The following is a 57671-nucleotide window of genomic DNA, read 5'->3' on the forward strand; positions in this document are numbered from 1 at the left end:
CATTCTCGCATATGTTTATAATACAAGGCTTCTTTATACTCGTCAGTAGCCTTAGTTCCATTAGCTCCGAAAAGACTACCTGAAAAACTTGCCCAACCTGTTTCTCCAATATGAATTGGTTTTTTTACCCCAAGGCTTTTTACATAATTAAAAACACTATCGTATTGCGAAATTGCATATTCTTTAGCCTTTAACATGACGAAGTCTATTTTATCAATATCCGATAAATCATTACCTCCCTCTACACCCCAAAAAACTGGGTTGTGGTGCGTATCGTGCATCGGGTAGGTGTGCATAGAAATATAATCAACAGCTTTTATTAATTTTTCTAAATCTTTTACATGGTACTCGCTGCCACCGCCGCCCCAAGATGCAAAGTTATCAGAGCTCGTTATCCATAAATCTTTAGGCAATTCACCCTGACTTTTTAGTTCTTGTAGGTGGTTTACCCATTTTAAAATAACCCCAGGCTTTACAAAATAACTTGTTGCCCAATGTACCATAGCTTCATTACCAACAGCAATTATTTTTACAATATCTGGGTACTGTTTTGCTAAGGACACTGCCGTTGCTATTTCAACTGCATTTCTTTCGCTTTCTTGATTATGGTCTGGTGCACCATGCCCGCGATAAAATGCGTTTTTACAATCAATCCAAGCGCCCAACATAACATACATTTCAAAGTTAGAATCTTCTTTTTTTAACTGAGATATCGCTTTTAGAACATTTGCTGCCTGTTCGAAATGTACATTATAAGTTCTGAGTATTTTAATACCCATAGCAGACAATATTTTCATATCTTCTTTTATCTGCTCTACCGTTGGCTGAATATCGCGTGTATTCTGTCTATAACCACCATATGAAATGGCTAGGTAATTTGGATTTCCTAAAATATCGGTTGCAGATAATTGCTTTTCGGTTTTTGGTATTTTATTACATCCAAACATCATAATTACTATTGAAAATATTATATACTTATTAAGACTGGTCATTACTTAGTCCTTATTAATCGAAACAATAATCTGTTTTACTTCTCCTTTTCGTTTGAAAATTGAATTTGAAGTTTCTAAATCAAGCTGCAATTCATTTGATTCTATTTGCCTGCCATCATTAAAAACAACTTTTAATCCGTGTTCATTCGAAAGTTTATAAACTACTGGAACTTTACAATATGTAAAGCATAAAGAACCAGCTTCAACATCTATTTCTTGTTCTTCTTTATTCACATTTGTGAAACGGAAAACCGATGGTTTCTTTAAAAACTCACTTGTTTGTAATAATCTAGCATTGAAAACAATTTTTCCGTTTTCAACAAACACACCCAATTCTCCAAACCTACTTAAAACATCTTCTTTAACTTGCCCAGTCATTCCTGGTTGTTGTGCACCTTTTGTTCCTGGTGTATGTGAATATGGGTCGGTTGGAAATGCGCCATATAATTCTGGTGATTTATGAACACCAATACCTGCGTTGATTTCGTAATAATGATCGAACAATTTACCAATTACAACATTACTTTCATTATTCTTTATGGCTAACAAGCAATTTTCTTGTACAGCAAGTAATAATTTAGAAACCATATGCCAATAGATTGAACCTAAGCCCTCGTAACCAAAGAATGTTCCTGAACGTCCTGTAAATGATTTGTGATCGAAAATGTCTTCATAAATTTGAAGCAAGAGTTCTTCATCTTGTTCTATTAACGAAGCGTAATTAGTTCCAAGATTTTTTAAGGCCTCTTTGAGACTATTCGCGTTATTGAAGTTACCATTAAAATGGAAATTGCCTTTTACATCTTGTTCTATAATTTGTCTGTTACCATCTGCAACCAGTTGTTTCAATAAAGCAGACTGTTGCACTTTATTTGAAGGAATATTATTCTTCTTATCGAACTTTGGCAAATCTTTATTTGGGTATAAGATATAGCTATATTGATCGTCTCTAAACAAAGCACTACTTTTTAACCCGTCTAGCAAACTTAAAGCCTGAGTAGGAGAGAGGTAGCCAGAACTTAAAACCGCCACTTGGCCTTCTAACATTTCTGATAAATATGAAATCGAAACCTCATTATCGTTTTCAACAGTCATTAAATTATAGGCATGATACATGTTATCATCACGCTTATTGGCATCTATACTGTGTTCTAAATAAGCTTTGGTAACTTTTATAAAAATTGAAACATCTTCAATTTTTAATGTTGATTTCGTACTTGAAAATCCATGTGCATATATCGTTTCTCGATACTCACTTCCCGCTTTTCCTAAACCATCAAGAACTGTTTTTCTGTCTCTATCTGAAATTTTTCCCGATAAAATATTTGAGTTTTCTTGAAGTGTGTCAACAACTTCATTGAAGAAAACTGCTAATTCTTGAGAAATTTCAACTTGATTCGTTTCTGAGTTTTCAACAAGATTTTCAAAGAAGTTTAAAAATCTATATAGATAATACAGTGTAACCATTGATACACCGTTACCAACTAACGCATTATTAGCATCGTTCCATTCCGGACGTTGAGTATTTAACCAAATACCACCTTCAGGAATAAAGTTAGACACTTTTGCCAATACGGTTGCTAACAGTTTTTCAATTAAATTTACTCTGTAAATATTCTGGTTTGCATCGTTTAATAACGCACCATCTGCACCTAAAAGGGCTCTTTTTTCATCAATCTCACGATTCAGTTCGTAATCAAAATCGATAGTGTCTTTTGGGTTTTTTAAAGTATCCTGATAGCTTTTTATTTTATAAGGCACATTTGCATAAACAAAAATGTTTTCTGCAAAACGCTTACCTAAATCACCTGGGTAGTGGTCTTCAATAAACTCTAAGAATTTTAATAGATAGATAATTTGATGATCGCCCCAGTACCCAATATAAGACCAAGGGTCGTGCTCTTCAATAACTTCCCAATCAAAACCGCCTTTTGTAACACGGTATGGGTTGTAACCTTCAAAGGTAGATGCGTTTAAAAACTTATGAATCATCCCTTCAATAAATTCCGGGTAAGAATGTGCTAATGCCTCCCAGTTTTGGAAAATATCTCGCCAATTACCTTCGTAGTCTAGTATTTTAGAACCATCAATTTCATTTCTAGTATTTATAGAAAACTTATTCCAAGGTCTACTCGGGTCTCCATGTCTTCTACTAAATTTAAGTGGTAAATATTCAAAACATAAACGTTTAAAATCTTTATCACTGTCATTTTCTGCAATGTCTTTTAAATGGTTTAAAGATAATACTTCTGGCAAATTACTAAGTGCTTCTTTTTTATTTGAAAAAACCGTCTTGTTTGCCTTTGATAAATAAGTTGTAAAATCGCCTTTTTCAATTTGATAATCGTTATCAAAAATACCACCTCTCATGATATTGAAAAGTGTATTGGCAAAATGTCTTGTATTTATTAATTGATCTTCTGTAAGTTGTAAACCATCTGCAGAAGCGGTTAATTCTACTAAGTTTTTGGTTCCGGCATCAACATCACTTTCAACAACTTGCTTTAAGTTGTTTTCGGTTTTAATTAATTCTGAAATCTGAACAACATCTGAAATAGACTGATTTACATTGGCAACAAACATCCAATTTTCCTCTGACTTTGATTCCAATGTGATATCTGCACAAATGAAGTAAGCTCCTTTTTCTGCTTTTATATCAACTTCTTCTTGAATAGCTTCACCTCTTCTAAAATTATTAAGTTGTAAAGAGGATACTAAATAAGTTGGATTGTTTAATCCGTGAGACCAAACAATATTAGATTTTAATGCTTCACTGGGTTCTGCTTTATCAACAATTACAGCACTTAAGGCAAAAATACCTACGCCAACTTCTTTTTGTAATTCACTTCTTTTATATGCATCAACAAGATTACTCCTGCTATTTTGTAAATCTGAGCTAACGTTATTTGGAACAATGTTTTGCAACCCATCTAAAACTTTAATATGAAGCGCGCTATCAGTATTATTTATAAGCGTCGATTTTTTTACAAAACCAAATTTGTTACTTGAATTCCACTCGTATCTAAAGGTTAATCCTAGATCTAAATTACTTTCTTCAAAAACAACTTTATTCCCATACACATTCTTGTACAAATTAGTCTGGGTATTATAAAGTCCAGTTTGACGAATCGAAAATGGTTCCCAGATTAAAGTCTTACCGTTTTTCTTTATCTGAAAAATAGATTTGCTTCCAGTAATATCCGCAAGTTCCGTAAGTTTATCATCTGTGTAATAAGGAAACAGTGCATATTCTGCATTTTTTCTTCCTGCGGTTAATCCGCCATTACTAGATATGAACATCCAGTGATTAGAATCACTAACTATGCTCATGAAAAATGGACGCATTTTATCACTGTTTGAAATCTTGAAAAAAGATTCCCCATTGAGGTTTACAATTTCAGATTCTATCTTTTTGTCTTCAAACGAAATGAATTCATCGCTTTTCATGTAAGTGGTATTAGTCATTAAATAATAATTAAAAAGACACTTTAGTCGGCTTTTATTTCAATTTTTTAAAGTTGAAAAAGGGTCGGTTAAAAGCGTTTTACCGACCCTTTTTTTAACTTTATATGTGTTATTGATATACTCTTACGTAATCAATTTCCATAGTATCTTCCGTAAACGCAGGATCGATATCACCTCCTAAGGTTCCTCCCATTGCGATATTTAGAATAAAGAAAAATTCTTTATCATAGAAAGGTAAATCAGCATTGTTTCCAATATTTACAACTGGCACATTATCAACTAAAATAATAAGCTCTTCTGCCGACCACTCTAGTGTGTATAAATGAAACTCTGTTGACGTATCAGATACCGCTAATGTTTCACCGTAGCTCGCATTTGCATTAGTGCCTGTATCAAACCAATGGAATGTTCCTAATGATGTATTTTTATCTGCACCTGTTTGCTCCATAATATCAATTTCGCCACATACCGGCCATCCAACATCTGGGAAATTAGCGCCTAACATCCATATGGCAGGCCATGTTCCTTGAGCAGCTGGTAGTTTTGCTTTAACCTCAACACGACCATATTTAAACTCATATAAATCAATTGATTTTATTCTTGCAGAGGTATAATCGCTACCATCTTTTTTAGCAGTAATTTTTAAAGTTCCTTCTGAAACGCTAACATTAGATGCATCACTTGTATAAGTTTGTACTTCTTGGTTACCCCAACCACCAGCACCTAAATCATAGGTCCAGTTAGCTGCATTTGGTGCACCATCCGTATCAAATTCATCAGACCAAACTAAGTTATTATAAGCCGATTCAAATTCTGCTTCACCTTCTGTTGGTTTACTTGATGTAAACACTTGATACCATGCAAAGCCATTACCCGCTTGAATTATTCTTACTTGTAGCATGTCCTCTGTTACAGATATAATATCGTAAGTGCTTGCACCTACATACCAACCCATAAATCCACCATCTGAAATTTCAAATGCGGTTCCTCTGTAAGGTGCTTCTTTATAAGAACCTTCTGTTGCTGCTTTAGATGTAGATGGTAAAAACGATACATTTTTAACACCAAACATAGTTGTAGCTACTGTTTCATCATGACAAGTATCACCCGCAACTCCTAATTCTGATGCATAAGTACCAGGAATAAAAGCTGGACCAACAGTTTGTTCGAAAGTTAAACCATTAGCAGTTCGCGTAAACACAAACTCATTTTGATACATACAGTATTTTTCTTCATCCCATGGCCCAATAGCATTCCACCAAGCTTCGTATGCAAACTCGCCATTTCCATAATCATCTTCTACAGGACCTAAGCCTACATGCAATGGAATATTTGCAGCCCAATACCACGTTTTAGAATCGCCAACTAACTCACCAGCTAATAAATTTTCAGCTTCAGGATCGGCAAACGAACTAAATACTTCTACTTCCATAGAAGCACTAGAAACAACACCACCTGTACCTACAGCATTAACAACTACCGTAAAAGTATTCACACCTGTAACAGTAAATCTGTGAGCCATTTGTCCTGAAGGTGCAACGCCAGTTTTTCCATCACCAAAATTAAATTGATATGTTATCTCATCATTTGCTGTAGCAGAAAAATTAACAATTCCACTTCCATCTCCATAAGGATTAGCTGCATCAGCACCCACAATTTCTGCAGATATTGTAACATTTGATGGCGCAATAATATCGCCTATCGAGGCATCATCTTCTTGACAACTGGTAAACACCAGCGCCAAAGAAAAAATCATTACTATATAATATTTTATATTTTTCATATTCTATGTTTTTGAGTCTTTAAATTAGTTTATATCAATATCATCTACATAGATGGTATAATTTGCAGAACCATCTCCTTGAGTTCCGTTATCAATAATCATAACAAGGTTATACCAATCAATTCCCATATCGATACCGCTAAAATCGAATGTTAGTGTTTCCCATCCATTAGCAACTGTTGATGTTGCTATAATTTCTGCTGTTCCTGTAACATCTGGCCATGGCACTGCGTCTTCAAATTTAAACAGCAAGTTTAGACCTGCTCTAGGCGACCATACTTTTGCGGTAACTGTAGTTCCTCCAGAAAAATCGAAAGGCATAGGAACCGTAATTTTTGATCCTGCCCATGGCTGTCCTGCACCTTTTACAACTTGTAAAACACTTCCTGAAGTATTCCCATTTGTATCTGGGTTTGAAACAACCGATGTTCCACCGCCATCAAATGCATCTAATGAGAATGCTGGTTCAAAATCTAATTCAGGACTAGTAGAAATATCATCTACATAAATTGTATAATTTGCAGAACCATCTCCTTGAGTTCCGTTATCCATAATTAGTACCATATTATACCAGTCGATACCCATATCGATACCTGTAAAATCAAATGACAAAGTTTCCCAGCCATTAGCAACTGTTGTTGTTGTAATAACTTCTGCTGTTCCTGTAACATCTGGCCATGGCACTGCATCTTCAAATTTCATAAGAAGATTTAATCCAGCTCTTGGTGACCATACTTTTGCGGTAACTGTAGTTCCTCCAGAAAAATCGAAAGGAGTTGGTATCGTAATTTTAGATCCTGCCCATGGTTGTCCAGACCCCTTAACAAGTTCTAAAACACTTGAAGAAGTGTTACCATTTGTGTCTGGGTTAGCAACGACTGTAGTCGCTCCACCGTCGAATGCATCTAGAGAAAATTCAGTTTCAAAAGTTAACGGTGTAACCCCGCCTGAAGTTACTTCGCCTTGTTTATAAAAATAAATATTATCAATAAATACAGTTCCAGCTGCCCAAGGTGTTCCCACAAATTTTAATTGAAAAATTTCAGAAACTGTTAACCCTTGATCTGTATATGCTGAAATTGGAATTTCAATACTAGTCCAGGCGTTTGCATTTAAATTAGTTGTTACCGGAGCCTCGGTAACTGTTCCTGAAGCATTATTAATTAATGACGTTTCAATTGCAGTAACTTCATCAGCGGTCCAAACATCAAGGTGTAAATATTCCATATTTGAAACATCAACTGTTACACCATCTGCTAGTGCAATACCTTGGTAGCTTAAATTAATGTATTGAAGCATTTCATCTCCAGCTAAATTGAACATAGCCCAACTACTTCCTTGGCTACCTTGAGCCCAATCTGGGAAATAGTTTGTGTCTGGCACATTATCATAAGCGCTACTAAAAATAGAAATGACATCTGCTGCTGCTCTGTTTCTTGGCATTGGTGCCGATGCTAACGGTTGTACAATTGCAGTAACTTCAAACTCTTCTGAATAAGAAGTGGTTTCTATTGCTGCACCCTTTGCTGTAACCGTAATTGTGTACGTTCCTGCATCTTGGTAAACATGAGAAGCGATTTCACCAATATTGGCTTCAACTACATCTGAACCATCTCCAAAATCTACTTCAAAGAACATTGCGAAGTCAGCTGTAGCTGTCACATTTACTTGTTTTGAAATAGCTAAATCATTTTCAATGGTAACTGCAAGATTTTCTGGAGCTTTAAAGGATACAACAACATTTTGAGCTGCTGTAGCTGATAAGCCATTTAATCCGTATGCTGTAATGGTTGCATCATAAGTACCTTCTTCATAAACATGATCTGCACCTTCACCCGGAGTAATCCCTTCCATTATTTCAGAACCATCCCCAAAATTAATTGAATAACTCACTGCACCTTGTGCTAATGGGGTAATAGTAACCAACCCCGTGTTATCTTGAGTAACACTAACTGCGGCAGAGACATTTGAAGGTGCCACAATTGCATCTACATAGTCTGTGCTTTCATCTTGTGAGCAACTAAAAGCAATTAGCGCTACAAGACATAAACTGAATGTGTGTTTAATAAATTTTTTCATAGTATTTTTTTATTAATAGTTAGGGTTTTGCTCCCAATTACCGTTTGAAAATTGAATTTCTTCAAAAGGAATAGGGAAAACCTCGTGTTTACCTGCAATAAATCCGTCTATCTCAGAACCTCTACCTGTTCTAACTAAATCGAAAAAACGGTGGCCTTCACCAACAAGCTCTACACGTCTTTCATTAGCAATAGCATCAGTAAGAACAGCTCCTGTTGAAGTTATATCATTTGGCGCTCCAAAAGCTCTTTCTCTAACTCTATTTAAATATTGTTGCGCTTTAGTATCGCTGATACCTCCACGGTTATACGCTTCTGCTGCCATTAATAAAACATCGGCAAAACGTATAGCTCTGTAATTATTAGGGTTTGTAAGGTTTTGATCTCCAGTATTTAAATCACCTTGTCTGGCAATATATTTTCTATTAAAATAACCTGTATGTTCATAACCTGTACCAAACGTAGCATTATTTGCAGCTGCCCAAGCTTCAATATCTAAAATGGCAACATCTTTACGTAAATCGCCAGCTTCAAATGCATCAACAACTTCTTGCGTTGGTACATTAAAACTGAAACCCGAATCGAATAAAGGGCCTGTGTAATTTCTGATACCGTTAAATCCAACAGCAACGTTACCCTCGCTACATTGTAAACAACCAAATCCTGCACCTTCAGCATCAGTATACTGTACTTCAAAAACCGACTCTATACCGTTTTCTCCATCATTTTCAAAAATAGTGTCATAATCACTTACTAAATCATATGGTCCGTTTAAAATCAAATTATCTAAAACTGTAGCCGCAGGAGCAAATTTATTTTGATATAAATATGCTTTTCCTAAAAGCGCCTGTGCAGAACCTTTAGTTGCTCTTCCAACTTGAGGTGCTGTATAATTTAAATTATTAATAGCGTACAATAAATCTGATTCAATTAATGCGTAAACATCAGCCACTGGAGATCGCGGTATGCTAGTTTCGTCTCCTAATTGAAATCTTGTTTCTTTTAAAGGAATAGGACCAAACCATTTTACTAATTCAAAATAATAGTAAGCTCTTAAAAAACGCGTTTCACCTAATATAATTTCTTTTCCTTCAAAATCAGCTTTATCCTGAAATTCTAAGATAAAGTTTGCTCTATTAACTCCAGAATACATCCAATCCCATAGACTTTTTAATCCGTCATTTACTGGGGTATGTATCATGTCGTCAATTTGTTGCCAACTAATTACATCTGTTGCACTTTCGCCACCACACAAGGTGTTATCTGAAGCTATTTCACCTAAAATAACATTTAAGTAAGATGCTTGTAATAAATCGTATGCACCAACTAAAGCGTTATAATAATCATCTTCAGAATTGAAATAACTTTCTGAATCAATGCTGTATCGTTCAACTTCCTCTAAATAATTGTCACTACAAGAGTATATGCCGAAAGCCAATACGCATACTACTAAACTTGCTAATATTTTATTTATATATATTTTCATCTTTTAAATATTTTATATTGATAAGTTTAAGCCTAAGATAAACTGTCTTGATATTGGGTAGAACCCGTAATCTATACCTCCACCAATGGCGCTACCATTTGTAGCAGCTGGATCGTAACCGTTGTACTTAGTAAACGTAAACGCGTTATTAACAGAAGCATATAAACGGAATTTACTGATACCTAATTTTTCAATAACATCACCTGGTAATGAATACCCTAATTGAATGTTTTGAATTCTTAAGAATGAAGAATCTTCAACATAAAAATCTGAAAACAATTTGTTAGTTGTTGCTCCAACTGTTGCTCTTGGAACAGTATTACTTGACCCTTCACCGGTCCATCTGTTTAAATATAAATTTAAACGGTTTACATTAGGTTGGTCACGCTCATAATTACGAACTGTTTCTTTTCCTAATTCTGCATACATATAAGTTCCAAAATCGAAGTTTTTATAATTAAAACTTAAATTAAGACCCATAATATAATCGGCTTGTGGTTTACCAAGATAAGTTCTATCTGCGATTGTAATTTCACCGTCGCCATTAACATCTACGTAACGAATATCTCCAGGTGAAGCTGCAGACCCCAATCCTGTTTGTGATGGATGTGCATTAACTTCTGCTTGATTTTGGAAAATTCCATCTGATTTAAGTCCGTAGAAATAACCAATTGGTTGTCCTACTTCCATTCTTGAAATAGCAGGCTGCCCAACACTAAAAGAACCACCTTCTGATATAATATCGTTACTTACTGCCGTAACTTCACCATCAATTTTTGTAGCATTATAACTAATTCCGAAAGAAACATCATCAGAGAAAGAATGTTTGTAATTTAGAAAAAGCTCAAGACCTTTATTTCTTGTTGTACCTGCATTAACTGTTGGTAAACCGGCTCCTGGTGCGCTTGCACCTAAGATTCCTGAAACTGGAAAGCCTCCAATTAATAAATCATTTCTATCTTCAACAAAATAATCGGCTACAATCTCTAATTTATTATCAAATAAATTAATATCCAAACCAATATCTAGTTTTTCAGCTGTTTCCCAAGTTGCATCTGCATTTGGTAATCTACCGTTAGCTGTACCTGTTATTAAAGCACCATCAAAAACATAGGTTGCTTCACCACTTAATAAAGCTCTATATAAATCGTCTCCAACATTATTACCTAATGTACCATAACTTGCTCTAAGTTTTAACAAGTTTATAGTTTCAGAATCTTTTAAGAAATTTTCTTCTGAAAGTTTCCAACCAGCCGTAGCCGATGAGAAATAATCAATTCTATTTTCAGGAGCGAAATCTGAAGATCCATCACGACGAATCATCGCAGATAATAAATACTTGCTTTTATAATCGTATTGTACTCTTCCAAAAAATGAAGATAACCTTGAATCATAAATAAAAGAACCTGTAGTTTTCGCTTCACTTAATCCGTTTGCTAAAGAAATATCAGCAAATTCCCAAGAGTTATTAGGCACATCAAAACCTGTTGCGCTAATATTATCTCCCCAAGCACGCTGTGCACTTGTACCTAATGTGAATGATGTGTTATGATCTTCCGCAAAAACCTTATTATAAGTGGCGAAAGTATCCCAAGTATAAGAATTATTTGCGTTTTTAGATTGGTTTACACTACTTCTATCTGTATTAAATACTTTACCTGAACCGTAATTTACAATTGGGCTAAAAGATTTTCCAGTATCGTTATAAGCTTTTAAACCAACTCGAGAAGTTATTTTAAATCCTTCAAATGCTTCATATTCTAATTGAAAAGTACCCTCGATAGAACTACCGTTATATTCATTATACGTATTTGCTATTTGAGATATTGGATTAACCACTTCATTTCCTAAAAATCCAGATGTATCTTGTTGATCTAAGCTGTATGTAGGAGCGTAGTTAAGCGCGTTGAACAATGGTGTACCTAAAGCGTTCTCACCAATACTTCTTCTATTTTGGTTAAAGTAGTTAGCTGAAGTTGTGAACTTTAATTTATCTGAAAGTTCAAAAGTAAGCTTCACTTTAGCATTTGCTCTCTGAAAGTTTGATTTATCACTAGCAACGATACCATCTTGTTCTAAAATAGAACCACCAAAGTAATACGTACTTTTTTCTCCACCACCAGTTACCGATAAACTGTGATTTGTTATTGGAGCTGTATCAAATAATTCGTTTTGCCAATCTACACCTGTACCTAAACCGCTTACATTAGGAAAAGGCAATGTCTGACCATTTGCCGCGTAGCTTTCGTTAAGAATTAAAGCATACTCTGTAGCGTTTAAATACGGTAACTCACGCGTTGTTTCTTGAACTCCAGTATACCCACTATAACTAATTCTAGCTTTAGAGTTTTTCTTACCGGTTTTAGTAGTCACTAAAACAACACCATTCGCACCCTCAATACCATAAATGGCTGCTTGGGCATCCTTCAGTATCGAGAAGGTTTCAATATCACTTGGGTTGATAGAGTTTAAATCTCCTTTATAACCATCAATAATGATTAAAGGACCATTATCACCATTAGAACTTACACCTCTAATTAATATATTAAATCCTCCACCAGGAGAACCAGAAGGTGCAGTTACTGAAACCCCCGCGGATGTTCCTTGTAATGCCTGTGCTGCATCAATTGGCCTTAACTCTTCTAGAGTTGCTGCGCTTACAATGGATACCGCACCCGTAACGTCTTTCTTTTTCTGTGTACCATAACCAACAACTACAACCTCATCTAATTGAGCTAAATCTTCTCGTAATTGAATAGTTAATTTTTTACTGTCTGTAATTACAATATCTCGTGTTACATAACCTATGTAACTAATAGATATTGTAGATCCTGTCTCTACCCCTGCTAAGACAAAGTTACCATCAAAATCTGTTGTGGTTCCTTTGGAGGTGTTCTTAACAATGATATTCGCCCCAGGAATTGGAAACCCTGTTTCATCCTGAACATTTCCGCTTATCTCTATATTCTGTGCTCCAGAATAAGTTATAAAGAATAAAGCTAAAATTTTAAATAGCGTGTGTCTCATAAATTTGTTAGTTTTTGTTTTAAGTAAATCTAGCTATTGATTTTGAAGTATTAGCATTTTCCACCTCAACAAAAAACATACACCATAAAAAAAACTAAATTATATTATCAAATTGATAAATTCCAGTCTATTTCCTTGTGTTTATGGGGATTGAGCAATTCACCAACAATACAACAAACCATGTTGTGTTGTGGTGTTGTATAGGTAATTAACGGGTGTGTTGTAGAATTTAAATTTCTAGAATATAGTCTGTCAAGCTAGATTCGTGGGGTAATTCCATTTTCTTCCTTAATCTGTAGCGTTTAACCTCAACGCTTCTTGAGGAGATATTTAATAATGGTGCTATTTCTTTTGATGATAAATTTAATCGTAAATAAGCACATAAACGTAAATCATTTGAGGTTAGACTAGGGTGAAGCGTTTTAATCTTTTTAAGAAAATCTTTATCTGCATTATTAAAGGCTTCTTGGAACAAATTCCAATCGTCTGTATTATTAAGGTTTCTATCTATGATTTTAATAACACTATTTAAGTTTTTATTCCCTTGTGCTGCTTCCAATTCTTTCTTAATAGTATTTAAAAACTGATTTTTCTTAATTAGATTCATGGTAGAAGCAGCTAATTCTCTGTTTTTATTCTCGATATTTTCTTTGAGTTTTTCATTTTTAAAACGCATCAATTGTTGCTTGTTTTCTAATTCCTTTAACTCAAATTCTCTTGTTGTTTTTAACATTAACCGTTCCCTTTGTTTTCTATAATAGCGTTTATAAATGTTATGCATTAATAGCGAGAATAATAATATTGACAAAGCATATACGGCAATTGCTAAATTAGATAAAAACCAAGGTCTGGCAATTTCAAAAGTATAGGTCTCTGTATTGTTAGATACCTGATTACCAACCTTACCCATAACACTAAAGGTATATTTTCCATGCGGTAGGTTTTCAAAATACACACTACCATTCAATGTCCAATCGCTCCATTCATTATAAATACCTTCTAGTTGATATCTGTATTCTGGCCTCTGTGTTTTTAAAAACTCTGAAATACTATAAGAAATACTTAAATTATTCTCTTGGTTTTTAAATTTTCCTGGATGCTTCAAATTAACTAACCTAATAGTATCATGATGTTTAGATTGACTAATTGAAATTTGGTTAATATTAATCTTATGATCAAAACTGTTAATCATACTTAAATCAAAAATAATATAACCTGTTGTGGTTCCTAAAAGGTGATTCTCATCGGCAATGTGAACTATGTTTTCAAAACCAACAACATCTTTTCTAACATCTACAGGAAAATGAATAGAGTTTATTTCTTTATCACCGCTCAATTTGGAAGTAGTCATGTAATTAATTCCATCCGATGAAAAACTCCAAAGTTTGTTGGTAACTTCATCCGAAACCAATTTTCCGGAAGTAAATTTATCAATGTTTATTAATTTACTTAATAAAGAATCTTTTTCGAATTTGTTCTTAGATGTGTCATATTTATATACACCATTTTTACTCGAGTATAATACCTCATTGTTGTGTTTCGTTAAGCTAGAATAGAGGCCTTTTTTAAGCAAACTATCAAGCTTATAAGAAGTAACCGTTTCAAGATCATTGCTAATCTGCAATTTAAACACACCTTTATATTCATGATTTACAAAAACTTGGTTGTTATTTAAAAACTCAAAATACCTGCTAGAAATGTTAAAACCTTTAATCTTGTTTCTGAGTTGCCAAGTTCCAGATTTTTTATGTAAAACATGTAAACCCGTATAATTTCCTTGTACCAATAAATTACTTTGGTTATCAAAAGATTTAATTTGCCATGTTCCAGGAATATCAGAAATCAATTTTGCTTGATTGTTTTTCACTAAAAACGTACCCATATTATGGCCACAGAAAAGCTCATTGTTAAAAACTTCAATGCACCATATTTGTCCTTGTGTACCTTCTATAAATTTAAAACTATCATTACTATTTAAAGGTTTATAGTACAGGCCTTGATTTGTTCCTAGGTATAAAAAGTTATTGTAAACTGCCGAAGTATAAACACTACCAATTTTTCCATTATTATCATGAAAAATAAGATAAGGCGATTTAATGTTTATACAATTAATGCCGTTATCCAATCCCAGCCAAATATTACTATCAATATCTTCATGAAGCGATAAAACTGTGTTATTACTTAAACCATCTGATTGATTTATTCTATAATTAATCTCTCCATTTTTTGTTAAATGAATTATACCATCTGAAATAGTACCAAGCACAAAACTATTATCGCGTAATTTAATACTACAAAAAACACTTACACTTTTTAATGCACTTCGCGCAGGTATATTCCATGGTGATACACCTTCACTATTTAAAATATAAAATCCATTGTCTTGGGTAAGGACTAATAATCCTTCGTTTAGACTAAAAACATTAACAATAACATTGTTTTTGATTATTGCGTCTTCAGATACTAAGACATCTTTTCCGTTTTCAATTTTAAATAATCCATTGTTTAGATTCTGAAAATATAAGTTTTCATCAACCTTAAAAAGTCTTGAAAGAACAGTTTTTGAATTTATGATATTGTACGACTGTTTTATTCTATCATAGATTATGATGCGATTTAAAGATTGAAACAATACCCAGTTTTCTAAACTATGAATATTCCAAAACTCTTCATCTACAATAAATTCAATATCTAACTCTTGAGATAGCGAAGTATAATTTAAAACACCAAAATCATCCTTTTTCCAATATCCGAATTGATGAAAACTTCCAGTATAAATTAATGAGTCTACAACTTTTACGCAACGTAGAATAGTTTCGTTAGGAGATGGATATAAATTCCATTTAGCCCCATTATACTCTAATAATCCTTTATTATTAGCAACATAAATATAACGATCATCAGATTGTGAAACGGACCAATTTTGAGATTCGGCACCATAATCATCTGGATTAAAAATACTAATTGGAGGTCTTTCTTGAGCCTGAATAGACAAAGAAAGCCAGAATACCAGAAAACAAACTAAACAATTAAGAATTTTCAAAACTTACAATTTTGTTTAGGTACTAAGGTACTAAAAATGGGCTATAAAAACACTTATGTATGGTTAGTGTTTGGTTTATTTTGGAAATAGAAGATAGTTTATTCTTTTAATATATTAATTTTCCCACCTAAAACTCTACTTTCATCAATTTGTTCTGGATTACCATAAATATATATATTTCCACCAGCGCGCACTTTTGCAACTACTTTTTTACTAGCATTGATATTCGCATTTCCTGCAATCCTTATTGATACCTCCGATGTTTTAGTTTTTAAACCCTTCCCATCGTAATCGCCACCCGTGTAGATTGAAACGTCTTGGTTAACAGCAATCCCTGAAGTTATAATATTAGCTCCAGTTACAGCTCTTACATTAACATATTTCGTGTCTATTTTTACATCAATTTTTCCGCCTTCTTGTGCGTTTAAATCGATTTCGAATTGTTTTATAACATCTTTTGAATGAATATAAGCGCCTTCATTAGCATCAAGAATATCAAAAGATGTGTAATAAAGTTTCACTTTTGTATTGTTACCATCAAAAGCTTCTTCTAGTTTCATTTTTATTTTTAGTGTGCCATTTTTATTGTTCACTAAAACATCTTCAGTATTTTTTCCAGTAATGATTACTTTGTTTACATCTGCTTTTATAAGCTCCACTTCAATGAGATCGTAAACTTTTAATTCGCTAAATTCTCCAATTTCCTTTTCGATTGGATGTTGTGCAAAACAAGTGATTGATATAAAAAGTACTAGAATATGAGCTAAGGTTTTCATTAAATATATTTTTCAATTACAACGTAAAACTATCAAGATTTATTCCTTTAGCTATTTACTTTATGAAAAGATTAAGAATGTTAAACAACTTTTACAGCAGTACCTGTTACAGAAACAAAAAAATAAGAGCCCGCTTCGGTTTCCATATCTAATTGAATTCCAACAATAGCATTGGCTTTTAAATTTATAGCATTTGCTTTTAAATTTTGAAAAGCCTCTTCTTTAGCTTTATAATAATATCTGAAATCATATTCATATTCTTTTCAGTTTTGAATGAAAATGACGTCTTGATATTACTTGAAACTCCTGTAACTATACCTAAATAATTCTCTATTTTATGTCCTTCAATAGAGTTTGTTGTAGTTAGAATCATTGTTAAACCAATTTTTAATAAGAGTAAAAACAATTAGTTATTCTTACTCTGGTTTACCTAATAAATTAAAATCTAAGTGTTTTTTAACTAAGTCTGTATTTTTAACTTTTACAATAACTTCATCACCTAATTGATATGTCATACCTGATTTTCTGCCAACCATAGCGTATTGGTCTTGATCGAATGCATAATGGTCGTCTTTCATATCACGAACACTGACCATACCTTCGCATTTATTTGAAATTATTTCAACATAAATTCCCCAGTCGGTTACTCCCGAAATAACGCCAACAAATTCTTCATCTTTATGATCTTCCATAAAACGAATTTGCATATATTTTATAGAATCGCGTTCGGCTTTAGTAGCTAAATTTTCCATATTACTGGAATGCTGGCATTTTTCTTCATAAACCTCTTCATTTACAGATTTTCCACCATCTAAATAATGTTGTAGTAAGCGATGTGCCATAACATCTGGATATCGACGAATAGGTGAAGTGAAATGACTATAATAATTAAAAGCTAAACCATAATGCCCAATATTATGAGTTGTGTATTCAGCTTTACTCATACTTCTTATAGTAAGTGTATCTACCAAATTCTGCTCTTTTTTTCCAACCACTTCTTGTAATAAATTATTTAAAGAAGCTGTTGTACTTTTTCGGTCTTTAAAATTTAGTTTATATCCAAAACGACCTACCACATTCTGCAAAGCGGCTAATTTACTATCGTCTGGTTCGTCATGCACACGGTATACAAAGGTTTTTTTTGGTGATTGTTTTCCAATAAATTCTGATACTTTTCTGTTTGCCAACAACATAAATTCTTCAATAAGTTTATTAGCATCTTTACTGGTTTTAAAAAATACACCTTCAGGATTATTATTGTCATCTAAATTGAATTTCACTTCAACCTTATCAAAAGAAATGGCTCCATTTCGCATACGTTGAGCACGCATAATTTTAGCGAGTTCGTCCATTTTTAAAATAGCATCAGCTAATTTTTGATCGGTTTGATACGTTTTACCAGTTAATGAAACATCTACTGGAATGGTATTGGTTTTACTTTCAATAACTGCCTGAGCTTCTTCATAAGCATAACGTGCATCACTATAGGTTACCGTTCTTCCAAACCATTCGTTTTTTATTTCTGCTTTGTCATTAATTTGAAATACAGCTGAAAATGTATATTTTTCTTCATGCGGACGTAAAGAACAGGCATTGTTTGATAATACTTCAGGAAGCATAGGCACAACTCTATCTACTAAATACACCGATGTAGCACGTTCGTAGGCTTCATCATCTAAAACAGTACCTTCTTCTAAATAATGCGACACATCGGCTATATGAATTCCTATTTCATATAAGCCATTATCTAAAACTTCAAATGATAAGGCATCATCAAAATCTTTAGCATCTTTCGGATCTATGGTAAAGGTTAAATCTTTACGCATATCGCGTCGTTTAGCAATTTCTTCTTTTGTAATAGAAGTATCTAATTGGTTTGCATAAGCTTCAACTTCATGAGGAAATTCATGAGGTAAACCGTATTCCGCAAGTATGGCATGAATTTCTGTATTATGATCTCCAGGTTTCCCAAGAACTTGAATGACTCTTCCGTAAGGTGAATCTGCTTTTTCAGGCCAATCCTCAAGTGTTACTAAAACTTTATCACCATCTTCAGCCTTATTTATTTTATTAATTGGTACAAAAATATCTTTGTACATTTTATTACTATCTGGTACTACAAAAGCAAAATTTTTATTTTCTATAATTTGAATTACACCAACATATTCAGATTTTGCTCGTTTTATAACATTAGTAATTTCACCTTCTAACTTACCACGTTTTCTGCGTTTGTAAGCATAAAATTCTACTTCATCACCATTTAAAGCTCTATTAATATTATTTGAAGCGATAAAAACATCGTCTTCAAAATCTTCGCAAATAACGTAACCGTTTCCTTTTGCAGCTAAATCTAAAATACCTGTATGATATTCTGTATTAATGATAGCTCTAAACTTACCACGTTCAACTTCTTCTATTTCTTTCTGAACAGCTAGTTTAGCTAGAGTTTTTATAATTTGATTTCTACTACTAGCATCATTTACACCGAGTTTAGCAGCAATTTGTTTATAATTAAAACTTTGATTTCTTTCTTTTTTTAAAATACTTAAGATTGTATTTGTAAGGTTGGAAATTCCTTTATTCTTGGATTTCCCTTTTCTTTTTCTTGTCATTTAATTTTGTAATCATATTTATTCCTTAAGGTTAAGGAAATTTTGTTATTAAATAGCTCAATATTAGGAGAAGAGATTGCTATTTATTTTACAAAGCTACGGTTTTAAATTTTAACCTATGTTATTTTAATATTAATTGAAGTTATCCACATTATATATTATATAATAATTTTTCTTTTAAAATTTAAAAATATAAATGGTGGTTATTATAGTGTGTTAATATGTGGTATAACTTTTTTATCTTTTCTTTTGATATGTGTTTTATATATTCTTGTTGATATGAAATGAACATTTTTAATAGACTTAACTTGTTTAATTTTAAGTACTTTAAGAAATCTATTAACAACTGTTATAAACTCCTATTAACAACTTTTTTTAATAAGAATTTCTACTCACATGACTTATAAGTATACAATTTAGTGCTGATAAATTAACCAAAAATTTACATTAACTAATTTGTGTATGAACTAAATGTTATGGGTTGAAAAATTAATCGATTTATCCTAATTTTTGTTTCACAAAGTAACAAACAGTTATTAACATGTAATGAATATTTGAATGAACATTATTTATAATTAGTACCTTTGTTAAACCTAATATAATATATTAAATAATGACAATTTCAATAGGAAACGATCACGCCGGAACCGAATATAAATTTGCTATACTATCTTTATTAGAATCTAAAGGTATTAAAGTTAATAATTACGGTACAGATACTAATGATAGCGCTGATTATCCAGACTTTGTACACCCTGTTGCTAAAGATGTCGCTGATAAAAAAGTTGATTTCGGAATTTTAATTTGTGGAAGTGGTAACGGTGTTGCAATGACTGCAAATAAATATAAAGAAGTAAGAGCCGGTTTATGTTGGAATAAAGAAATTGTAAACTTAATACGATTACATAACAACGCTAATATTTTATGCATCCCGTCGCGTTATACAGCAATACCACAAGCTTTAGAAATGGTTGAAACCTTTTTAAATACAGATTTTGAAGGCGGAAGACACCAAAGAAGAATAGATAAAATTCCTTTATCTTGTTAAATGGGGCACAACCATTCGCATAATCACACACACAACCATAACGACTTAAAAGGCCGCAACCTACTTATTTCTATTTTACTAAATATAGGCATAACCGTTGCGCAAGTTATTGGTGGTATTTTATCTGGAAGTTTAGCTTTACTAAGTGATGCACTTCATAATTTTAGCGATGTACTGTCGTTGGTGGTAAGTTATGTCGCCAATAAGTTAACAAAAAAGAAAGCCTCTTTTCATAAAACATTTGGTTATAAACGTGCCGAAATTTTAGCTGCATTTATTAATGCTTCTACATTAATTATTGTTGCTGTTTTATTAATTATAGAGGCAATAAATCGTTTTAAAAACCCGCAGGAAATAGAATCGAATTTAGTTATTTGGCTATCTGTTATAGCTATTTTAGGAAATGGGTTTAGTGTGCTTTTGTTAAAAAAAGATGCTGAAGCTAACATGAATATGAAAAGCGCCTACCTGCATTTATTTACAGATATGATGGCTAGTGTTGCCGTTTTAATTGGCGGTTTGTTAATGAAGTACTACCAAGTTTTTTGGGTGGATAGTGTGCTTACTTTTATTATTGCTTTGTATTTAATATGGATGGGTTACGATTTACTTAAAACGTCTACTAAAGTACTCATGTTGTTTACTCCAGATTCCATTCCAATAAAAAAGATTGTTAATGAAATCAATGCCTTTGAGAGTATTAAAAACGTACACCATGTGCATGTTTGGCAACTAAATGAAGATGAAATTCACTTAGAAGCTCATATCGATTTTAATCAAGATATTACTTTATCTCAATTTGATACCATTCTTCATGAAATTGAAGATTTAGTTTTTAAAAAATACGATATTAATCACGTTAACATTCAACCAGAGTTTGGTAAAGATGATGCTAAAGATGTAATTGTTCAGGATTAAAAAAAATGCTAGAAATAAAAATTAAAACCTTTGCTGAATTAAGTACTCAAGAGCTTTACGATTTACTTCAGCTTAGAAGCGAAGTATTTGTAGTTGAACAGGATTGCGTGTATCAAGATTTAGATGGTAAAGATGAAAAAGCGTTGCACGTTTTAGGTTTTAAAAATGAAAAATTAGTGGCATACACACGCGTTTTTAAACCTGGTGATTATTTTGAATTTGCAAGTATCGGTAGAGTAGTAGTTGCTAGAAATGAGAGAGCATTTAAATATGGTTATGATATTATGAACGCTTCTGCCGAAGCGATAAAAACGAATTTTAATGAAACTAAAATTAAAATATCGGCTCAAAAATATTTATCAAATTTCTACCAGAATTTAGGCTATAAACAAATAGGTGAAGACTATTTAGAAGATGGTATTCCGCATATTGCAATGATAAAAACATAATTACCGTTTTAAAGCGAAGTAACCACGTAAAACTTCACGAGAGTTTAGTATAATTTCATACCAATAACTATCACTTGGTAACAACTCACCATTTAATGTACCATCCCAACTTGAGTCGCTATTTGGTAAAAATTTCAAAAGTTTGCCATTTCGGTTATAAATAGAAATATGATTTACGAGTTTTAATCTATCATAAACTTGCCAAACATCATTAGTACCATCATTATTTGGTGTAAAATATTTTGGAATAAAATAGTCCTCATTATTTATGATTACAATAAAGCTACTTTCATTACTATTACAGGCGGTAGCATTATAAATATAAATGGTTTGTGATGAGGTAATCACATCACCAGGATTTAAAGAGTTTCCTAAACCACTAGATGCAGTAAAATAGCTACCATTATTTAGTATTGGTAAAGTATAACTTGTGGCTATAACATTTTCTAAATCATCAACTGGAACAAAATTGCTGCAGGCCGCAGGCGTGTTCACATAATTTGAAAATGTTGTAGGCACCCAATTGGAATGATTTGCATTAGGATTATCGACCACAACACAACTTAAATCTGGGTTTAAATCGAAATTAACAGAGGTGAAATTACTGTTATTTTCGTTTTTAAGATTTAATGAACATAGTTGATTTTGGCTGCAATCGAGCTCTGAAATATTAGGGTTTGAACTTAGGTTTAATTCCGTAAGTTGATTATTAAAACAATATAAAAAAGATAATTGCGAGTTATTAGAAACATTAAGTTGTGTTAGAAAATTTTGTTCACAACCTAGATATGATAAATTGGTGTTCGCAATGATATTTAGGTTTGTTAATCTATTATTTCCACACTGAAATCTATTTAAATTAAGACTATTTGAAACATCGAGAGTGGTGATTAGATTTTGTTCGCAAGCCAAAACATTTAAGTTGATATTACTTGATGTATCCAGACTTGTGAGTTGATTATTTTCACAACGCAATGAAATTAACCCAGAATTTTGCATGACATCTAAGTTTGATAATTGATTATTAAAACACCATAATCGCACCAAGTTTGGCAGGTTAGTAACATCTAAACTTGGTAGTTGATTCGCGCTACAATACAACTCTATTAAATTGGTGTTTTGCGAAACATTTAAACTGGTAAGCTGGTTGTTAGAGCAGTCCAAATTTGTTAAACTTATAAAATCTTCAATCCCAGTTAAATCGGAAATATTTAGGTTAATCACGTCTAAATCTGTAATACCGCTAATGTTTGCAGTCAAGACATTATCGTCTAACACGGTATCATAACCTAAATCGATTAAAGCTTGTTCAAAATTATCGTCTGGCACAAAGGTATTTTGGCTGTAACTGTAATATGTAATAAAACAGAAACTAATAAGAATAAACTTAGTTTTGGAGCACATTGAAGTTTATTTAGCTTCATCACCCACATGGGTGATTAGTATTTCTACACGTCTATCAAATTTTGGATTGCCACCTAGTGGAAATTTTCTTCGCATACCTAAATGACGCATTCGTTTTTTATCTATGCCTTTATTTGCAAAATAATCGTAAACATATTTAGCCCTGGCTTCAGATAGGTTTTGTTTTTTTGTTTTCCTGTTTACTGCATCTCTGGTGTTCTGGGTACAACACACATGACCCTGTATTGTGAAATATATATCATCACGTTCTAAAAGCGCTTTAGCAATCGATTCTAATGTTTTTTTAGAATCTGGAGTAACTGAGGCGTAACCTGTTTTAAATAAAATATTTTTAAACAAGATTTTATCACCTTTGGTACTTTCTTTAATTAAATCTACAACACCTTTTTCTTTAGGTTTTTTTTCTTTTACAACCTCTTTTACTTTGGGCTGTTTAGGTTTTACTATAATTTCAACTTTCCTATTTAGACCTCTAATTTTTAAAAGATTTTCTTCCTCAACAATTTTAATCAGTATTTCACCTTTACCATCAACATTTGTTATAAGTGTTTCGCTTATTTCATTATTAGCAAAAACAGCTTTTATAGCATCGGCACGTTGCTGTGAAAGAATTAAGTTATAGGTATCTGCACCTCTATCATCACAAAACCCAAAAATTGAAATCGATTCAATATCAACATCGTTTAACGAAGAAATAAATAGAAGTAAACGATTCTCTTCAGTACTAGGAACCTCGTATTTATCCGTATCAAAATAAACTTCGTGTGTTAATTTGTTTTGTGAAAAACCAAAAACACTACTAAATGAGATTAATATTAATACTACTAATTTATTCATAGAAGGGCACTGAATAGGTGTTAAATATACTATTTTTAATCTAAAATCATGCCAGTTGTCTTTTATCCAAAGGGTTTGCCGGATATAAAACCTTTTTTATTTTAAATAACCTTGATAGGTTGATGTGTTGCTAAGTATTTCTGTTGCTTTTTTAATTTCAGAATCATGCTCTTCTAAATATTCGTATAATCCTTCTCGATACACGTAGCGTTTTACAATGTCTTGTGTTAATAAATCTATTAAATAGTCTTTATTTTCATCAATAACACTGGTTTTTGAGGCATTTAAATTTGTAATTAATGTGTTATAATCGTTTTCAATATTATCATTCAGTTCTTCTTTTTTAGAAGTTTCAAAGGCTTTTTTAAGGGCTTTTTCTGTTTCTGTTTCAAATGAAAAATTGTTTTCTTTTAAGTAATTCTTAAAATCTAAGAAATCCTTATCAGTCAACTTTAGGTTGTTTATATCATCAATAGTATGATTGTAATAATAGTTGGTAGAAAAGTCGAAAACCAAATCATTATTAACAATAGCAGTTGTAATTGGTGATATTTTATGATTACCAATTTGCACATCAGGAAATACACCGCCACCATCAAAAACTTGTCTTCCGTTTTTAGTTTTAAAGGCGTTGTAATTTTCTTGTTTCACTTTTATCGCTTCGCCTTTTTCATTTCTATTCCAATAATCTAATGCCTGAATACATCTACCAGAAGGTGTATAATATCTAGAAATGGTAATTTTTACTTGGGTACCGTAGGTTAAGGCTTTCGGACGTTGTACTAGGCCTTTTCCAAAACTTCTAGACCCAACAATTACGGCACGATCTAAATCTTGAAGGGCGCCAGAAACAATTTCGCTCGCCGATGCACTACTTCCATCAATTAAAACCACCAACGGAATGTTAGCATCTATAGGGTCGCTTGGTGTTATATAGGTTCGGTTGTATTTTTTAACTTTAGATTTTGTTGTCACTACCAATTGCCCTTTGGGCACAAAAAGGTTTACAATTTTTATAGCTTCGTTTACCAAACCACCAGGATTACCACGTAAATCTAGAATAATATTTTCTGCACCCTGAGCTTTTAAATCGCGTAGTGCATAATTGGTTTCAGCATGTGCTTTTCTGCTAAACTGACTTAAAACAATATATCCTGTTTTATTATTAATCATAGAAAAATGAGGTACCGCTTTAATTTCAACCTCTGCACGTTTTATGGTTGCAGTTTGTGTTTTTCCTTGACGATTGTAAGTTACTTCTATTGAAGAATCTGGAGCACCTTTTAATAATTCACCTGCATTATCATCATAATCTGCAATAGAAATATTACCAACTTTAATTATTTCATCTCCAGCCTTTAAACCCGCCTTATCTGCAGGATAATCTTTGTAAGGCTCAATAACAACCAATTTGTCTTTTTTGGTTTTTATTCTAGCACCTATACCTGTATAATCGCCGGTATTATTAATTCTAGCAGCTTCAACATCTTGCTCGTTCATAAAATTGGTGTACGGATCCAGATCGCTTAACATGCTTTTTATAGCCGTATCCATTAAATCTCCCGGGTTGGTTTCATCCACATAATTCATGTTTAATTCTTTAAACAACGTGGTGAAAATTTCAATTTGCTTTGCAATTTCAAAAAAGTCGTTTTTAAATGCTGTGGTTGAAATAAAAACAACACCTACAAGCAGCGGGATTATTATTTTCTTTTTAAGAATATGTTTCATTTCAGATTATTTTTTAGAAATTTTGTTTGAAAACTTATCAAATACCGTTTTCATTTTACTTTCAACTTGCACAAATGTGGGCATGTCTTTGCCAATGTACAAAATCATAAACGCGTGTTGTGTTGTTAAATTGTTAAAAAAACTCGCTTTATTTAGCCTATAAGCTTCTCGTAACAAACGTTTTATCCTGTTTCTGGCTACAGCGGTTTTAAAATGTTTTTTACTTACCGAAACCCCAGTTTTAGCTATAACCTCATCATCAAAAGTAGTACCTAAATACACCAAACGCAACGGAAACGCAGAAACCGATTGTCCTTCAGTAAACAATTGGTCTATAAGTTTTTTGCTTTTAAGCTTTTCTTTTTTCGAATAGGTTGCAGTCATAAATAGATTTATGCTTACAAAAATACTAATAACAATTCATACCAAGCGTAACAAGGGGCAACATGACAAAAATCATTTTTAAAACGCTTAAACTAAGGTATATTGGTATGTTACAACGAATTTAAATTAAACGATTATGGGAGATTTAAGTGTTACAAAACTAAATACTAAAAAAGATAGAGCTAATTATATCCATCATTTGATAAATGATATAGAAGCCCTAGACCTCATGATTGAAAACAACATGATTGAAGAAGGCCCAATTAGAATCGGAGCAGAACAAGAATTTTGTTTAGTTAATAATCAGTTTTTACCAGAGAGTAATTCTTTGGAGATTTTAGAAGAAATTAACGACGAGCATTTTACAACCGAAATTGGGAATTATAACCTAGAACTAAACTTAGACCCTTTAATTCTAGTAGGAGATTGTTTTTCAAAATTACACAAACAATTAAATAGCTATTTAAAAAAGGCTAAAGATGTTGTGGCTAAGAACGATGGTAAAATTATTCTAACCGGCATTTTACCATCCTTATCAGTTAATAATGTTGGCGAAGATAACATGACCAATGTTGAACGATATTCCGTTTTAAATGATGCCATTAAATCAAGTAGAAGAACAAGTTTCGATATTCACATCAAAGGTGTAGATGAGCTTAATCTATTACACGATTCTGTAATGCTAGAAGGCTGTAATACCAGTTTTCAAATGCATTTGCAGTTTGCTGCTAAAAATTTTGTAGATAATTATAATTGGGCACAAGCCATTGCTGGACCTGTTTTAAGTGTTTGTACAAATTCACCTTTATTATTTGGAAAAGAATTATGGAGCGAAACTAGAATTGCACTTTTTACACAAAGCATAGATACCAGAGCAAATTCGTATTTATTAAATGACAAACCTTCTAGAGTAAGTTTCGGAACCGATTGGGAACGCGGCTCAATAACCGATATTTTTAAAAATAATATAGCCCGATTTAGGAGTTTTTTAACCACGCATTTTATTCGAAACAGTGTAGATATGCTAAAAAACAACGAAATCCCAAAGCTAAAAGCTTTGCAATTGCATAATGGTACCGTTTACCCCTGGAACAGAGTCTGTTATGGTTTAACCAACGGAAAACCTCATTTACGAATTGAAAACAGATACATACCTTCTGGACCAACAACCGTTGATGAAATTGCAAACATGATGTTTTGGGTAGGTGTCATGTTAGGAAAACCAAAAGCTTACAATAATATTAGCGATAAATGGGATTTTAAAGATGTAAAAACTAACTTTTTTAGCGCTGCAAGATACGGTATGTCCACCCAGTTTTATTGGAATGGGAAATACATTTCAAGCCATGAACTTATTTTAAACGAACTTTTACCAATGGCATATAAAGGCTTGTATAAAATGGGAATTTCTCCAAAAGATGCCGAGTATTACTTAAAAATTATTAATGATAGAGTTATAGGTTATAACGGATCAGAATGGATGGTTAGAAATTACAGGTACCTTCTAAAAAGCCATAAGCGGTATGAGTCTATGCAAATACTAACAGCAAATATTTATGATAAACAAGAAAAAGGTTTTCCTGTTTCGGTATGGGATATGCTGCATCATCAAAACGAATCAATCTTAAAAACTAAATATGTGGCGAAACATATTTTAAGTTCGGATATATTTTCAGTAGATAAAAAAGACAGTATCGATTTGGTATTGCATATCATGAAATGGAAAAACATTCACCACATGCCTGTTATTAATGGGGATAGAGATCTGTTAGGTTTGATAACTTGGAATGACGTTGAAAGCTATATCGATCAGCGCGATGAAAAACATAATAGTGTCTCAAAATTAATGAAAACCGATTTAATCACTGTTGAGGAATACACACCTTATGAAACGGTTATAAAATTATTAAAAACACATGCAATTGGTTGTTTGCCCGTTGTAAAAAACAAAAAGCTTATTGGTTTAATAACCTCAAACGACTTATTGCATGATTGATGTATACAACAAGGCACTAAATAGTAGTTTAAAAATTAACAGAATACTTGGTAAAATAGAAGGTACAAAACCTGGTCCGACGGTTATTTTTTTTGGCGGTATTCATGGTAATGAAACTTCTGGAGTGTTTGCTCTAAAAGATGCTTTAGCAGGAATAAATAATACCTATGTATCTGGTACTATTTACGGTATCTCGGGAAGTTTAACCGCTTTAAAAGCGCATAAACGTTATATTGAAGACGATTTAAATAGGCTTTGGACTAAGCAGCAAATTCAAAACATTTTAAGTAAAGCTCATGTAAATGAAGACGAAGCTGAATTAGTTGAGCTCAACACCATTTTAAATGAAATTTTAGAAAAACATAAACCGCCATTTTATTTTGTTGATTTGCACACAACATCCAGTAAAACCTTGCCTTTTATTACAATAAATGATGCCTTAATAAACAGAAAGTTTTCAGAGCAATTTCCAGTACCTATAGTTTTAGGTATAGAAGAGTATTTAAATGGTCCGTTATTGAGTTATATAAACCAGTTAGGTTATGTGTCTTTAGGTTTTGAATCTGGGCAACATGACGATTTTGTTGCCATTACCAATAGTATTGCATTTGTGTATTTAACCCTAGTGTATTCAGGTGTTTTAAAACAAGAAGCGGTTATTAATTTTTCAAAATATTACGAGCAACTAAAGCAACAATCTAACAATACAAAGCAGGTATTTGAAGTGGTGTATTTACATAAAATTCAAAAAAACGAACGCTTTAAAATGCTTAATGGTTTTAAAAGTTTCGAAACTGTTAAAAAAGGAACGCTACTAGCCATAAGCAACACTAAAGAAATTGAATCTCGTTACAACGGTAATATTTTTATGCCACTTTACCAACAAAAAGGCGCCGAAGGTTTTTTTATCATTAAACCCATAAAACCGTTTTTTCTAAAATTATCCACTGTATTAAGACGTATAAAAACCGATAGTTTTTTAGCCTTTTTACCTGGAATTTCTTGGGCAAATAAAAACGAAGGCATTTTACAAGTTGATTTGAAAGTTGCACGGTATTTTGCTAAACCATTATTTCATTTATTAGGTTACAGAAATAGGCAAATTACAAGAACTCATATAAGATTAAACAATAGAGAGCGTGTTGCAAAAACTAAAATTTACAGAAAAGCGCCTTGGTATTAATGCTTTAGATTAAAATTTAATAAAACTAACGCTGCCCTTTTTTAAAGCCATAGGTGTTTTGTCCAATAAAATCTTTAGGAAACTTATCATCGCCTTTAAACCCAATTTCAATCTTACCACCGTCTTCTGGAATGTAATTAGTTTTAAAAATATAATCCCATAAGCTTAAACTAATACCGTAATTCACACCATATGTTCCTTTTGGTAATACATAAGCATGGTGGTATAAATGCATCACTGGGTTATTGAAAATATACTTTAATGGTCCCCAAGTTATTTTAATATTTGAATGGTTAAGATGACCAATAGCAATTGTTATAAAGTGAATAATATAAGCTTGTTCTGGTTCAAAACCGCCAATAATCATGACGCCAAAAGTTTTAAGCGGTTTGTATAACACGTTTTCCATCCAATGGTATCTTAAATGTGCTGCAAAACCCATTTCTTTTACGCTGTGGTGAACTTTATGAAATTTCCAAAGAAAACCATACTTATGCAATAATACATGTGTAAACCACTGAACAAAGTCAAGAATTATGAAGAACACCAATAATTGCAACCATGGCGCCCATTCTGAGATATCCATAATAGCAAGACTTTTTGCGGTGACATTAATTTCGCCTAAAAGCAATCCAATAACCTTATAAACTCCACTTATGACAATGGAGAAAATGAAGAAATTAAAATACATATAAAATGCGTCTAACCAAAAATCGCGCCTGAAAATTGATTGATCTTTTCGCCAAGGGAAAGCAATTTCTAATAACCACACGACTATTGAAATTACTGTAAGTCCCCAAAAATAATTGGTATACCATGGCACTTCAAAAATTATCGATTTCCAAGTCCAATTTAATGTGCCTTCAAAGGCATTAATAAATGCGTCTAAATACTTTTCCATTTTTTTTATTGTGTTAATGTTATACTATCACTTTCAAAAGGTAAGTCGTCAAAATAGCTCCATTCTGTCCATGAGCCATCATAATTAGTTACATTTTTGTACCCTAATAGTTGGGTTAGCACAAAGGTTGTATGTGCTGAACGAACGCCACTATGGCAATACAAAATGATAGAATCGTTTTTATTTATTTTACTATATATCTTTTCTAAATCTTTTATTGGTTTAAATTTTTTATTACCACTATAGTTTATAGCTTCTACCCAATCTATATGTATGCTTTTAGGTATTCTTCCTGCCTTGTAAGCACCTTTTTTTTGTTGTTTTCCTGAAAACTCATCTTCATTTCTAGTGTCTAAAATAACCACATTGTTTTTTAATGCTTCAATGACTTGTTCTTTTGAGGCATAATATCGCATTTTAGGATTTGCCTTTAGTTTAAAAACAGTTGTTTCCACTTTTGGTATTTCTGAATTAACTTGACCATTAATTGATTTCCATACTGAAATTCCGCCTAGTAAAAGTTTAATATTTTCAAAATCATAATTTTGTAATATCCACCATAACCTTGAAGCTTCACACAATCCGTTATCATCATAAATGACTATGGTGTCTTCCGTTTGAATTCCTAATTTTCCAAATAAATCTTCTATCTGTTTTTTACCAGCCATAATTCCGGAGTAAGGATATGTTGTGTCTTCGATATCCGTTCTCCAAAGATTTAAAGCGCCTTCAATATGTTCATTTTTATAACGTTCTTTTTTTCTAAAATCAATTATTTTAATATTTGGTTGTTGATTAATTGCTTTTAATTCATTTGCTGATATTAAATATGCCGAATCAAATACTGCTATTTCATTCGCTTTTTCAGGTTTACATGCTGAAATGATAAACAAGAATATTATGATATTAATCCTCCAATTCATACCAATCGATATCTGTTAAAACCGCGCGCCTTCCTTTTGCTTTTGGTGGATAGTTGGTTACTAAATAATTAACAATAACCTCCTGATTCCTTCCTAAATCCCAAAGATTTTGGGTTTCTTGCATCCATTTAATCGTGGCGTTCCAACGTTCGGCATTCATTCTATTTTGTGTTACTAATTTTGATGAATGACAATTGGTACAGTTATTTACAACTATCATTAATCCTTCTGCATCGATCAAACCCGTTCTAACATGAATGCCATTTTCAATCCTATCTTCGTCCACTTCAACTGGTGCAATTGCAACAGTTTCAGATTTAGACATGAAATCTAAGATATTTGGATTCACCATATATGAAATGATTCCACCTCCTGCAATTACGAACAACACAAACAGCAGCGCCAAAAGACGATGTACTTTTTTAACTTGTTTCCTAAAGACGTCTTCTTTTTTGGTCATTTATGTAACTTTTATCGCTATGCGATGGCAAGCATTGTTTAAATAACCTTTTGGGTTCCATCCTGGTAAAAGCATAGGTTGTGCTATACCATTGGCATCTGTTGCTCTGGCCCAAACCTCGTAATAACCAGGTTTCGGAAAGTTTATTTTAGCTGTAAAATGTTGCCACGCTAAACGGTTTTCTGGTTTTGCGACATCACATGTTTTCCAAGTAGAACCAAAATCTATGGAATATTCCATTTTAGCAACTTCTAATTCTCCTGCCCATGCATGCCCTCTTATATTTAAAGACTGCCCTTTTTTTATTATTGCCCCAGTTTTAGGATAAGTAATAATTGATTTTACAGGCATTGACTCGATAATGCACATATCTTCATCTTTTACTTTTTCTCCAGGTGCCACAGGTTCGCAAGGTACTCTGTAAGCAGTACCAGTCATTTTTGTACCATCATGTACTTTATCGCGAATGCTAATTCTATTTATCCACTTTCCAGAAACTGATGCCGGCCATCCACCTGCAACCAAGCGTAAAGGGTATCCATGAATAAGAGGAATGTCTTCTCCATTCATTTTAAATGCTAAAAGCGTTTCATCTTGTAAAGCTTTATTCATTGGGCAACCCCTAGAAATAGGTTCTTTGTTAGGATCCATACTAAGGTGTTTATCTATGGCATGATATCCAATATAAACAGCATTACTTTTTATACCAGCATCTTCCAAAACGTCACGTAAGCGCACACCAGTCCATGAAGCACAATGTACAGCACCAACAGTCCATTGGTTTCCTTTTGCTGGTGGATCAAATTCTGCGCGTCCATTACCACCACATTCTAACGTTAATTGATAGGTATGATGCTCAAATTTTGATTTCAATTCAGTCAAAGAATATGTTTTTTTATTTTTTACTGATTCTCCATCAATGGTTAGCGTCCATGTTTTTGGGTCGATATCTTCAGGTACCAAGCCATTATTTCTTATAAACATGCATGAATTTGGTGTGATTTTATCATCCAATAAATGAGCTTGTGCTTCAATATTCCATGGTTTATCGTTTAGAACAACCATGTCTTTGTGTTTATTAAAAAGTTTAAAAGGATCGGGTTCTTGCAACGCTAAAGGCGTATAACCATCTAACATTTTAGAACCAAAAACAAGCTCTGTACCTATTAATGCAGCAAACGAGCCTAGTGTACCTTTTTTTACAAAATCTCTTCTTTTCAAAATATTTCTATTATAGGTTTGATTAACCAACTTCCTAAGTTACAACTTCTAAGCTTCTTTATTTGTAACTTATGTTACATACAAAAGGCATAGTTAACACTAAATTGCACTATTACCTTAAAATTAGCAATGATGAGAATTATGACAAAAAATTTTGAAACTAAGTTTACTGGTTGGTCGTTTATTTTGGCCGCCTTAATGTTATGGTTAGGTTGGGCGCTTTCACCACATCATATTGGCGAATACATTGTAGCATCAGATTTTGAGGCTATTGGTGAAAATGTTTGGACCTGGATTTGGATGTATCGTATTCACATTTTTGGTTGGGTTACCATGGCAATTGCCTTGTTTGCACTGGTGGCGGTAGCGGCTAGAAAGCCATACCGGGTACTTATATTACCAGGTGCTGGCATGATTATTATTGGCACGTTTACCTTAGCTATTGCCAATGCTTATTTTTATAATTTTGGTGCTTGGGGTGTGGGTCAAACAATGGGGAAGTCTGCAGTAGAAATTCAGGCTTTCGTTAATGATATTTTATACACGAATCAATACGTAACATGCTTTATACGTTTTGGACGTGTTTTCTCTGGTGTTGGTTTAGTCTTGTTAGGCTACGGCTTAATAAAATGGCATATTGTAGCTAAATGGTTAGGCTGGTTTACGGTTTTGTTAGGACTTTCGGCAATGGGCATCGTTATGGGTATTCCTGATAATTATGAAATCTACAAGCCATTATTTCATATTAAAGTCATTTGGTTGGTAACTATGGGAGCTTTAATTCTTTTAAAAGGCATTCATTTACCAAAATCTGAGTCATAATTAATAGTATTATCAATTAGAACTACCTAATAGCAAAAAAAGCCACTTAATTTCAAATTAAGTGGCTTTTAAATGAATTATAATCTTAATTTTTGTTGTTTCCCTTTTCAATATCAGCCATTAAACCTTCTGGGTCTATTTCCACAGATTTTACAGGTTTAGTTGCTTCAAACGTGTAAGTTGGATAAGCCCAAGCCCAGTCTTTTATGATGGTTGCTGAGGTTGGTTTTTCACCACGCATCATTTGTAATGGGATATAAAATGCTTCAGTAGAACCATCAGTATAGGTTACTAAAACATCAATAGGCATTGGCATTAATCCTATACGCTCTAAAGTTACCGAGTTGTTTTCAATAGTTTTAACTGCGTAGTCAATAGTATTGGTGGTTTGTGTCCAGTCAATTAAATACCAATCGAGTTCTAAACCAGATGTTTTTTCGGCAATTCTTAAAAAATCTATTGGTTTTGGGTGCTTAAAAGCATACGTTTTAAAATATTGTTTTAATGTTTTTTCTAGATTTTCTTGCCCAATAACATACGCCAATTGTTTCAAGAACACATAACCTTTGTAGTATGCTGAAATTGAATATGAACGATTGTAAACATACCTGTCAGAATGTGTAGTTTGCGGTTGTTCTGTACCAGATTTAGCTAAGTATGAATAAACACCGTAAACACGTTTGGAAAGCTCGTTAAAATCTTTATTGAAAATATGACTTTCTGCAAGGGTACAAATGTATTCGGTAAAACCTTCATCCATCCAAGAATGTCTTGCTTCGTTCGTTGCCAAAATAAATTGAAACCACGAGTGCCCCATTTCGTGAGCTGTTACACCAAACAAACCATCAAAACTACCTTCACCTAAAATAAGCGTACACATGCCGTATTCCATTCCGCCATCCCCACCTTGAATTACAGAGTATTGATTGTAAGGATATTGCCCCACTTCGTTACTAAAAAACTGCATTAATTCTACAGCTTTTGGCTGCAAATTTTTCCAATTATCAAGTTTGTCTTGAGGCATGGTGCTTTTGTATAAGAAGTGTAATAACGGACCATTTGGTACTTGTTTGGTATCGTGAATATATTCAGGGTCTGCAGCCCAAGTAAAATCATGCACATTAGGCGCTACAAAATGCCAAGTTAGTTTATCATAATTTGGACGATTTACAGTACCAGTTTCATAACCATGACCAATTTCATTTGGGTTTTGCAGGTAACCTGTTCCGCCAACAACGTAGTTTTTATCTATGGTCAGTTTTACATCAAAATCTCCCCAAACACCATGAAATTCACGCCCTATGTACGGGTCTGCATGCCATCCTTCAAAATCGTATTCTGCTAATTTCGGGTACCATTGTGCCATTGAAAGCGCCACACCTTCCTTATTATTTCGTCCAGCTCGACGAATTTGAACAGGTACTTGTCCGTCAAAATCCATATCAAAAGTTACGCTTTCACCAGGTTGAATCGGTGTAGCTAATTCAACCTCTAAAACGGTACCAACAGTTTCGTGATTAATCGATACACCGTTTTGTTTAAGCGAATTAACTTTAATGTATCCTATTTCATTAGGTTTTAGTTTACTAATGCGGTCTTTTACTCTTCCGTCCGGGTCTGCTATAGTTCGTGAACGCACATCCATTTCACTTCCTGGTTGAAATGCGTTAAAGTATAAATGATAAAACACTTTATTTAATACATCTGGTGAATTATTAGTGTAAACTAATTTTTGCTTCCCTTTGTATTGATAGGTGTTTACATCCATATCAATTTCCATGTAATAATCTACATGCTGCTGCCAATAAGACGATGTTACAGTTGCATGTGTAGGAGGAGTAAGAGGTGTAGTTGCGGAAAGCCCTCTTGAACTACTGCAAGAAAACAATAATGAAACTATAAGAATTGATGAAAAAAATCGCGTCATAACTTTAAAAAGATTGAATCTATAGATTGAAAAGTAAAGCATAATCAAGATTGGTATATCCTTGATTATGCTTGAACTAAAAATATATTATTTTGACATTTGTTCTGCTAGAATTAAAGCATTGTAAGCATTTGCCATTTTTGAAGATTTACTTAAATCAGCAAACGGTTTTACATCTTCAGAATTTCCACCAACAATAACCTTAGTTTTAATTGCTAAACCAGAATCTAAAATTACTTGCTTTACTTGTGCAGCAGTTAATTTGGGGTAGTATGAACGAATTAAAGCGGCTATACCAGCAACGCCAGGAGCTGCCATTGAAGTTCCTCCTTTAGTGTCGTATTCGTTTTCTGGAGTCGTAGAATATACGCTCGCACCTGGAGCAAAAATATCTACATTTTGTTTTCCGTAGTTAGAAAAACCGGCAACCATACTTGAACCGTATTTTGGTGCTAAAGCACCAACTCTTATGTAAGTATCAGTGACTTCAACACCGTTTACATTATCATCTGGATAATTAGGTTCTTTATCTACATTTTTACTGTCGTTTCCGGCAGCATGAACAAAAACCACATCATTTTTCCCAGCATAAGCAATGGCATCGCGCACCCAGTCGCTATGCGGTGAAAAACTCTTACCAAAACTTCCGTTAATAACGGTAGCGCCGTTATCAACGGCATACCTTATAGCTAATGCCACATCTTTATCATATTCATCGCCGTTTGGTACCGCTCTTATGCTCATAATTTCAACATTATTGGCTACACCATTTGCACCTTTACCATTGTTACGTTCAGCAGCAATTATTCCTGCAACATGCGTACCATGGCTCTCAGATTTTTTAACCGGCTTAACATTGCCATTGCCATAGTATTTTGTAGACATATCATCAGGGTTATCTCCAGTAACACGACCTTTTAATTCTTTGTTTAAGTTATAATTTAAGCGGTCGTTTATGCTTTCTAAACCATTTTCAATTTCCGTAATTGCGGTGGCCATAGTATCTAAGCCATTACTAAACATGTAGTTTGCAATTTGTTGTGCTTGTGCCAAACTTTCATTTTCAGTTTTAATAGCCGCAACCTCTTTTTGAGTGTAATCTTTCTTTCCAAAATGTTTAGTTAAGGCATCATCGGCTGTTTTTACCTGCTGATAAATTTGCTCGTATTGATTTTTTCTTCCTAACCATTTTTGATACTCGGTTTCGTAAAGTGCTTTTGCCGCCGCATAATCAGGATTGCTCGTGTCTCCACTCGCTAAAATTCTAACATACTCTAACTGCTCATTATAACCATCGCCTAAAAAATTCCAGCCATGAACATCATCAACATAACCATTATTGTCATCATCTTTTCCATTTCCAGGAATTTCGTCTTTATTTGTCCAGATAACATCATCTAGATCTTCATGATCTATGTCAATTCCAGAATCAATTACAGCCACAATAACTTTTTTACCTTTTCTGTTTTTAATGATGTCTGTATACGCTTTATCTACACTCATTCCAGGAATGGTGTCTTTAACCAAATCTAGATGTCCCCAATTGTTTTTTTCAGCTTCCGTAAGCTCAGAAACTTTTAAAGGAGAGGTATCTATATTTTCAACGGGAGTTGATAAAATTGCCGCGGTTCCGCCACAGCCTGAAATTAAAACTGCTAAAAAAGCAGCCATTGCTATTAATTTAAATTGCTTCATGGGATAATTAGATTTAGTCTTTATTATAAATTAGTAAATATATCTTTTGTAGTAAAAGTGTCTCTGAGTCGGACTCCTTTTTCTGTTTTTTGTACGGTAATAATTTCATTATGAGCATCATGTTCTAAAAATAAGTAGAAATTTTGTTCTGCAGCAAGATTTAGAAAACTTTCTTTTTCATCTAAAGTCAATAATGGCCTTGTATCATAACCCATTACATAGGGAATAGGTAAATGCCCCACTGTTGGCAATAAATCTGCCATAAATGCAATGGTTTTGTCTTGATATTTAATAAGTGGAATCATTTGTTTATCGGTATGTCCGTCGGCATAAAAAATATCAAATCCTAGCTGGGAGTTATTTAACAGTTGATTCTGTGGAAGCGCTGTAAATTTTAGCTGCCCACTCTCTTCCATTGGAAGAATATTTTCTTTTAAAAACGAAGCACGTTCACGTTTGTTAGGCTGTGTTGCCCATTTCCAATGGTCTTTATTGCTCCAAAAATGTGCATTTTTAAAAGCAGGCTCGTAACCTGAGCGATCTTGATTCCATTGAATACTTCCTCCGCAATGATCAAAATGTAAATGGGTTAAGAACACATCGGTTATATCATCACGATGAAAACCGTAAGATTTAAGGGATTTATCTAGATTAAAATCGCCCCAAAGATGATAGTAGCCATAAAATTTTTCTGATTGTTTATTTCCCATACCGTTATCAATCAAAATCAAGCGATTACTGTCTTCAATAAGCAAACAACGTGTTGCTATATCAATCATGTTATTAGAATCTGCAGGATTGGTACGCTGCCAAATGGTTTTTGGAACAACTCCAAACATCGCACCACCATCTAGCTTTAAATTTCCGGCATTTACAGGGTATAAATTCATAGGAAGGTAAAATTAAGAAAACTATATCACATCCTTAAAATTCTTAAGAATATATTAAGAAATTACTTGTTTTAAACGTTTGCCAAAATCATAAAGCGCCTTAATTTCTTTTATACTTGCCAATCTTTCTTTTTCAAAAATTAACAAAGCATTTCCGTTAGATTCGACATGATAATAAGGGTTGCTTTCGAAAAAATGGGTGACATCGTCATTAAAAAATTGGGCGATTCTGGTTTCGTTTTCACCTAGAAGATAGAAGCGGTTTGAGAAATCGTCATGATTTTCAATAGGAATATCTTTAAATCCAGCTAGAGCTGATACTTTCTCGAGAAACCCTTCTTTATCTAATGTAAATTTAGGAATTTTAAAATCTAATTCAATATGCAGCATCGTGCTTCTAACAACTTCTTTGGCTATAAACTCACCTTCTGAAAACTCAATATCAAATAACGAAATCGTCAAATCTTTTTGAATTAATTTATTATAAATATGGTTGATGTGTTTCGTATTAAAAAACGAAAAACTATTTAGGAATGAAACTTCTTTTTTCTTCTTAGGGCTGTATTTTAAGTTGTAGTTTTTTGCCAAGGTTTCCATGGTACTTTGGCGTCTTGTAAGACTGTTTTTTATAATATTAGGAACCGGGAGCAATCGTCTGGAGGCAAATGGATGTTTGGTTTCTGTGTCGTGCATATCCAATCCAATCACATCAAAATGACCATCTCTCTTAGCAAATAACTCTTGATAACCATGAATGTTTTCTAATACGGTATCATCAACAAAATCGCATAACGAAAAATCTAGTATAACATCTTTATTTTCCGGAATAGCATCTAAGTGTTTTTTTAATTTATAATAGTTTAAAAAGCTGCAAAAATGCTTAACACTAACATAGTAGTTGTCTTTTTCGCCATGTTCTTTATACATTAAAACATTAGGTTTTAATAAATTCCTGATGAATAATCCCGCACCTAAATGCCTATTTATAAAAATATGAATAATAAAAGTGGTTATAACACCAGCAATAATTCCTGTTATAAGCCCTATTTTTAAGGTAACAATTAGGGTTACAAAAAATATAATAAGCTGCTCTTTACCAATAGAAAACATTTGAGTAACAACTTTTGGCGACGCCAATTTGTAACCTGTATATACTAAAATAGCCATTAATGCCGGTAGTGGTATACGCGTAAGTTGCGTGCTAAAAAATGCTATAAACAACACTAAAAATAAGGCATGAAAAAAGTTTGACGACCTGTTACTACCACCTTGATTTACATTTACCGAACTTCGTGCTATTACAGTAACCACATTTAGTCCACCTAACAAACCACTACCAACGGTTGCTAAACCAAGAGCTTTTAGATCTCGATTAACATTAGAACGTCTTTTTTCTGGGTCCAGTTTGTCAACCGCTTTGATACTTAAAAGTGACTCTATGCTGGCAATAAGTGTTAATGCTAAAACGTTGCCCCAAAACATAAAACTCCAAATACTACCAAAATTTGGTGTGGGTATGTCTGCAATTATTTTTTGTATGCTTGGTATGCCCGAAACCATATATTCTGGTGCTATTGGGTTTGCCTCATGTAAGCCATATTCAAAGTAATAACTAAAACCAATTGAAAGAATAACAATCCACATTGGTGCCGGAATAAGCTGTAAATATTTATTTCTAATTTTTGAGTAGAACAGCATAATGGTTAAGCTTATTATTCCTGCAAAAGCAGCAAATATTAACCCTTTATTATCATAATGAATCGCATCATTTAAGGTAAAAGGAATTTCTAAAAGATAATCTACCGTATCGGCTCGACTAATTTTATGAGCCAGCATGATGTGGAATTGCTTGCCTAAAATAATTAAACCAATGGCTGCTAACATACCTTGAATGGCCGAAGACGGAAAAAAATCAGCTAATGCTCCCATTCTAAAAAAGCCTAACAGTAAAAGTAATATTCCTGAGCACATGATGGCGACATACGCGGTTTCCAATCCTAATGTTGTTATCGCTACTAATAGCACACCAACTAAACCGTTTCCAGGGCCTACAATGGTTACATGGCTTCCGCCTAAAATGGAAACAACAATACCGCCTACAACAGCAGCAATAATTCCAGCAATTGGTGGTGCATCACTTGCCATAGCAAGTCCTAAACCTAAAGGTAGTGCGATAAGACTTACCACAAAACCTGAGAATATATTTTTTGGTAATGCTTTGAAAAAGGCTTTTATGTTATTTTTTTTCGGACTCATTGCAGAATTAACACATCGGTTGGTAATTCAGTTAAAATATGTTCAATATCGTGTGGAAATAACCTATCCCAAAACGTCATTTTTGAGGGCGCATTCATCACTAATAAATCGGCTCTAGATATTTGAGCATAATGGCCTATGGAATACCCGCGTTTTCCAAAAATGGGTTGCAATTTTATGATTTTATTCTGGGTGTATTCTTTTGGAATATGACTTATTATTTCTTTTACTCTTGAGTTTTCTCTTAGTTTAATTCGTTCTTTGGCTATAGTAGCTCTTCTTAACGATTTGTCATCATCTACTTTTACCGCAATTTCATCTTGTCCAATTTCTTCAACAATGGTTATTTTTTCGGCATTTAGTTGATTTGCTACGTAAAATGCTGCGGTAATTGTTTGTTCAGTTTTAGGATCTTTTAAACCATTTACAACAATATGCTGACAAGGTATACGCTCAACGGAGGGTTTTATTAAAAGTAAAACCGAACAATTGGCTTGTCGCGTAATTTTTCTTGCAATAGAGCCTACATAATATTTAACTATTTTTTCTCGTTTAACAGCACCAAGAATTAATAAATCGATCTTTTTTTCTTCAGATATAGATAAGATGACATCTACAGGATTACCTGGTTTAAAAACAACTTCATACTTTAATTGGTCTTTTTCAAAACTTTTTAGAATTGTACTAAGCAATTTGGATTTTTCTTCGGAAGCTTCACCTACATGAATTAAAACTAATTTAGCCTCAAAAAAAACAGAAAGTCTTGCAGCCTCAAAAAGGTTTGCTTTTAAGTTTGGAGAATATGCAACTCCAATTCCAATACTTTTAAAAGGCTTTATAGGCACAGGTTTTACGTTGTTTTAATACAAAAAGTTGAAAGATAACATTTTTTGAAAACAATAAATGATACGTTTTACTTAAATTAGTGGTTTTTAACAAGAAAAGTGCCTATGTTAGAACTCGCAGGAATCATTATTTTAGGAATATTAGCCCAATGGGTAGCTTGGAAATTTAAAATCCCAGCAATTTTACCTTTAATTTTAATTGGGCTTTTAGTAGGCCCTATTGCTGCGGCATATCTAAGCGAAGATGGATCTAAATGGATAGAACCCATTTGGAACGGAAAACAAGGACTTTTTCCAGGCGAAGGCTTGTATTACTTTGTATCTTTAGCCATTAGTGTCATTCTTTTTGAAGGAGGTTTAACACTAAAACGCTCCGAGGTAAAAAATGTAGGTCCAGTAATTACTAAGTTAATAACTCTTGGTTCTGCTGTAACTTTTTTTGGCGCGGGTATTCTTGCTCACGTTATTTTTGGTTTAAGTTGGGACCTGTCCTTTCTTTTTTCTGGATTAATTATTGTTACCGGACCAACAGTAATTACGCCAATTTTAAGGAACATTCCGCTTAAAAAAGATATCTCAGCAGTTTTAAAATGGGAAGGTATTTTAATAGATCCTATTGGTGCCTTAGTAGCGGTATTGGTTTTTGAGTTTATTAGTGTTGAAGGCGATAGTGGTTTTACCAAAACAGCACTTATCGAGTTTGGTAAAATCATTCTCTTCGGTACTACCTTTGGGTTTACTTTTGCCCATGCATTGGCCTTTGCAATTAATAAAAAACTCATTCCGCATTACTTATTAAATGTAGTGTCTTTATCAACTGTTTTATTGGTTTTTGTTGAATCTGAAGTTTTTGCACACGAGTCTGGTTTACTTGCCGTTGTAGTTATGGGCATGGTTCTAGGTAATAGTAAACTTGAAAACATTAAAGAATTACTTTATTTCAAAGAATCGCTAAGTGTCTTGCTTATTTCCATATTATTTATTTTGCTGGCAGCAAATATCAATATTGAAGATATGATGCTGCTTTATACCTGGAAAACAGGAATTCTTTTTGCTGCGGTTGTATTTATTATAAGACCATTGGCAGTATTTTTAAGTACCATGGGTTCAAAACTAAAAACGAACGAACGTATATTTATTAGTTGGGTAGGTCCAAGAGGTATTGTTGCAGCAGGTATCGCTTCACTTTTTGGCAGTAAGCTGATAAAACAAGGCGTTGAAGGTGCAGAATATATTACACCACTGGTGTTTATGATTGTTTTAGGAACTGTATTACTGAATGCCACAACTGCTAGATTATTTGCTAAATTGGTAGGTGTATTCCTTAAGAAGTCTGAAGGAATTTTAATTATTGGTGCATCAAAAATTTCTAGATTGTTGGGTCATTATCTAGAAGCTAACGGAAGACATGTTGTGCTTATTGATAGCAATGAACAAAACATTAGAAAAGCAAAAGAATTAGGTTTAGAAGCCTTTAGTAATAACATTTACTCTGAAACTTTAACGGATAATATAGAATTGAACGATGTTGGTTATTTAATGGCACTTACCGGAAATCCAGATATTAATAAATACGCTATTAATAAGTTTACTAAACAATTTGGAGAAAATGGCTCATTTAGATTGGTTACTACCGAAGAAATGTTAGATGATACCAATAACCCGAAAGAAGGATTGTTTTCGCACAAAGATGATTTTAATAGACTTATGGAACTAACCAAAAAGCATCCTTCCATTCAGGAAATTGATTTAGAAGACAAAGCGCACTATGAAAAACTCATAAAAATTTCGAATAATGATCCTGATATTATCCCGCTTTTTGTAAAAGATAATGAAGGCGAATTACACATCATATCTTCGTATAATTTAGAGGTTGATAAAATTGAAGAAGGGAATCAATTGGTTTACTTAGGAAAACCTTTTGATGTTGAAAAAGTTCCAACAGCTGATATTAAGGCTACTAAGGAAGAATGATTTTTAAAAAAAAGTGATTGATTATATAGGTCTAACATTAATAGATGAAAAAAGCCTCTCTTAATCTTAAGAGAGGCTTTAAATATATTTAAAGATGGTTTTTTAAGCCATAATATGAAGCTCTGAAAATTCTTTAGTAATGGTTAAGGTATTGTTACCATTAAGCTTTAATTTTTCAAGAGGTATAATCACATTATCAATTTCAATTTTTGAAATTTTAAATGGTAACCCGTGCAGCTTTAACTTAAAAGTTTTATATGTGGTTACAAACTTACCAGATTTATGTTGTTGAATAATCAATTCGTTTTTCTTACCAGACAATTTAAAATCTCTTAAGCTATATCTACCTTTAATATAGTCGTAACCATCAGTAGCATCTTCGTAAACTTGAGATGATTCTTTACCCTCTTTATAATAAACATCAAGAATCAATTCATCAATAGTTTTTTCACCTACATATTGCTGAATAGGGTATTTAGGGATAATAGCCCCTTCTTTTACAAATATTGGCATGCTGTCTAAATCGGCATCAACCCATTGTTCAGATCCACCTTTAACCAACTCGTCATTCCAGAAATTGTACCATTTACCTAGAGGAAAATACATACGTCTTCCTTTTTGGTTTGGTGCTGTAATTGGGCAAGCTAATATTTTTTCACCAAAAATAAACTCATCATTTCTGTAATGTGTTTGCGGGTCGTGTTGATCGTATAACACAAGCGATTTTAAAATTGGAATGCCCTCTTCGGCATATCTCCAAAACGCTGTATATAAATAAGGCAGTAATTGGTATCTAATTTCAATAAACTTTCTTACTACATCTGTTATAGTGGTTCCAAAAGCCCACGGTTCTTGGTCACCATGGTCTCCAGAAGAGTGAGTTCTACAAAATGGGTGAAAAACACCTAACTGAATCCAACGTGCGTATAATTCCCCGTTTGGTTGTTCTGCAAATCCACCAATATCAGATCCTATAAACGAGAATCCAGACATACACATACGTTGTGCTTGTAAATTTGCAATGGTTAAATGATCCCAGGTTGCTACGTTATCTCCTGTCCAACTTGATGTGTAACGTTGCGTACCAGAATAAGCCGCTCTAGTAATAACGAAAGGTCTTTTCGGGTAAGAGAATTTCTTTAAACCTTGGTAAGTAGCGCGTGCCATCTGCATGCCATATACATTGTGCGCTTTTCTGTGGCTACAAGGGTTCCCGTCATAATCGTGTCTTACATCATTAGGGAATGTTTTTCCTGGAACGTCCATAACTGCAGGTTCGTTCATATCATTCCAAACACCTTTTACACCAATATCTTCAACAAGTTCTTGGAATAAATTAGACCACCATTCTCTTACTTCAGGATTTGTATAATCTGGGAAATAACACTCCCCAGGCCATACTTTACCTTTCATATAAGGGCCATCGGCACGCTTACAGAAGTAGTCTTTCTCTAAACCTTCTCTAAACACAGAGTAATCCATGTCTATTTTGATTCCTGGATCAATTATTACAATGGTTTTAAAGCCATCATCGGCTAATTCTTTAACCATTCGTTTTGGGTCTGGAAAATACTCTTTACTCCAAGTAAAACATCTAAACCCTTCCATGTAATCGATATCTAAATAAATAGCATCACAAGGAATCTCTAATTCTCTAAATTTTGCAGTAATTTCTTTTACATTAGATTCAGGATAGTAGCTCCATTTACATTGGTGATATCCTAAAGTCCAAAGTGCAGGCATTTCATGTGGTTTACCTGTTAAATCTGTATAGTTTGCAACCACATCAGACATTTCAGGGCCGTAAATAAAATAGTAATTCATTTCGCCACCATGCGCCCAGAAACTTGTTATATTTCTTCGTTCGCTACAAAAATCGAAAAATGAACGAAAGGTATTATCAAAAAATATACCGTAAGACTTTTTGTTGTGTAACGCTGTATAAAATGGAATGGCTTTGTAAATAGGATCGGTTTCTCTACCATAAGCATAAGAATCTGTTACCCAGTTTTCAAATCGTTTTCCTTTTAGGTTATTGTCAACAGGTTTATCGCCTAAACCGTAATAACTTTCACCTGCATGCGATGTTTTAGACATTTTAACAACATCCCCTCCAAACTCATAACTTTCTTCCCAGTGAAAACCAAGCTCGTCTTCACAAATAAGGCTTTTATCCTTAGCATCGTAAATCGATGATCTTAAATCTAACTTTGAAATATGGCAAATCAGTTTTGCCGTTGTAATGATGTAATTATTTTCATCTTCGGTAACTTCAAGGTGATTATAGCCTCTGCTTGCATATTTTGTAATGGCATAAGAAAAATCATTTTCAAAAATACCAGTAGTTGTATATCTAAAACGAAGAACACTATCTCGACGCACCGTAACTTCTAAAACAACACCGTTTTCGGTGGTAAAAGACAGTACATTTAGGTTCTTTTTGTATGCAATTATTTTGGATGGGAATAAGTTCCCTTTGTATTCTAATTCAGTATTTAATATCATAAAACTATAAATCAATAATAATTGACGAAAATAGTAAATTTTGAATACCTTGTTGATTACTTTTTATCAAAAAAACGCTTGAATTAATGCATTAAAGTCAAATATTAACCTAATTAATTATGGATAACTCAGATTGGGATAAATCAACAGAAATTGAAGACTAAATTTAAAACATATAGCATGTTTAAATTCAAGTTTTTTATAGTTAATGTGTTGATTACATAGAAAGTATAGTAGCGTTTTAAAAATTATTTTAAAACGCTACTTCTTGATTTTATTTTTTAGGAATTAAAGGAAAAAATTGTTACTGCTAATGGGGGTAAAACAATTTCTGCTGAATATTCTTTACCATTCCAAGGATCTTTTTTAACGGTTGTTTGCTTTTTGTTTTTAATGCCACTACCTCCAAATTCTTCGGCATCACTATTAAAAATCTCGACGAGTTTTCCTTTTGAAGGCACACCAATTTTATAATTTTTTCTAACTGTTGGTGTTAAGTTACAAACCACAATTACATTTTCTTCTTCTTTATACCCTTTTCTTACATACGAGATTACACAATTCTCGTGATCATCATAACTTATCCATTCAAAACCTTCACCACTAAAACCTTTTTCATATAATGCAGGAGTGTTTTTATAAATCGTATTTAGCGATTTGAAATAGTTTTGCATGTCTTGATGAGGTTTAAACTCTAATAGGTTCCAATCTAAGCTTTCTTCGAAATTCCATTCGTTGTATTGACCAAATTCACCACCCATAAATAGGAGTTTTGTTCCTGGATGTGTAAACATGTAGCCATATAATAAACGAAGATTTGCAAAACGTTGCCATTCATCACCAGGCATTCTTCCTAAGATTGAATTTTTGCCATAAACCACCTCGTCATGCGATAGTGGCAACATAAAATTCTCTGTAAAAGCATATGCTAAACTAAAGGTAATTTCGTTATGATGATATTTTCTATACACCGGATCTTTAGCAAAATACTCTAAGGTATCGTGCATCCAACCCATCATCCATTTCATTCCAAAGCCTAAACCACCTACAAATGTTGGTTTAGAAACCATAGGGAACGCCGTAGACTCTTCTGCAATGGTTTGCACATCAGGGAAAGAGGCATATATTTCTTCGTTTAATTCTTTTAAAAAACTAATAACTGCTAGATTCTCTCTTCCACCGTAAATATTAGGTTCCCACTCGCCATCTTCTCTTGAATAATCTAAAAACAGCATTGAAGCAACAGCATCAACACGTAAACCATCGGCATGGTATTGATCCATCCAAAACACCGCGTTACTTATTAAAAATGAACGCACTTCATTACGTTCGTAATTAAAAATTAAGCTTTTCCAATCTTGATGATATCCTTTTCTTTTATCAGGATGCTCATAAAGATGCGAACCATCAAAAAACCCTAAACCATGTGCGTCTTCGGGAAAATGTGACGGCACCCAATCCAAAATTATTCCTATACCCGCTTGATGTAATTTATCAACGAGATACTTGAATTCTTCTGGGTAACCAAAACGCGATGTTGGTGCAAAATATCCTGTAATTTGGTATCCCCAAGAAGGATCGTAAGGAAATTCCATAATAGGCATAAGTTCCACATGGGTAAAATTCATGTCTTTTACGTAGTTCACTAAGTCGTCTGCCAACTCGAAATAAGACATGAAACGATCTTCTTCAAGATGTTTTTTCCAAGACCCTAAATGCACTTCGTAAACCGAGTATGGCGCATCAATGGCGTTGTGATTTTTACGCGTTTTCATCCAGTCTTTATCCTTCCATTTATAATTATCGTCCCAAACAATTGATGCTGTTCTAGGAGGATGCTCATAACGTCTAGCATAAGGATCTGCTTTTTCGGTTTTTATATCATTATTATGACTTTGAATTTTGTATTTGTAAGCAGTACCTTTAGTTATAAGCGGAATAAACCCTTCCCAAATACCACTAGAATCCCAACGAACATTTAATTGGTGTTCACCTTCCATCCAATAATTAAAATCGCCAATTACAGATACTTGTTTTGCTGTTGGTGCCCATACTGCAAAATACACACCATCAATACCATCAACGGTTACAAGGTGCGAACCGAATTTTTCGTATAGCCTAAAATGCTTGCCTGATTTAAAAAGGTTTATATCAAATTCGGTAAATAAACTGTGAACTTTTACTTGTGCCATAAATTAATGATTTATAATATTAGATATCCCTTTTAGAGGAATTACTGCCCATTGCGGACGAGAATTGAGTTCGTAACCCAATTCGTAAACTGCTTTTTCAAGTAAGCAGTATTTTAATATAAAGATACGTTCTTTATTGTAACCTAAATTTAAATTTGCGTTTTGCGTTTCTGTAACATAAGTGCCTAAAAACAGACCTGTTATATACCTGTATAATATTTCTGAAGCATTAAATAAGGCTTCCTGAGATTCTTTATAATGTGTTTCACTATTGTTAAAAACCGTAGCGTACAATGCGTAATGAAATGATCTAAACAAGCCAGCAACGTCTTTTAAAGGTGGTTGTTTTACTTTTCTATCGCGTATGGTACTTTCTGGTTCGCCTTCAAAGTCTAGAATATAATAATCGTTATCTTTTACTAATACTTGGCCTAAATGATAATCACCATGAACCCGGATGCGTTCGCCTTTAAGTTTGGTCCAGTCAAAATTCACAAAGCGCTTTCTAATGCTATTTTTTTTGTCAAGAAACTCTTGTGCTAAAGATACGGCTAAACCCTCCAGTTTACCTTGGTTGTTTTCAATAATATTTAACCTATTTTGAAATTGATATAACATTTTATTTTTTAACCACACTTCGTAATCGCCATTGTAATGGGCTGGTGTAAAAGCGGTTTCTTCAAACTCTGAACCCAAAGCAATATGCATTTCTGCAGTACGTTTTGCTAAGGTTTGTACTTGATTAAACAAATTTAGTCCCGCCCAGTCTATAATTTGTGGTGGAATATCTTGAATGGTTAAACGTTGGTATAATTCTGTATTAGGTAAATTATTTATAACTATCTTTTTGTATTCTAGATTAGAAAAAACCCTGTGTAATTCTTTTAGCATATAATCCCACGCATCACCTTCATTGGGGATCATTTCTTGCATCAATCCTATGGTAATGTTGGTGTTTTCTGAGTCAACTAAATTAATACTTCCTAAATAGGCAGGTGTATTTTTAAATTCTTTTTTCTCTGACAAAAAACGACTCATTTCGTAGTCGGGGTTTTTATCTCCAAAAATGCGTCTGAAAAACTTTAATACATATTTATCGTTATAAACCAAAGAGGTATTACTTTGTTCTAGGCCCATAAACCTTGATGATTCATATGAAACATTATTGAACAAATGACTTTTATGGTATTGCACCTTGGTTGTGTCTTTGGGCTCAGCAGTAATAATACGCTCAAAAACTAATTTTCTAAAGGCTTCTAAGTTAACCGCATCTATGATATGACCTTTTTGATTTTGAATGCTTATGGGAAGAATTCTATCTTTTTGAGCAAAATTTTCATCGGTTACAAAAGCAATTGGCAAAAAATAATGCTGATAAAAAGATTCTACAAAATTTACTTCAAGGATAAGTCCAAAATAAACCTCGCCATGTTGCTGAATTCTAAAATATTCGGCTAGTTCTATATATTTTATCTGACTCGATTTTCCACCATACCAGCGTTGTTTTATAATATAGTCTTCTAATACATCTGATAAAAAGGTTTTAACGAACGCTTCATTATCAAGCAAAACCTCCCAGGCCTCATCAGACTTAAAATGGCTATCTATTGATGATATTGAAGCTTCATGCGTCATACAATTACTTGTTAATATTGAAAATATGGAACGGCATTGTAGGATGTAATTCTACATAACACCATTCGGAATTCCAATTATAGCGACTATCTGTAATTAAATCATGCATTTCTAAGTTATGTCCATGGTGCACACCAATGTCGTGTAATGGTACTTGAACTGTGCCTTGTTGGGAGTTTTGAGCATCTAAACTAATAATAATAAACATTTGGCTAGTTCTGTCGGCGTTCCATTTATAAAATGCTATTAAATTGTCGTTATTTATATGACAAAATTTAATGTTATTGGTTTGCTGGAGCGCAGCATTGTTGTGCCTGATATAATTTATTTTTGAAATTATTGTGATTAGCTTGTTTTTAATATTCCAATCGTAATGTGTGATTTGAAATTTTTCAGAATTTAAATACTCTTCTTTTCCTAGTAGCGAGTTAGATAACATATACTCAAAAACGGGCCCATAAATACCAATACTCGAACTTAAAGTTGCCGCTAATGCATAACGTTGAATATGCTTAGATTCGTTTGCACCTTGCAAGTGATATGGGTTAATATCTGGTGTATTTGGCCAAAAGTTTGGCTGCATGTATTCTTTTAATTCTGATTTTGTAAGTTCCTCAACATATTCAATAAGTTCGTGTTTATTTTCACGCCAAGTAAAATATGTATAAGATTGTGTATACCCTTGTTTTGCCAATTGTTGCATGACTTTAGGCGCCGTAAAGGCTTCAGCTAGAAAAATAACATCTGGATGTTTGGCTTTTACTTGAGAAATAATCCAGTTCCAAAAATAGAAGGGTTTGGTATGTGGGTTATCTACTCTAAAAACATTGATACCACAATCTATCCAGTGCATTAAAATATCTAGGCACTCATTCCATAGGTTTTTATAATCTTCACTTTCCCAATAAATAGGAAGAATATCTTGATACTTTTTAGGAGGGTTTTCTGCATATTGAACAGTGCCATCCGGTCTCCATTTAAACCATTCTGGATGCGCTTTTACCCATGGATGATCAGGAGCTGCTTGTAGTGCGTAATCCATGGCAATTTCAATATCTTGTTCTTTTGCTCTTTGAACTAGTGCCTTAAAATCATCAAGCGTTCCTAATTGTGGGTGGATATCTTTATGGCCACCATGTTGTGAACCCACACCCCATGTAGAGCCAACGTCTCCTTCTTTAGCTTCTACAGTATTGTTTTTACCTTTTCTATTAACTTCGCCTATTGGATGAATTGGAGGTAAATACAAGACATCAAACCCCATACTTTTAACGCGTGGCAGTAATCGTTCGCAGTCTTTAAACGTACCATGAACCCCTGGAGTTTCTGAGGCTGAACGCGGAAAGAACTCATACCAAGTACTAAAACGAGCTCTTTTTCTGTCTACATATACCTGAAATTCTTTTGAGGTATTATCAAGTAATTTTATTGGGTTAGCATAAAAAATATTATATAACCGCTCTGTACAGGCTTCTGTTATAGCCTCGCCATAATCATTTGTGCTTTTGAATAATTTATGAAGGTGTTCTAAGTAGACTTTATCGTCTCCGCTAACTTTATTTAAAATAGCATTAATATACTCCGCGCCTTCCAGTAATTCAGAAGCCACATGTTGCCCATCATTTATTTTTCTTATTAAACCATAGCGCCAATTGAGAGCATAATCAACCCACGATTGGACTTTGTAGGTGTAAAAACCTTGTTTTTCAACGGTGAAGGATGCTTGCCATTCGTTATTGGAAATTAAAGTCATTCGGGTTTCTCTCCAAGCTCTATCTTTTTCATGTTTGTAAAGAATGGAAGCGCCCAAAACATCATGTCCATCGGCCATAATGTGCGCATCTACTTTTACTATTTCATTTACTATACGTTTTATGTAAAACTCACCACAGTTTACACTAGGCGAGACATAATCAATTACAACTCTTCTTTGGTCTTGCATTTCAATTGGTTATATAAAAAATAAAAAAGATTGGATGTTTATATTATTGTGCCTTTTGGTATTGTAGCTCCTTTTTTAATGACTACTATACCCTGTTTTACCATATAAGTATCTGTTTCAACTTCTTCCAGATGCTTACCTCCATTTATTCTTACATCATCTCCAATACGGCAATTTTTGTCTAAAATGGCATTTTTTATAAAACAGCGTTCACCAATACCCATAAGAATAGGAATACGTTTGTTATTAATTTCATCTAAAGACTCATAATAATCGCTACCCATCATGTAGGTATTAATAACCGTTGATTCGTCACCAATTCTTGAACGAATACCTATGACTGATTTTTCAATTTTTGCAGCGCTAATAATACAGCCTTCAGCAATTACTGTTCTTTCAAGTGCAGTTCCTGCAACTTTTGTTGTAGGCAACATTCTTGCTCTAGTATAAATACGTTTTTTCTTGTCGTATAAATCGAATTTTGGTATATCATCGGTTAACCCGAGGTTTGCTTCAAAGAATGAGTCTATATTTCCGATATCGGTCCAGTACCCTTCGTATTGATAGCTCATTGTTTTATGTTTATCAATGGCTTGTGGAATAATTTCTTTCCCAAAATCGTTTGTATCTGGGTTTTGCATTAATTCCTCTAAAAGCTCACGATTGAAAACATAAATCCCCATTGAAGCTAAATAATGGCGACCTTCTTTTTTCATGTCATCACTAACGTCGGAAGTCCAATCCGGTAATAGACTAGCGTCTGGTTTTTCAATGAAAGATGTAATGACGTTTTTGTCATCAGATTTTAAAATACCAAACTCAGTTGCTTCTTTAGCGCTAACAGGAATGGTAGCTATGGATATTTTGGCATCATTTTTTTCGTGCTCTTCTATCAGATGTTCATAATCCATTTGATACAATTGATCACCAGAAAGGATTAAGAAATACTGGAAATCATGTCGTAAAAAATGGTGCATACTTTGGCGCACAGCATCAGCAGTTCCTTGAAACCAAGTTTTGTTATGTGGTGTTTGTTCCGCAGCTAAAACATCAACAAATGCTGAACTAAAAAAACTAAAATGATACGTGTCTTTGATATGCCGATTTAATGAGGCTGAATTAAATTGAGTTAAAACAAACATACGCTTGATGTCTGCATTTATACAATTTGAAATAGGAATATCTACTAGCCTATATTTACCTGCAATAGGTACAGCAGGTTTTGAGCGTTCTTGAGTAAGTGGGTAAAGTCTGGAGCCTTGACCACCCCCTAGAATTATTGCTAATGCCTTGTTATTTATCATAATTTGGTTGTTTTAGTTTATAGTAATGTTTTGTATAGTTCTTCAACTTGTTTAGCTATGGCTACCCAGTCAAAATAGTCTTCAACACGTTTTCTACCATTTTTTGCCATGGTTTCCCTTAACGCCTCGTTGCTTATTACTTTATTGATACCTTCTGCTAAATCTCTAGAAAATTTATCTGGGTTTATAGGTTCAAAAGGCGCTTCGGTTTGTTGTTCTAATGGCACTAGTATGCCAGTTTCTCCATCAACCACCACCTCTTTAATACCGCCTACAGCACTTGCAACTACAGCCGTATTACAAGCCATAGCCTCAATGTTTATGATGCCAAATGGTTCGTAAATTGATGGGCAACAAAACACATCGGCATGCGAGTATAACTGAATAATTTCTTCTTTAGTTACCATTTTATCAATCCATATCACATTATCTCGCGACTTTTTAACCTCGTTCACTGCGCTTTCCATTTCCTTGCCAATTTCTGGTGTGTCTGGAGCTCCGGCACAAAGCACTATTTGTGTGTCTGGATCTAAATATTTTATAGCGTTTACCAAATGAATAATTCCTTTTTGGCGCGTTATTCTTCCAACAAAAAGCACATAAGGCTTGTTTTTATCGACCTTATATTCGTCTAAAGTAGAAGATTTTGAAGTTTGAACATATTGTTGAAGGTTGATACCATTATAAATAACCTTTACTTTATTTTCGTCTACATTAAAATGTTTAATAACATCTTCTTTTGTTTCTTCTGAAACTGCAATTAAGGCATCAGCCATTTCAATGGCTGTTTTTTCAACCCAGGAAGAAGCATCATAACCGCGCCCAAGTTGTTCGCGTTTCCAAGGGCGTAATGGTTCCAGTGAATGTGTGGTAATTACTAAAGGTGTGCCATAGCATAATTTTGAAACGATTCCTGCAAAGTGTGCATACCAAGTATGGCAGTGTACCACATCTGCATCAACAACATCGGCATTCATGTGAAGCGAGGTGCTAAGTGTTTTAAAAACCGATTTTAATTTATCGTCAGCATCTTTAAAAATGCCATCCTCAAATGGAAATCCTTTTACACTCAATGAACCTTCGTTTGAGTTTTGGTCCCCAAAGCATCTAACTTCTAAATCCATTAATTTAGACAACTCGTCGGCTAAATATTCAACATGTACTCCTGCGCCACCATATACGTATGGAGGAAATTCTCTTGTGTAAAAAAGTGCTTTCATAAAAATCTAAAAATTAAGTTACAGTTGGGTAACAATAACCCATTTATAATTTATCGCGCAAAGTATATGAGTGCGCTTATAAACATACAAAATTATTGTTAATAACTTTGTTGAAATCAAATTTTTAAAGAAAAAAAGGCAGATAATAAGATTATTGAAATAATCATTAAAAAAAACGAATTGATAGGGCTTTTTAGTTACAATAATTCAAAAACTATTTTGTTTTAAACAAAAAAAGGCTTCAGTTTCTATTCAAGCCAAATGTTAAGACAATAATTAATCAATATAAAATTTATATATTAAATATAGAATGAAAGTATTCATTAAAAACGCTTTTCTATTTTTTAATTAGCTTTTTTGAAACGGTGAGCCCGTTATCAGTCGTTCCTTTTATAATATATATACCTTTTGAAAGGGCTTTTACTGAAATGGAATTTGCTTTATTGCCGAGTACTTTTCTTCCATTTATGTCAAAAATATTAATTGATGTAATACTTTTATCTGAAAAAGCCACATGATTGTTTGCGGGGTTTGGGCTAATTGATATTTTTTTTGTTTGATTTTTACTATTAGCACTCAATGAAACTTGAGAAATATCTACTCCTTTTTTTATTAGGATGCCGTAATTAGTTAACAGCACCAAAATAGCCTGTGTTTCACTATATTGTTTGAAGATTGTTTTCCTAATAGTAATGTCATAGGGTAAATTATTATCTAAACTCGCAATGGTTGTTTCAGGGATATCTATAATATCCTTTTCAATTTGGCTTTTACTAGAAGTTTTCGAACTTACTTCGTAATCTTTATCAAATAGGCGTTTCAGGGATAATTCAGTTGTTTTAGATGCTCTGCCTCCAAGCCACATCATAAATAAATCAGCAATATCTGTAGCTTCTGCATCTGATATTTCGGTTTTAACTAAATTTAATGTTTTATCTGGCTGCCCATCATTGTCAAAATCAAATGTTTTCGAATCAGTGTCTGATTCCTTTTTTGCCTCTATAGTATTTTCGTCTAAAGGAAAAACAGATACAGCGTTTACTGGGTCTTCTTGAATAATTTCTGGATCTAAAATGGTATAGGCACTGTAGGATTCATCGTAACTTGAAGTTATATTTCCCGTAGTTTGTTTTAACCAATTTACAACTTCCCGGTTTATGCCTCCAGAAGCATTTGTTTTTACTCCTACCATAGAGATTACTCCTGTGTTCGGATTTTCGGAGGCGCCAAATTTAACATCTTTAGTTTTGTCTCTATTAATAGTGAATATTTCTTCAGAATTACCAAAAACACCAGTTGTAGTATTGAAAGGCGTTTTAAAAAGAAGATAGTTAAAGGCATTATCAAAACCTTTATGAACTAAAGTAGCATCACCGTTACTTGAAGTTAGAGTTGCTTTTTTTGTTGAAATAGCTAAATAATTAGGGATACTATGATTATGACTTGTTAGGTTTCTGTCCTTATCAACAATTACCCACCCATCATTATTCTCTACTACAAATTTATCATTCACTGAAACCACGCTAAAGGCGTTTTTACCTGGTGAGGGCGTAACTTCTGAAATACTACCAAAAGCACCAGTAAATGCATCATTTTTATGTTGTGCAAGTATTAATAACCTTTCCCCTCTTGTCATACCAATAAAAATGGAGTCAGCGGGATTAATAATATCAATATCTGATATATATGACGAATCCGCTTTTTCTGGGCTATTTAAATAATTAATATTCATATTTAAGCAGGTAGATGTGGTTGTGTTAAATTGAGTTAGAGTACCGTTTTGAGGAAATGTCCACTGTCCGCTATAAACATTTCCATCTCCACCAAATGAACAGGTACTATAAATATTTTCGTCTAAACAGTTAGTGCCATCTTCTTTGTAATTTGTCCATGTGCATGAATTGTAATTAACAATGCTAATCCCATTAATAGTAGCACTATTAGGTTTGGAGTTACGAACTAAAATATCGTTGCTTTTAGGGTCTAAGCTTATTTCGTAAACAGTAATTGGGCTTGCCGCGTTACAATTAGTAATGGTTCCATTTGGTTCCAGTCTATCTAAACCTTGAAAATGGCCAATAAATAAATTATCGTTAGAATCTATAGCAAAAGTGTTTATAAAGTTACTTGTTAGGCTTGAATTGGAAGTTGTATAATTATTCCAAGTAGTTGTTGCTTTTTCTAATTCCCATAGGCCATTGTTTGCTCCAGCAAAATAAGTTTTTGTTCCAGAATTATTTTCAATTATATCTTGTGGTTTAAATGTAGTGGAAACTTCAGTTTCAAAAACACCATTGTTGAATTTTTGATATCCAAAAGCATCTTCCTTAAAGATATATAAAGAACCATCTTTAGCATAAGTTATTTCTAAATCAAAAAATTGGTTTGTTGATTCACCAATGGTTAAATCAGAACTATCATAGGTATACTTAGATACGCTTGTGCCGTTATAAACGGCAATTCCCTTCTTTAACGTAAAAGCGATATCATTACTTGTAGGGTCTAATGCCATTCCTCTTACATCACCAATTGATGGGTCTTGACTTGTAAGGTTTAAAAAATCAGTAACTGAATTAGAGGAGGTGTTGTATTTTATATATCCAATATCTGTAGTTAAGTGTAATTCGTTTGCGTTAACATTATCAGGAAGTATTTTGGTAATTTCAGAAGGCTTGTTAAGTAAATACCAATCATTAGTTTGTGATATAATAGTTGAAAAATAAAGTAGGAATATTACAAACAGGAATCTATTTTTCATAATTTATATTTTATTTAATAAAATAATAGGTTTTGAAAATAGATAGAATAAGGACTATATTTAAAAGGTACAATCTAATTTTTTAAACGACGATTAATAATCGTTGAATGACCAAAAAACCAAGACTAATTGGACAAACCAAAATTAAAAATTAATTGAAATTGAATAGCAGAATTTAGATTTATGAGCGAAATTTTCTGAAATTAATCATTCAGCTTTAATACTGCCATAAATGCTTGCTGCGGAATCTCGACATTTCCTACTTGACGCATACGCTTTTTACCTTTTTTCTGCTTTTCAAGAAGCTTACGCTTACGCGAAATATCACCACCATAACATTTAGCAGTAACATCTTTACGAAGTGCTTTTATGGTTTCACGCGAAATAATTTTAGCACCAATAGCTGCTTGGATAGGAATATCGAACTGTTGGCGTGGAATTAACTCTTTAAGTTTTTCGCACATTTTTCGTCCTATAAATTGTGCGTTATCGGCATGTATTAAAGCAGAAAGCGCATCTACCGGTTGTGCATTTAATAAAATATCTAAACGCACTAATTTTGATGGTTTCATGCCAATTGGATGATAATCAAAAGAGGCGTAACCTTTAGATACTGTTTTTAGTCTGTCGTAAAAATCGAAAACTATTTCTGCTAAAGGCATTTCAAAAGTAAGCTCAACACGTTCTGGTGTTAAATAGGTTTGATTGGTGATAATACCTCGTTTTTCAATACACAAAGACATCACATTACCAACAAAATCGGCTTTTGTAATGATGGTTGCTTTGATATATGGTTCTTCAACGCGGTTTACAGTTGATGGTTCTGGTAAATCGGAAGGGTTGTTAACCACAAAGGCTTCATCTGGATTTTTGTTTGTATAGGCGTGATAAGATACGTTGGGAACGGTTGTTATTACCGTCATATCAAATTCACGTTCTAAACGTTCTTGAATAATTTCCATATGCAA

At 33.3% G+C, this 57671-nt stretch carries 39 protein-coding genes (2 of these 39 only partly in view); 7 read left to right on the forward strand and 32 right to left on the reverse strand.

Annotation, left to right across the window (positions count from 1 at the left end; genetic code table 11):
* From BUA46_RS07105 to rnr, 11 genes are all read right to left on the reverse strand, one after another.
* A protein-coding gene (locus BUA46_RS07105; protein WP_019387962.1) for a glycosyl hydrolase family 17 protein crosses the window boundary here: on the reverse strand, window positions 1–950 show its 5' portion. 274 nt of this gene lie to the left of the window's left edge; the window shows 950 of its 1224 coding nt (coding positions 1–950); its start codon is at window positions 948–950; its stop codon lies beyond the left edge, outside the window.
* Between the two features lie 45 nt (window positions 951–995).
* Window positions 996–4457, reverse strand: a complete 3462-nt coding sequence (locus tag BUA46_RS07110) for a hypothetical protein (RefSeq protein WP_050981776.1) — start codon at window positions 4455–4457, stop codon at window positions 996–998.
* A 109-nt stretch (window positions 4458–4566) separates the two neighbouring features.
* The gene (locus tag BUA46_RS07115; protein WP_019387960.1) at window positions 4567–6240 is read right to left on the reverse strand and encodes a family 16 glycosylhydrolase; all 1674 of its coding nucleotides are present in this window, start codon (window positions 6238–6240) and stop codon (window positions 4567–4569) included.
* A gap of 24 nt (window positions 6241–6264) precedes the next feature.
* Window positions 6265–8319, reverse strand: coding sequence for a PKD domain-containing protein (locus BUA46_RS07120; protein ID WP_019387959.1), 2055 nt, complete (start codon window positions 8317–8319; stop codon window positions 6265–6267).
* Window positions 8320–8331: 12 nt separating this feature from the next.
* Complete coding sequence (locus BUA46_RS07125) at window positions 8332–9804, reverse strand: RagB/SusD family nutrient uptake outer membrane protein (protein ID WP_019387958.1); 1473 nt, start codon at window positions 9802–9804, stop codon at window positions 8332–8334.
* A 12-nt stretch (window positions 9805–9816) separates the two neighbouring features.
* On the reverse strand, window positions 9817–12831 hold the full coding sequence (locus BUA46_RS07130) for a SusC/RagA family TonB-linked outer membrane protein (protein ID WP_019387957.1): 3015 nt from the start codon (window positions 12829–12831) through the stop codon (window positions 9817–9819).
* A gap of 229 nt (window positions 12832–13060) precedes the next feature.
* Window positions 13061–15874: a helix-turn-helix and ligand-binding sensor domain-containing protein gene (locus BUA46_RS07135; RefSeq protein ID WP_072794739.1), complete on the reverse strand. Its 2814-nt coding sequence runs from the start codon at window positions 15872–15874 to the stop codon at window positions 13061–13063.
* A 98-nt stretch (window positions 15875–15972) separates the two neighbouring features.
* On the reverse strand, window positions 15973–16650 hold the full coding sequence (locus tag BUA46_RS07140; RefSeq protein ID WP_019387955.1) for a head GIN domain-containing protein: 678 nt from the start codon (window positions 16648–16650) through the stop codon (window positions 15973–15975).
* Window positions 16651–16730: 80 nt separating this feature from the next.
* Entirely contained in the window at window positions 16731–16838 is a 108-nt protein-coding gene (locus tag BUA46_RS15270; protein ID WP_262482094.1) for a heavy metal-binding domain-containing protein, read from the reverse strand.
* Between the two features lie 11 nt (window positions 16839–16849).
* Window positions 16850–17023, reverse strand: a complete 174-nt coding sequence (locus BUA46_RS15275; RefSeq protein ID WP_019387954.1) for a heavy metal-binding domain-containing protein — start codon at window positions 17021–17023, stop codon at window positions 16850–16852.
* Between the two features lie 43 nt (window positions 17024–17066).
* Window positions 17067–19262 (reverse strand): ribonuclease R, encoded by a 2196-nt coding sequence (gene rnr, locus BUA46_RS07150; protein ID WP_019387953.1) that lies wholly within the window; start codon window positions 19260–19262, stop codon window positions 17067–17069.
* 613 nt (window positions 19263–19875) lie between these two features.
* Here rnr and rpiB point away from each other — a divergent pair.
* The 3 genes from rpiB to BUA46_RS07165 are packed head-to-tail and all read left to right on the forward strand — an operon-like array spanning window position 19876 to window position 21677.
* A complete protein-coding gene (gene rpiB / locus BUA46_RS07155; protein WP_019386945.1) occupies window positions 19876–20310 on the forward strand; it encodes a ribose 5-phosphate isomerase B in 435 nt (144 codons plus the stop codon).
* Window positions 20311–21228 (forward strand): cation diffusion facilitator family transporter, encoded by a 918-nt coding sequence (locus BUA46_RS07160; protein ID WP_019386944.1) that lies wholly within the window; start codon window positions 20311–20313, stop codon window positions 21226–21228. It abuts the gene before it with no gap.
* A 5-nt stretch (window positions 21229–21233) separates the two neighbouring features.
* On the forward strand, window positions 21234–21677 hold the full coding sequence (locus BUA46_RS07165) for a GNAT family N-acetyltransferase (RefSeq protein WP_019386943.1): 444 nt from the start codon (window positions 21234–21236) through the stop codon (window positions 21675–21677).
* Here the strand turns inward: BUA46_RS07165 and BUA46_RS07170 are convergent, their stop codons facing one another.
* The 4 genes from BUA46_RS07170 to rnpA form a co-directional block, all read right to left on the reverse strand.
* Complete coding sequence (locus BUA46_RS07170) at window positions 21678–23081, reverse strand: T9SS type B sorting domain-containing protein (protein ID WP_081496177.1); 1404 nt, start codon at window positions 23079–23081, stop codon at window positions 21678–21680.
* Between the two features lie 6 nt (window positions 23082–23087).
* Window positions 23088–23939, reverse strand: a complete 852-nt coding sequence (locus tag BUA46_RS07175; RefSeq protein ID WP_019386941.1) for an OmpA family protein — start codon at window positions 23937–23939, stop codon at window positions 23088–23090.
* Window positions 23940–24035: 96 nt separating this feature from the next.
* Complete coding sequence (locus tag BUA46_RS07180; protein WP_019386940.1) at window positions 24036–25670, reverse strand: S41 family peptidase; 1635 nt, start codon at window positions 25668–25670, stop codon at window positions 24036–24038.
* 6 nt (window positions 25671–25676) lie between these two features.
* Entirely contained in the window at window positions 25677–26054 is a 378-nt protein-coding gene (rnpA, locus tag BUA46_RS07185; RefSeq protein WP_019386939.1) for a ribonuclease P protein component, read from the reverse strand.
* A 136-nt stretch (window positions 26055–26190) separates the two neighbouring features.
* Between rnpA and BUA46_RS07190 the strand changes: the two genes are divergently transcribed.
* Together BUA46_RS07190 and BUA46_RS07195 are read left to right on the forward strand one after the other, a co-directional pair.
* A complete protein-coding gene (locus BUA46_RS07190; protein ID WP_019386938.1) occupies window positions 26191–28050 on the forward strand; it encodes a CBS domain-containing protein in 1860 nt (619 codons plus the stop codon).
* Window positions 28043–29233, forward strand: coding sequence for a succinylglutamate desuccinylase/aspartoacylase domain-containing protein (locus tag BUA46_RS07195; RefSeq protein WP_019386937.1), 1191 nt, complete (start codon window positions 28043–28045; stop codon window positions 29231–29233). The genes BUA46_RS07190 and BUA46_RS07195 overlap by 8 nt, the downstream gene beginning before the upstream one ends.
* A gap of 25 nt (window positions 29234–29258) precedes the next feature.
* Here BUA46_RS07195 and BUA46_RS07200 read toward each other — a convergent pair whose 3' ends face one another.
* Genes BUA46_RS07200 through BUA46_RS07215 form a run of 4 tightly spaced genes read right to left on the reverse strand, consistent with a single transcriptional unit; the run spans window position 29259 to window position 32738 of the window.
* Complete coding sequence (locus BUA46_RS07200; RefSeq protein ID WP_019386936.1) at window positions 29259–30134, reverse strand: sterol desaturase family protein; 876 nt, start codon at window positions 30132–30134, stop codon at window positions 29259–29261.
* Between the two features lie 5 nt (window positions 30135–30139).
* The gene (locus BUA46_RS07205) at window positions 30140–31057 is read right to left on the reverse strand and encodes a sulfurtransferase (protein WP_019386935.1); all 918 of its coding nucleotides are present in this window, start codon (window positions 31055–31057) and stop codon (window positions 30140–30142) included.
* Entirely contained in the window at window positions 31041–31517 is a 477-nt protein-coding gene (locus BUA46_RS07210) for a hypothetical protein (protein WP_019386934.1), read from the reverse strand. Before BUA46_RS07210 ends, BUA46_RS07205 begins: the two co-directional genes overlap by 17 nt.
* The gene (locus BUA46_RS07215; RefSeq protein WP_026009974.1) at window positions 31518–32738 is read right to left on the reverse strand and encodes a sulfite oxidase; all 1221 of its coding nucleotides are present in this window, start codon (window positions 32736–32738) and stop codon (window positions 31518–31520) included.
* Window positions 32739–32879: 141 nt separating this feature from the next.
* On the opposite strand from BUA46_RS07215, the gene BUA46_RS07220 reads away from it, so the two are divergent.
* Entirely contained in the window at window positions 32880–33560 is a 681-nt protein-coding gene (locus BUA46_RS07220) for a hypothetical protein (RefSeq protein ID WP_019386932.1), read from the forward strand.
* Window positions 33561–33645: 85 nt separating this feature from the next.
* Here BUA46_RS07220 and BUA46_RS07225 read toward each other — a convergent pair whose 3' ends face one another.
* The 5 genes from BUA46_RS07225 to BUA46_RS07245 all read right to left on the reverse strand — a co-directional run bounded on the left by BUA46_RS07225 (window position 33646) and on the right by BUA46_RS07245 (window position 41173).
* Window positions 33646–35487, reverse strand: a complete 1842-nt coding sequence (locus tag BUA46_RS07225) for a M1 family metallopeptidase (RefSeq protein ID WP_019386931.1) — start codon at window positions 35485–35487, stop codon at window positions 33646–33648.
* Between the two features lie 87 nt (window positions 35488–35574).
* The gene (locus tag BUA46_RS07230) at window positions 35575–37182 is read right to left on the reverse strand and encodes a S8 family peptidase (protein WP_019386930.1); all 1608 of its coding nucleotides are present in this window, start codon (window positions 37180–37182) and stop codon (window positions 35575–35577) included.
* 23 nt (window positions 37183–37205) lie between these two features.
* On the reverse strand, window positions 37206–38072 hold the full coding sequence (locus BUA46_RS07235; protein WP_019386929.1) for an MBL fold metallo-hydrolase: 867 nt from the start codon (window positions 38070–38072) through the stop codon (window positions 37206–37208).
* A 54-nt stretch (window positions 38073–38126) separates the two neighbouring features.
* Window positions 38127–40328: a SulP family inorganic anion transporter gene (locus tag BUA46_RS07240; RefSeq protein ID WP_019386928.1), complete on the reverse strand. Its 2202-nt coding sequence runs from the start codon at window positions 40326–40328 to the stop codon at window positions 38127–38129.
* Entirely contained in the window at window positions 40325–41173 is an 849-nt protein-coding gene (locus BUA46_RS07245) for a universal stress protein (RefSeq protein WP_019386927.1), read from the reverse strand. Before BUA46_RS07245 ends, BUA46_RS07240 begins: the two co-directional genes overlap by 4 nt.
* Window positions 41174–41278: 105 nt before the next feature.
* Here BUA46_RS07245 and BUA46_RS07250 point away from each other — a divergent pair, with 105 nt between their 5' ends.
* On the forward strand, window positions 41279–43147 hold the full coding sequence (locus BUA46_RS07250) for a cation:proton antiporter (RefSeq protein ID WP_019386926.1): 1869 nt from the start codon (window positions 41279–41281) through the stop codon (window positions 43145–43147).
* Window positions 43148–43249: 102 nt separating this feature from the next.
* Here the strand turns inward: BUA46_RS07250 and BUA46_RS07255 are convergent, their stop codons facing one another.
* The 8 genes from BUA46_RS07255 to lepA all read right to left on the reverse strand — a co-directional run.
* A complete protein-coding gene (locus BUA46_RS07255; RefSeq protein WP_019386925.1) occupies window positions 43250–45652 on the reverse strand; it encodes a glycoside hydrolase family 31 protein in 2403 nt (800 codons plus the stop codon).
* Window positions 45653–45933: 281 nt separating this feature from the next.
* Window positions 45934–47844 carry a 1,4-alpha-glucan branching protein GlgB gene (gene glgB / locus BUA46_RS07260; protein ID WP_019386924.1) on the reverse strand — a complete coding sequence of 637 codons (1911 nt, stop codon included), beginning with the start codon at window positions 47842–47844 and terminating at the stop codon, window positions 45934–45936.
* 3 nt (window positions 47845–47847) lie between these two features.
* Window positions 47848–49479 carry a trehalose synthase gene (locus tag BUA46_RS07265; protein ID WP_019386923.1) on the reverse strand — a complete coding sequence of 544 codons (1632 nt, stop codon included), beginning with the start codon at window positions 49477–49479 and terminating at the stop codon, window positions 47848–47850.
* A 4-nt stretch (window positions 49480–49483) separates the two neighbouring features.
* A complete protein-coding gene (locus tag BUA46_RS07270; RefSeq protein WP_019386922.1) occupies window positions 49484–51421 on the reverse strand; it encodes an alpha-1,4-glucan--maltose-1-phosphate maltosyltransferase in 1938 nt (645 codons plus the stop codon).
* Window positions 51422–51459: 38 nt separating this feature from the next.
* Window positions 51460–52725, reverse strand: a complete 1266-nt coding sequence (locus tag BUA46_RS07275) for a glucose-1-phosphate adenylyltransferase (protein WP_019386921.1) — start codon at window positions 52723–52725, stop codon at window positions 51460–51462.
* Window positions 52726–52742: 17 nt separating this feature from the next.
* Window positions 52743–53945: a glycogen synthase gene (gene glgA / locus BUA46_RS07280; RefSeq protein ID WP_019386920.1), complete on the reverse strand. Its 1203-nt coding sequence runs from the start codon at window positions 53943–53945 to the stop codon at window positions 52743–52745.
* 337 nt (window positions 53946–54282) lie between these two features.
* A complete protein-coding gene (locus BUA46_RS07285) occupies window positions 54283–56703 on the reverse strand; it encodes a T9SS type A sorting domain-containing protein (RefSeq protein ID WP_019386919.1) in 2421 nt (806 codons plus the stop codon).
* Window positions 56704–56906: 203 nt separating this feature from the next.
* Window positions 56907–57671: the 3' end of a translation elongation factor 4 gene (gene lepA, locus BUA46_RS07290; protein WP_019386918.1), read on the reverse strand. The gene runs 1032 nt beyond the window's last position; only the last 765 of its 1797 coding nucleotides appear in the window; the start codon falls outside the window, past its right edge — the gene reads right to left on this strand; the stop codon is at window positions 56907–56909.

Origin of the sequence: Algibacter luteus, from assembly GCF_900141715.1 — a bacterium.
Lineage (GTDB): Bacteria > Bacteroidota > Bacteroidia > Flavobacteriales > Flavobacteriaceae > Arenitalea > Arenitalea lutea.

Bases quoted from the DNA above. Each gene is read 5' to 3' on its own strand.
- BUA46_RS07110 (WP_050981776.1), bottom strand. From the start codon at position 4,457: ATGACTAATACCACTTACATGAAAAGCGATGAATTCATTTCGTTTGAA.
- BUA46_RS07115 (WP_019387960.1), bottom strand. From the start codon at position 6,240: ATGAAAAATATAAAATATTATATAGTAATGATTTTTTCTTTGGCGCTG.
- BUA46_RS07120 (WP_019387959.1), bottom strand. From the start codon at position 8,319: ATGAAAAAATTTATTAAACACACATTCAGTTTATGTCTTGTAGCGCTA.
- BUA46_RS07125 (WP_019387958.1), bottom strand. From the start codon at position 9,804: ATGAAAATATATATAAATAAAATATTAGCAAGTTTAGTAGTATGCGTA.
- BUA46_RS07130 (WP_019387957.1), bottom strand. From the start codon at position 12,831: ATGAGACACACGCTATTTAAAATTTTAGCTTTATTCTTTATAACTTAT.
- BUA46_RS07140 (WP_019387955.1), bottom strand. From the start codon at position 16,650: ATGAAAACCTTAGCTCATATTCTAGTACTTTTTATATCAATCACTTGT.
- BUA46_RS15275 (WP_019387954.1), bottom strand. From the start codon at position 17,023: ATGATTCTAACTACAACAAACTCTATTGAAGGACATAAAATAGAGAAT.
- rnr (WP_019387953.1), bottom strand. From the start codon at position 19,262: ATGACAAGAAAAAGAAAAGGGAAATCCAAGAATAAAGGAATTTCCAAC.
- rpiB (WP_019386945.1), top strand. From the start codon at position 19,876: ATGACAATTTCAATAGGAAACGATCACGCCGGAACCGAATATAAATTT.
- BUA46_RS07160 (WP_019386944.1), top strand. From the start codon at position 20,311: ATGGGGCACAACCATTCGCATAATCACACACACAACCATAACGACTTA.
- BUA46_RS07165 (WP_019386943.1), top strand. From the start codon at position 21,234: ATGCTAGAAATAAAAATTAAAACCTTTGCTGAATTAAGTACTCAAGAG.
- BUA46_RS07170 (WP_081496177.1), bottom strand. From the start codon at position 23,081: ATGTGCTCCAAAACTAAGTTTATTCTTATTAGTTTCTGTTTTATTACA.
- BUA46_RS07175 (WP_019386941.1), bottom strand. From the start codon at position 23,939: ATGAATAAATTAGTAGTATTAATATTAATCTCATTTAGTAGTGTTTTT.
- BUA46_RS07180 (WP_019386940.1), bottom strand. From the start codon at position 25,670: ATGAAACATATTCTTAAAAAGAAAATAATAATCCCGCTGCTTGTAGGT.
- rnpA (WP_019386939.1), bottom strand. From the start codon at position 26,054: ATGACTGCAACCTATTCGAAAAAAGAAAAGCTTAAAAGCAAAAAACTT.
- BUA46_RS07190 (WP_019386938.1), top strand. From the start codon at position 26,191: ATGGGAGATTTAAGTGTTACAAAACTAAATACTAAAAAAGATAGAGCT.
- BUA46_RS07195 (WP_019386937.1), top strand. From the start codon at position 28,043: ATGATTGATGTATACAACAAGGCACTAAATAGTAGTTTAAAAATTAAC.
- BUA46_RS07200 (WP_019386936.1), bottom strand. From the start codon at position 30,134: ATGGAAAAGTATTTAGACGCATTTATTAATGCCTTTGAAGGCACATTA.
- BUA46_RS07205 (WP_019386935.1), bottom strand. From the start codon at position 31,057: ATGAATTGGAGGATTAATATCATAATATTCTTGTTTATCATTTCAGCA.
- BUA46_RS07210 (WP_019386934.1), bottom strand. From the start codon at position 31,517: ATGACCAAAAAAGAAGACGTCTTTAGGAAACAAGTTAAAAAAGTACAT.
- BUA46_RS07220 (WP_019386932.1), top strand. From the start codon at position 32,880: ATGACAAAAAATTTTGAAACTAAGTTTACTGGTTGGTCGTTTATTTTG.
- BUA46_RS07225 (WP_019386931.1), bottom strand. From the start codon at position 35,487: ATGACGCGATTTTTTTCATCAATTCTTATAGTTTCATTATTGTTTTCT.
- BUA46_RS07230 (WP_019386930.1), bottom strand. From the start codon at position 37,182: ATGAAGCAATTTAAATTAATAGCAATGGCTGCTTTTTTAGCAGTTTTA.
- BUA46_RS07235 (WP_019386929.1), bottom strand. From the start codon at position 38,072: ATGAATTTATACCCTGTAAATGCCGGAAATTTAAAGCTAGATGGTGGT.
- BUA46_RS07240 (WP_019386928.1), bottom strand. From the start codon at position 40,328: ATGAGTCCGAAAAAAAATAACATAAAAGCCTTTTTCAAAGCATTACCA.
- BUA46_RS07250 (WP_019386926.1), top strand. From the start codon at position 41,279: ATGTTAGAACTCGCAGGAATCATTATTTTAGGAATATTAGCCCAATGG.
- BUA46_RS07255 (WP_019386925.1), bottom strand. From the start codon at position 45,652: ATGATATTAAATACTGAATTAGAATACAAAGGGAACTTATTCCCATCC.
- glgB (WP_019386924.1), bottom strand. From the start codon at position 47,844: ATGGCACAAGTAAAAGTTCACAGTTTATTTACCGAATTTGATATAAAC.
- BUA46_RS07265 (WP_019386923.1), bottom strand. From the start codon at position 49,479: ATGACGCATGAAGCTTCAATATCATCAATAGATAGCCATTTTAAGTCT.
- BUA46_RS07270 (WP_019386922.1), bottom strand. From the start codon at position 51,421: ATGCAAGACCAAAGAAGAGTTGTAATTGATTATGTCTCGCCTAGTGTA.
- BUA46_RS07275 (WP_019386921.1), bottom strand. From the start codon at position 52,725: ATGATAAATAACAAGGCATTAGCAATAATTCTAGGGGGTGGTCAAGGC.
- glgA (WP_019386920.1), bottom strand. From the start codon at position 53,945: ATGAAAGCACTTTTTTACACAAGAGAATTTCCTCCATACGTATATGGT.
- BUA46_RS07285 (WP_019386919.1), bottom strand. From the start codon at position 56,703: ATGAAAAATAGATTCCTGTTTGTAATATTCCTACTTTATTTTTCAACT.